Genomic DNA, 52,271 nt, shown 5'->3' with positions numbered 1-52,271 from the left:
AGACCGGGGGAGGTGGTTGCCGATGTCGCGGGACGCTGCCCTTGTGGCGGGACCATCAGCCGCTGGAGTGCCTGCTGGCGAGGCACGAATCAACTTTGCCGCGCATCAGGTACGAGCCAACACGCATGGTGCCCGGCAGGACTTCGAGGAAATGATCGGCCAGCTGGTCCGAGCGGTCCGACCAGGAGTGGTGGTGCCCAGGGTGGTCGCGGCGAACCCCGGCGATTGGGGCATCGATGTCTTCGTTGGCGACCTCGGCGGCGCGGTGACGGTATGGCAGTCGAAGTACTTTTTCCCGGAAGTCACCAAAAGCCACCAAGCGAAGATCCGTGAATCCTTCGACTCGGTTGTCAAGAACGCCGCGAAGGAGGGCTTCACGCTGACACAGTGGATCCTGTGCGTCCCGTCGAGCATGGACGGTCCCACCACCAGGTGGTGGGACACGTGGAAGAAGAAGAGGGAACGCGAGTTCCAGATCGTGATCGAGCTATGGGACGAGACCGAGTTGCGTAGCTTGCTGATCTCTCCCGATGCCGATGCGGTGCGCAGGCATTACTACGAGCCAGTCCAGGCGGCACGGCCTGGAGCTGAAGTCGTGGGCCTTGCCGACGAGGACGCCGACAGGTTAGAGACGGCGCTGTTCGTCCGCCAACTGCGGGAAGCTGGCCACGTTGAGGTCACGTCGTCCAAGCAGCAGTTCTTCAACGCCGAGCTCATGGCACGGGAGGTAGTGGACAAAGGTGTCCCCGTCGAAGTCGCTGCGCTCGCATCGGCCGACGCCGTAGTGCACGGTCTGTGGGAGGACCATTTCAACGAGGCGTGCCAAGCCCACGAAGGCGCGCGTCTGCCCGGTTTGCACAAGTCGGTGATGGGGCGAACGCGACCCTGGGAGCAGGGCTCCCAGGCGGTCCTGTGCACACCTGCGGATTGATGCACCGTGTAGTCGACAACCGCAGAGCAGGGTGGGTAAGGCACTGGCGACAGGTCGCCGACGAACACGGGCGAGCCGACGAAGCGCAACCACTCGATAACACCATCAGCACGTCCGCACCATCTGCGACGGAGACGTCATGAAAACACCTCACGTTCTTGCCGAAGATGCCAGAGATCCCGCACCGGTTATCGTGCCCGAGGACGACGTCGTCTTCCGCCTTGCGCAGTTGCTTCTCCTGCTCGCCTCGTTGCAGCGTCTGCGACAGCCTGGTATCTCGCTGGAACGGTTGGGCTGCTACGACTTCTTGGTCGCCAACCCCCTTCTCGTGCTCACTGATGAGAACGACACGGACCGAAACGCCTGCTGATGGCCGGCTTCGATGGTCGCGCATTGAGCTACGCGAGTCCGGCGCACCGCTTCACTACCCGCCGAGAACGGCTCCAGCACGATCTGGCGCTGCTCATCGCCTACGGCTTGGTTGCTCCCACTGTTGACAAGAGCGTCCTATACCTGGTCACTCCGGCCGGGCTGGACCTCGCAGGGAGGTTCACTGCCGTCTATGCGCGGTCCTACCGCTTGTCGGCGAACCTCCTCATCCGCAGGCTGGCCCGCTTAAGCGACAAGCGGCTTCGCGAAGCAGTCCGTGCATGGACCACGGTAGAAGCCGACGGCCCACGACCCGAAACGCTCAACCTCCTCGACGCCGTCGACCTGTTGCAAGACCACCGAGCGATCGAGCCGTGGCTCGAGAGCACGGCAGCGTCGAACTCTGTCGACGGAGAGCCCACATGAGTACAACGGACGAGCCGGCAGAGACCGGATTTCCCAAGCCCGCACCAGCAGAAGTCGATACAGAGCCACCCTCCGGGACACGGCAGGAACAGGGCATCCGGGTGCTACGACTTCGCCTGAAGGGCATTGATCGGGACTACGAGGTTGACTTCCAGGACAAAGAAGCGGGAGGATCGAAGTCCCTTTCAGTGATCGCTGGAGCGTTCAGTACAGGCAAGTCCTCCGTACTGGAGTTCATCGCCTACTGCCTCGGCGCCGGAAGCCACCCGCAGCACCCCGAAATCCTGCGCAAAGTCAGGTCTGCACTGCTCGAAGTAGAACTCGGCGGCCAACCACACGTCATCGAGCGCGCTGTGGGCGAACCCTCGACCGCCGCCTTCGTCCGGCCAGGGCGCCTCGGCGAAATCGAAACACCGCCGATGGAAAAGCGTGTGATCAAACCCGCTGGCGATCCACAGAGTCTGTCCAGTCTGCTGCTCTCCTACTGCGGCCTGGAGGGAGTGGAGCTGCGGGAAAAACCCACGCAGGTCGAGTCCGACACCGACCCGCTCAGCATCCGAGACCTGCTGTGGCTGTGCTTCATGCCTAACGAACGCCTCGACGACAAGAACCTGTTGTTCGAAAGCGCCCAGATGAAACGGCTCAAACTACGCCAGGTTGTGGACGTGGTGTTCGGGGTTCACGATGACAAAGCGGTCGAGCTTGGTCGCCGCGTCAAGGAGCTGGAAGCGAGGCTGAGCCGCGCACGCAGTGAGTACGTCACAACCCAGGCGTTCCTCGATGAGCAGGAGCTCGGCACCCGCATCCAAGTCGAACTGACCCGCGACGAAGCCGAGAGGGCGTTCGCAGCAACGATCCGTGCGCTGAACGATCTGGATAGTCAGATTCGTGCCGCGTCCAATTTCGCCACGAAGTTGCGCACGAGGCACCGCGACGCCGCGCGCCGCGCACAGCAAGCCGCGGCCCTGCTCCGCGACCGGGAGACACAGCTGCGCAGGTTCATCCCCCTACGCGCTCAGTACGCGGACGACATCACCAAACTCACGATGCTCGCCGAAGCACGGATGCTATTCGACCCGCTTCAGGTGAAGGTGTGCCCGGCGTGCCTGACCACTCTGCGGGAAGCGCCCCACATCGCCGACGGACACTGCACGCTGTGCACCTCCGAGGTCACGATGCAGCAAACTGAGCAAGTCGAACCGGGCAACGCACAAAACGGGAACACCCCGGCAAGCCCCACTGGCTCTGACCGTGCCATGACGGAGGCCAAGTTCGATGTCTCGTCGGAGCTGAGGGCAACGAAGAGCCGTCTGGCGGAGATCACTCAATACGTCGAGGAACTCGACGCGGAGCTAGGCAGGCTGCGGACCGCCGCCAAGGTAGCCGATACCGCCGAGGCCGAACTCGCGCGGGCAGTCGATGCGGCCACTAACGAGGCCGTCAGCCCCTTCCTCAGCCAACGCGATGATCTGATGCGTCAGCAACAGGCCGCAGCAGCCAACCTGGAACGGGCACGAACCGCAATTAAGATGCTCGACAGCCTCGACCGCCGCGCCGCGGCAGTCACACGACTCGAAACCGCCCTCAACGCCCTCCGCAGGGAGCTGGAACAAGCCACAGTGCAACCCAACCGCAACGACGTCATCCACCGCATCAGCGAACGGTACGCGGAGATTCTCACTTCCTGGCGGTACCCCAAGCTCGAACAGGCTTTCGTCGACAACAACCTCGTCCCGCACATGCGGGGCTCGAGCTACATCCACACCTCATCAGGTGCGCGCACCTTGATCTCTCTGGCTTGGATTTTGGCCGTCTTCGAGATCGCCTGGGAGACCGGCAGCGCCCACCCCGGTTTCCTCATGATCGACAGCCCCCAGAAGAACCTCGGCCAAGGCGGCGACCGTGACGCCGAGTTCGCCGACAGCGTCGCTGTTGCCGACTTTTACAAGCACCTACACGACTGGCTGACAGGGCCGGGCGAAGGCGCTCAGATCCTCGTGGTCGACAACGCCCCACCGGCCTCAGCCGACGATGACGTCGTCGTCCGCTTTTCGCGACGAGCAAACCAGCCACCATACGGGCTGATCGAAGACGAGGTGGCCTGAGTCCCACGGACGGTGTCACTTCGAAGATGTCGGTGGTGGGCCGTGGATGGGTCGACTCGTCCACGGACCACCCGTCAATCAGATGGAGACAGCGCCAACCGACACTCAACTACCAGGATGCCGACGAAAAACTCCTGGTCATCCCTGTTCCCATGTTCGGTTCGCCCTCCGAAGGCATGTCGAACATAAGAGCGCTAGCGACCCTGTGGGCATGGCGTCGCAATCCCCTCAGACGGCATACGTACCCACTATGACCAGGCGTTTCCTAGTTGCCTATGTTCTGCGTGCCCTGCCAAGGGCACCGACCTACGACGCCGTTTTGTGAGCTCAGCAGGGTTTCCGACCCCAAACTTGGCTCGTAGACCAGGTCGAGCAGCAACTCGGCTCCACCACCCTGCATATGAATCCAATGTCGGCGGGCGAATGTCCAATCAGAGGCCGACAGCGCGGAGTTCCAGGTGCCATGCATGACGTCCTCAACTTCGCCAGGGAGCCGATAGTGCCCGGTCAACCACTTGTTGCTGGAACCGTAGCCTTACCCGCCGATCACTCTGGCATTGTGTCAACCGCCCCGCCGCTGCCTGTACCTGCTATAGCAGCGATGGACCGGGCCGACCGGCCGCGTCTCCATCTGGCGGTATCCACCCTGGACCAGTGGGGACGCGTCGCTGACCGCTCGACGCTCCGGTCCCTTTCCTGGACGCCCGGACACCCTGTCGCCTTCGAAACCTGCCGGAGCGGTCTGGTCATCGTCAGGGGCTCAGCGTCCGGCAGCAGCTACCAGGTCGACAGCCGTGGATACCTACGCCTTCCGGCAGAGTTTCGTCATGGTGCTCGGATCGAACTCGATGATCGGCTCCTCCTCGCCGCATCCGAACAACCACGGCTTCTCCTCGTCTACCCGCCAGACTTGGCCTGTCGAGCATTGTGGGATGCCGCCACCGATACTCCGGGGAGGCTGTGGTGACCATCGAAGACGTCGACGCCGCACGGCTCCTGCTTCAGCGCCTCGGTCTCCGGCCGGAAGACCTTCTCTCCATGCCGCCCGGTCACGGCCGGCCGGCGCCGACCTTTACCGAATACATTCGGCAACTACAGACCGCGGTGCCACCAGGTACCCTGCGCGCCTACGGGCCCTACTGGCGTCGAATCGTGCGCGTATGGGGCGACCGTCGCATCAATACTCCGGCCCCGCTGGAAGTTCGCGAGCTCATCGAACAGACCCAGCGCCAGGCCGTCGTCCGCCGGAACAGCCGAGGAGGACGATCCGCGGCCGAACACATGGTCGGAGCCCTCCGAGCCCTCTACCGCCAGGCACGCGCCGACGGGTTCATCACCACCGACACCGATCCGGTCGCCCCGATCGTCAAACCGCGACGCCTTCCCAGCAACCGCCGCGCCCTCCCCGACCACCTCCTAGACGACATCAACCGCATCGCCGCCACCACCGGCAACGACCCGGACCTCGATACGCTGATCCTGCGGCTCCACATCGAAACCGCCTGCCGCCGCGCCGGCGCCCTGGCACTGCGGCCGATGGATCTGGACCGAGAACAATGCCTGGTCCACCTCCACGAGAAAGGAGGCCAGGACCGGTGGCAACCCGTCTCCCCCACCCTGATGAACGCTCTGCTCCGACACTGCGAACGCGGCGCCGATCGCCTCGGCGAATCCGATCAGCTCCTCCGGTACAAGAACGGCCGACCGATCACCGGACGCAGATACGACTACCTCTGGAATCGGATCGGCAAGTACCTCCCCTGGGCCGCCACCCAGCAGGTCACCGCCCACTGGCTACGTCACACACCACGCTCACCTGGGTCGAACGCCACCGCGGCTACGCCACAGCCCGCGCCTTCGCCGGCCACGCCGACATGAGCGGCAATGTCGGCACCACCATGACCTACGTCCGGGCATCCCTCCACGAAGTCGCCGAAGCCCTGTCCGCCATGACCGGCGAACCCCACCCCCTCGCCACCCAGCTGCACCACCAAGACCCGAAAACAACGTGAACCATCATCGCTACCCTCAGCCTTCCAACCATCAAGAGTGACATGTCATTGACATGTCACTGATACCCTTGGTGGCGTGTCGAGAACCCAACCGGAATTGGCCCGCCTCGCCGGCGTATCTCTGTCCACAGTTGCCCGCTGGATCCGAGATCCGAACTCCGTTCGCGAGGAGAACCGGATCAAACTCGAACGCGCAGCTTCGACGAAACCGAGCGGCGCCGATCCGCAAGCGGAAAGGTACGACCGCGCCTGGAGCGGCTCGAAGCTTCTCACCCCGAGGCAAGCCTTCCTCATCGTCGGCACCATCGACATGTGGCAGGACTACCTGCGCGCAATGTCCGACAGCACCGAAATCGATGAGATATCCCCCTTCGACTCGATCGACCCCCGCGCCCTCTTCCCGGTAGCAGGAAACAAGTTGTGGCCGCAGCATGCGGGCACAGCAATGCGGAGCCACATCAAGATGCTGACCCACGGACTGCATCCGGTCGAGGAATCACACTCGTTCTTCGACGAACTACTCTTCGCCTGCTCCGTCGCCGATGCTCCCGCCACAGAGGAGTACTACCTCGAGGCGGAAATCGCCATGCCGGGTGAAATACCCCTGGGAAGCGACCAAGACTTCACCGATGACGAGGAAGCAGAGTTCCCGTGGGATGATTGGGAATCACTGATGGAACGCATCCTCCTCGGGGCTTCTCCTGTGTGTGATGCGTTGTCCGCCCTACTGCCGTTCGACGACGTCGACCCCCACGTCGGGAAACCCGACATCAGCGATGTGGAGATACCCCACCCATTCACCTGGTTCCACAACACGATCGACGGCTGGAGCACCCGGCACAGCGCCGAAGACGAATCCTGAACCGCGACGTTCGGCCGCAAACCTCCCAGAGCCGCTTGATCCCCTCGCCCGTCCTCCTCTACCGTTCGATACGATCGAACACACGGAACCAGCAAATTTGCTGGTTGGAGGGGTTCAAGTCCCCCCTCGCGCACAGCTTCACATCATGGGTGTCGCATTTCCGTGCGGCGTGTTCGAGCGCACTCGAAAACACGGAGCTCGACCCGCGATTACCTATCATGACCTGCGGGAATATCTGGCTATCCACCGAACCCGCGTCATCGGTGACGTCGGGGAGTTCACCGGCCGGAGTAGTCGGCGGTGTGTGCCGCGACGCGGCGGGACGAATCCTCGACAAGACCGTCCTGACCGCCCCGGGGCGGTGAGCAGGCACCCGCCCCGGGGCGGCTCACCGATCTCGTTCCCCTCGAACCGCAGCAGTAGTCGTCGGTTTCGGCGCGGCAGCCGCGCGACCGGCCCCGGGCGAGGCCACCGAGCACTGCCTGCGAACAGGCCGGTGGCTTCACGCCTTTCCCGGAACTCGGCGATGATGGATGCCATGGACGCGGAGTTGCAACGGCTGGCGGATTCCTACTGGGACACCATGTTGGAGGCAGAGCCGAGTTCGGCGACGCTGCTGGGTGATCACCGCTTCGATGACCGGATCGAAGACGTCTCCGCCGAGGCCGATCGTCAGCTGTTGGACAGATGGCATGACCTGGCACGTCGAGTCGAGGCGGTGGACCCGACACGGCTGAACCCCACCGATCGCATAACCCATGCCCTGCTGCGCGGTGAGCTGGACAACGCCGTTCTCGGGCTGGGATGGCGGCCGCGGGAGATGGCGTGGGATCAGATGGACGGTGTGCATTCGCGGCTGCTGACGATGGCGCCACAATTCACCGCCCCCGAGCCGAAGAACGCCCGCGCCCTGGTCGTGCGCTTCCGCCGGGTGGGGGACATGCTCGCGCAGGCACAGCAACGATTTCGCCAGGGACTGCACGCAGGACGGCTACCTGCCCGGGTCACCGTCGAACGCTCGATGAACCAGCTCGACAACTACCTTGCCTCCGAGGTGGCCGGCGATGCCTTCGCCACACTGGCGGGCCCGCCGGGCTGGGACGGAGAGAACGCGTGGCGCACGGAGTTGGTCGAGGTCGTTCGGGAGGTGATCCGCCCGGCGTTCCAACGGTATCGCCAGGTGTTGGCCGAAGAACTGCTGCCGGTGAGCAGGCCGGACGAACGCAGCGGACTGTGTTGGCTGGGCGAGGACGGCGCCGACATCTACCAGCGGCTGCTGCGCTGTCACACCACGGTCGCCGATCTGGACGCCGACCGGGTCCACGACCTGGGACTGACCGAACTGGCACGCCTGCGCGAGGAATACGCGCAGGTGGGGGCGCACCTGTTCGGCACCACCGATCTCGAGGCGATCTTCACCCGGCTGCGCCACGACCCCCGGCTGCGCTACCGGCACGGCGACCAGATCCTCACCGACGCCGAACGCTGCCTGACCGCGGCGACGGCGGCGATGAGCGACTGGTTCGGGCGCCTGCCCGCACAGCCCTGCGACATCGTCGCGGTCCCGGACTTTCTGGCCGCGGACTCCCCCGCCGCCTACTACTACCCACCCGCCGTGGACGGCTCCCGACCCGGCACCTATTTCGTCAACCGGCACAACGCGACAGGACGCGGCCGATACGAAACCGCCGCCGTCGCCTTCCACGAAGCCATCCCCGGCCACCACCTGCAGTTGGCGCTGGCCACCGAGCTCGACCACCTGCCCCGATTCCAGCGCGAGTCGCTCACCAACACCGCCTTCGTCGAAGGCTGGGCCCTCTACGCCGAACGACTCGCCGAGGAGATGGGCCTCTACACCGATGACCTGGATCGTCTCGGCATGCTCGCCGGTGACTCGCTGCGCTCGGCCCGCCTGGTGGTCGACACCGGCCTACACGCCAAAGGGTGGAGCCGCCAACAGGCCATCGACTTCATGACCGCCCACACCCCCGCCGGCCCGACCGAGATCGCGGTCGAAGTCGACCGCTACCTCGCCATGCCCGCCCAAGCCCTCGCCTACAAGATCGGCCAACTCGAAATACAGCAGCAACGCGCCCGGGCCGCCGAACGCCTCACGGACCGCTTCGACCTCGAGGCCTTCCACGACCGCATCCTCGGCTCCGGATCGATCTCCCTACCCGTGCTGCGCGAGTTGGCCCGGACACTGTGACAGCGCCGCCGACCTCGACGAAAGCCCTGAACGCCCGCGATCAACTCACCTGCGGTCAGGTATGACGGTGATCGTGGCAATCGGCGCCTGGGTTCCATCCTCGACGATGCCGCCTGGGCCGTACTCCACCGGCGGCAATTCGGCCGCGCGCCTGCGCCGGGGCGAGGACCGCATCAGGTGGTCATCGGCGGATAGGTCCTCTTCGACCGTGCGGGCGTCGGCTCGGGGCACGGACCGCATATCGTCCGGGCCCGAGACGGACGGTCCCGTCCCGAGGCGCCACCTTCGTAGGATCGGCACGACAGCCGCGACCCCCACGGCGAGGGCCGCGAGCACGGGCGCCCCGATGGCGAGTATCTGCCGCAGTGCCGCCGCCAGGTAGCAGGCGCCTACCTCCGCTCCCGCCCAGAGCAGGGCGGCGACCACACTGTAAGAGGCGATTCGGCGATAGGGCAGCCCGGCCGCACCGGCCAGATGGGGGGTGAGCGTACGCACGACCGGCACGAAACGCGACACCAGAACAGCCCGCCCGCCCCGACGCCGCATCAGCGCCTCGGCGGAAAACCATGCGGCCCGGGGTATCCGGCGGCCCAGCGGGCCGGTACGCAATCGGGCCCCCAGGAAACGACCGGTGCTGTGCCCGAGAAAGTCGCCCACGGCCACGGCGGTCGCCGCGACCATCACGACCGCCACCGGGTCCAATCGACCGGTCCGGACCAGCGCCCCGGCAGTGAGCAGCAAGGTGAGCGTGGGAACGAACGCCCCGATCAACAGCACCGATTCGGTGAGTACCACCGCTGCCACCACCAGGTAGGCCACGGCGGCCGGAACGCGACCGACTAGGTCGGCGAGCACGCTCACCGGCCCGCTTCCACTCGAGACGAGCCGGAAGCCGTGATGCTTCGCACCGGCCGCCGCAACCGAAAGACCTCGGCAGGTGGCAGGTTCGCCCATACCGTCGTGCTCCCGACCCCGTATCGGCGCCGATAGTCCGCCATGATCTCACTCACCGCCCGATGCCTGCGCGCCTGAGCTCGACCGGAGAACAGAGTGCGCGCGACGGCGGCACCACGGTAGGCGAAGTATGTCAAAACGCCACCGGGACGCAGCAACTCCAGGTAGCGCGACACGATGTCGTCAACCTGTTCGGGTTCGAAGTTGGCGAACGGGAGTCCGGAGATGATCACGTCGTAGCGGCGCGCGGTCCGCATCCGTCCGATCGGGGTGTTGTACACGGTGACCCGGCCGGCGTGCTCGGCGTGGCTGTGGGCCAACAGCCGCAACCGGTCGGCGAACCGCGGATTCGCCTCCACCACATCCAGACGGCAGCACGTGGTCAACAGCGGAATCACGGCGGCGGTGACCGAGCCGGTGCCCCCGCCGACCTCCGCGACGTACTCGGCGCCCTGCACGCATCCGAGACCGCGGCGAGACCGACCGAACCGGTGCTGCCGGAAGTCGGGACCTCGTCGCCCAAGCACGGGAAGCGGGGCAGCGGGTCGCACTCGACATTCACGGTCATCCGGACAACACGCCGGCCGCACATCGGCTCGCGGCCTACCGTGTGGTGCGGGAGGCGTTGACGAACGCGCGACTACGGGCACTGCCCCATCCCCCGAAGGTTATCGCGCTGACCACCTTCGACCTCGATGAGCATGTCCACGACTCGCTCAGGGCCGGCGCGGACGGTTTCCTGCTCGAGGACACCGCCCCGGACGAGATCATCCGAGCCATCCGCCTTGTGGCCGCGGGTTCGGCGATGCTGCATCCCACTGTCGCCCGACGCCTGATCGACCGCTATCACCGGGCCGATGGACCACGCGCGACGGCTGCCCGCTACCATCTCGACGCCCTCACCCCACGCGAGCGCGATGTGCTCGCGTTGGTGGCCATCGGCGCCACCAACGCCGATATCGCCGACGAACTGGGCATGCGCGAAAGCACGGTGAAAGCACATGTGAGCCGGATTCTCATCGCGCTCGGGGTAACCAACCGCGTGCAGGCGGCCCTACTCGCGCGCGACCTCGGCCTCACCGATTGAACTCGGGACACCCGGTTGCGATTCCATTGCACGACCACCGCTACCGACCGAAGCAGTGGTGGCGGAACGGTCCCGCCCGCGCGATTCCCACACGCCCGCGGGGCGCGGAGCATCGACCGGCGGGAGGGCCCACACCCACGTGCTCAGCGCGTGGAGGTCCGGGCCATCGACGAGCCGGCACAGCCTGCCGGTCGACGAGTACTCGCGGCAAAAATGGGAATCTCCCTTCCGAGGACGGCGACTTCGCCGCGTCCTCGGTCGGAGACACAGCCTCGGGTTACCGGAGGGGACATGCCCGTTCCACTTCGGCATCCGCCAGAACAACGGCCGGGACCTCACGCGGGACCTCACGCCGAAGCGAGAGGGCAACCAGACGGCGGGGCCGGCCATCGCGCCGAGTTCGGTGGAAAACACGTATCCGGCGACCGACAGGAGCAGGGCCGTGGCGCAACTCCTTCGACAAACCAAGACCTACCGGCGGCTGACGGTGTACCGGTACCTGGCGTTCAACCTGCCCAAGGTCACCACCGCGCTGGGAATCCTGCTGTTGCTGGGAATCGCCGCCGTGCACCTGTATCTGATCGGTACCACACCGCGCCTTCCCGCCTACCTCGCCGGGTACTTCGCCGTCCTCGGCGCGGGATGCCTGATCGCCGCGGTCACGATGACGGCCGGCCGGTTCGCGCGGCGCGGCCGACTGGTGGGCAGCCTGGTGTCGACCGTCTTCCTGGTGGTGTACCTCCTCGCGCGGTTCACCGGGTTGCCGATGCTGCCCGAAGTGGAGAACTGGTGGGACTTCACACCGGGTACCATCGCCATTGGGTGTGCCGCCCTGTTTCTGGCCACCCACGTCTCGGTACTGCTGGGAATCAACGTCGCTCATCCCCAGAAACGGGACTGGCATGACTGAGCTCGACTTCCCTGTATGGCTGCGCATCGAGCACTGGCTCAATGTGCTGTTCCTGACGCTGGTGATGCGCAGTGGCATCGAGATTCTGGCCTCCCATCCGAAGCTGTATTGGCGGGAAGGCAGCAAGCCGGGCACCGAGTGGGCCAGATTCACCCGCAAGACGATGCCCACGGACAAGCTGTACGACACCCTCGACGAGGAGGAGAGCTATTCCTCGCTCGTCGCGTTGCCCGGCCACAAAAAGCTCGGTATGGGCAGACACTGGCATTTCGCGAGCGTGATCGGCTGGATTCTGCTCGGTGCGGTGTACTACATCCTGTTGTTCGCCACCGGGCAGTGGCGTCGCTACATTCCCACGTCGTGGTCGGTGTTCCCGGAGGCGTGGGACGATATCGTCACGTATCTGAGCTTCAACCTGCCACCGACGCTGTCGGGTGAGCCGCTCGACGCGATTCAGAAGCTCACGTATGCCGGGGTGGTCTTCATCCTCGCGCCGTTCCAGATTCTGACCGGCGCGGCACAGTCACCCGCCGTCGAAGCGCGGTTCCCGTGGTATGTCCGGATGTGGGGTGGGCGGCAGTCCGCGCGAAGCCTGCACTTCCTCGGCCTGGTCGCCTTCGCGTTGTTCATCGTCGTCCATCTCGCGATGGTGTTCTTCTGGAGCTGGGGACAGCTCAATGCGCTGATGATCTTCGGACATGTGCGCAATATCAACTGGGCGACCGTGCTGTCGTTCGTCATCATCGCGGCGATCGTCTCGATCCATATCGCGGCCACTGTCTGGAGCCTGCGCAACCCCCGATCGGTACAGCGCGTACTCGGCGCCCTCGTCACCGGCTTCCGGCTGCGAATCCTGCGGCCGTTGAAATCCCGGCAGGACTACCCGACCGAGAAATTGTCCCCCGAGCACCGGGTCAACGGAAAGCCCCCCGACAGCACGGCGTACAAGGTCATGGCGGTCCACAACTTCGCCGATTGGCGGCTCGACGTCGGCGGGTTGGTCGAGAATCCGCTCATTCTGGACCTGAAGCAGTTGCGAGAACTCCGCGACCCTCAACGGCAGCGTGTGCTGCACAACTGCATTCAGGGGTGGTCGAGTATCGGCGAGTGGGGTGGGCTGCCGCTGCGTGATCTGGTGTCGATGGTGCGCCCGCTGCCGGATGCCCGTTATATCTGCTTCGTCACCATGCAGGACACCGGACGTGACGAGCCGAGCGCAGATGGCAGCGGCCACTTCTACGAGGTGGTGGATCTCGCTCTCGCCGACTATCCCCAGACGCTGCTGGCGTACGAGATGAACGGCAAGCCCTTACCGATCGAGCACGGCGCGCCGCTGCGGTTGCGGGTGGAAACCCAGGTGGGGTTCAAAATGGCCAAATGGATCGACCGCATCGAGTTCATTTCCGACTATTCGGGCATTGGCTGCGGAATGGGCGGCTGGCGTGAAGACAACGTCTTCTTCGACAAGGATGTCGAGATCTGATGGGCGCCGACGGCCTGCCACGGCGTCCGGAGAACATCATGCTGACTCCGGAAGAGCAGTCGGACGTGCTCGAGCAGGTGGAGCGCCGGCAGGCCACCTGCCACAGTTGCGGTAACGGAGAGTTCGTCGTCGGCGACGCACTGTATCTCGGGTTCCTGTTCCGCAGTGCGGACCAGGACGCATATATGGTGGCGCTGACGTGCACCAACCCCGACTGCGCGGTGCCGCACACCGGGATATACCTTCGTTCTTCCCAATTTCTGTCCCCCGCTTCGCACAAGCCCGGGTCGTTACCGCCGCAGACTTGACGGCGGCATCACACTCCAGGAGGTGTTCATGGCACATCCTGTCGGGCTCGTGGTGGCCGGCGCAGGCGCCCGCGGCGCATACGAAGCCGGTGCGCTGTCGGAGTTGCTGCCGAGGATGGCAACGGTGGGCCCACCGCCGACGGTGCTGGTCGGGACCAGCGCCGGCGCTCTCAATGTGGTGGCGTTGGCCGGACTCGCGCACCTGTCTCCGGGCGAAGCCGCCAACCGGCTCGTCGACGCGTGGGCGTCGGTGGAGTTGAACGACGTCTTCAGCCTGACCAGCGGTATCGAGACCGGGCTGCGGTACGTCGGTCAACTCGCCGGGTTGCCGGTCCGATTACCGAGTTTGCTGGACACCGAGCGGTTGCGGAAGCGGTTGAACGATTGGCTGCCGTGGGAGTCGCTGCATCGGAATATCGCGGACGGACGTGTGGATGCCGTCGCGGTCACCACGACATCCGTCACAACCGGCGGAACGGTGGTCTTCGTGGAGAAGAATCCGTCGGTCCCGCTGCCCGGCAACGACGTGGGTCGCAACATCACATACGTCGAGACGCGGCTCGATGTCGAGCATGTGGTGGCGTCCGCGGCGGTGCCGATGGTTTTCCGTCCGGTGCGGATCAACGCGCCCCGACGCTGGCGCGGCTGGTACGTCGATGGCGGTCTGCGGCTGAACGCACCGCTCGAACCCGCCCTCGCCTTCGGCTGTGTCCGTCTCGGTGTGGTCGCCACCCAGCCGATGACCTCGACGACGTCGCCGCCGCCGCGTGCCTACCGCCGAACGGCGGGCGAGCCGCCCACCGATGGACCGCAACCGGACGTCTACGCGGTGGCGGCGCTGACGTTACGGGTGCTGCTCGCCGACCGCATGATCGAGGACTTGCACCAACTGTCGGAACGAAACTTCCCCGGATTGCCGGGGCGCTGTGTCGATGTGCTCTTCGCAGGGCCGCCGGCGGACCGGCGGGGCGATATCTCGGCCCTCGCCGATGACGTATTCCATGACCGCTATACGGGCCTCGGTGGTGCCCGCAATCCGTCGATGTGGCTGTTGGCCAGGCTGTTCGGCGGCGACCCCGACGACCACGGCAACCTGCTCAGCTACTTGTTCTTCGACCCTGCGTTCACCCGCCGAGTGGCCGAACTCGGATGTATGCACGCACGCGTGCAGCTATCGCACGATGGGATGTGAAACGCGCCTGGCCGCCCCCGACCGGCGAGGGGAACTTCGGCGGAGAAGGCGCGGCCGGCCCCCGTCGCCACGACCACGCGCGTCCACCGATCGGCCGCGGCATCGGTCCGGGCCTCGGCCGGCCCGGTGCGCGTCTGTTCGTCAGCGGCATCGCGCTTGTCGGGCCGATCGAGGGTAATCAACGTACAGACCATCGTCCGGTGTTCGGAAGCACCTCGACCGTGAGTGGAGAAGCCCATGACGCCCTTCCTTTGGTATGGCCAGGCCCGGCGCCGAAGCCGTCGCACCGGGTGCAGACAAGCGAAGCCGGGCGAAAACGAGGCTCGGCGAATGGTGGTTACGCGATGAGCGGCATGACGTCGTCGGGGCCGCCGCCGCAGGTGCTGCGCGAATACGCCCTGCTCGCGGACGGGGAACGCGGCGTCGTGGTGGGACCGCTCGGCGACTTCATCTGGCTGTGCGTACCGCGGTGGGATTCCGATCCGGTGTTCGCGGGGCTCATCGGCGGCCCGGGACGCTACGGAGTGACACCGGTCGACCGGTTCGTATGGGGTGGCTACTACGAGCGCGGAACGCTGATCTGGCGCTCCCGGTGGGTGACCCACTCGGCCATTATCGAATGTCGTGAAGCGTTGGCGTTCCCGGGCGACCCCGCACGCGCGGTATTGCTGCGCCAGGTGCACGCTGTCAAAGGCGACGCCCGGCTGGACGTGGATCTCGCCCCCGTCGCCGGCTTCGGCCATGCCCCGCTGCGGCGCCCGCACCGCGATGACGACGGCCGCTGGTACGCCGAGGTCGGCGACCTGCGGCTTCGCTGGAGTCCAGGCACCGTCGCGGCGGTGGCGGGCCGCGGCACGGACCGACACCTGCACACCACGATTACCGTCCCGGAAGGCGGGCACCACGACCTGATCCTGGAGTTGTCGACCACGCGGTTCGACGGCCCACCACCCGAGCCGGAAACCGCGTGGGCGGCGACCGAAACCTCGTGGAAGCGGGCGATGCCACGACTCGGGCCGATGGCCGCGCCGCATGATACCCGGCATGCGTACGCCGTCCTACAGGGACTGACCAGCGCGGGAGGTGGCATGGTGGCTGCCGCCACCATGTGCCTGCCCGAGCGCGCCCGGAAGGGACGCAATTTCGACTACCGCTACGTATGGATTCGCGACCAGTGCTACACCGGTCAGGCCGTCGCGGCCGACGGCCCCCATCCGCTGCTCGACGCCGCGGTGCGGCTCGTGACCGCGCGGTTGCTCGAGGACGGCCCGCATCTGATGCCGGCATACACCGTTGCGGGGGAACCGGTGCCCGAGCAGCGTCCGGTGGAGCTCGCGGGCTATCCGGGCGGCAGCGACATCATCGGTAATCGGGTTCGGCGGCAATTCCAACTCGATACATTCGGGGAGGCGCTCCTGCTGTTCGCGGCAGCCGCCCGCCACGACCGACTCGACCGGGAGAATTATCGGGCGATCGGCGTGGCGATCGACGCGATCGAGAAACGGTGGCGCGATCCGGACGCGGGAGTGTGGGAGATCGAGGCGGCCCGATGGGCCCAGTCCCGGCTGATCTGCGCCGCCGGGCTGCGTGCCGTGGCCCGTGACGTGGCCGGGGCCGCCGACGCCGCATCGACGAGCGCGCCGGCCGACGCCCTCGTCGCCGAAACCGCGCGCGACTGCCTGCATCCGTCGGGGCGCCGGCAACGCGCACCCGACGACGAGCGACTGGACGCGTCGTTGCTGCTGCCCGCCATCCGGGGGGCTGTACCCGCATCCGATCCCCGAACCGTGGCGACCTTCGAGGCGGTGTGCCGGCACCTGAGCCGGGACGGGTACGTATTCCGGTATCGGTCCGACGGCCAACCGCTCGGCACCACCGAGGGCGCGTTTCTGCTGTGCGGGTTCCTCGTGGCCCTCGCGGCGGACCAACAGAACCGGCCGATCCGGGCGTTCCGGTTCTTCGAGCGCAACCGTGCGGCCTGCGGTCCCCCCGGCCTGTTCTCGGAAGAGTACGACATCACGCAACGGCAGATGCGGGGCAACCTGCCGCAGGCGTTCGTGCACGCCCTCATGTTCGAGGCGTCGTGCCGTCTCGGTCGCCATGAGGAGGGCCGCGAACCCGGTGATGACGTCGAAGACCTCGACGAAGCGAAGTGAGCGGTAGCCGACACGAGAACGAAAGGGTGACAAGCATGGCGTCAGGGCAGCAAGTAGTGGTGGTCACCGGAGCAAGCGCGGGAATCGGACGCGCCACGGCGCGCATGTTCGGCGAGCGGGGTGCCCGTGTGGCCTTGCTTGCCCGCGGCGAGGCGGGTCTCGCCGCCGCCGACGAGGTGCGCGAAGCCGGCGGCGAGGCCTTGCCGATCCGGACCGATGTGGCCGACCACGCCCAGGTCGATGCGGCCGCCACCACGGTGGAACAGGAGTTCGGGCCGGGCGGCAGCGGCTCTCGGGAGGGTCAGATGGTTTGGCGGTACCCGTAGTATTCGTGATCTTCGTTGTAGCCGCCGTAACCGCTGCCGAGTTCGCTGAAGTGCGCGACGAATTCGATGCCCTTCACCCACTTCACATGCTTGAACCCGTGCTGCAGTTCGTTGCGTAGCCGCAGGGGCGCACCGTGGCCATAGGTGAGCGGTTCGTCGTTCATGTCGTACGCGAGCATGGTCAGGTGGTGGCCCATCTGCTCGATCGGGTGAACGTCGTAATATGTCCCTCCGTTGGCCCCCTCCCCGAGGGAGTAGAACGCCACCCATTTCGCGTCGGGAAGCGGTTTGACGATATCTGCGATCGTCTGCATCGAGACACCACCCCACTTGGCCACACCGGACCAGCCCTGAATGCAGAAATGCTGGGTGATCTGCTCATGGTGCGGCAGCGCACGCAGGTCGTCGAGCGATAGTTCGACCGGGTTCTCGACCAGACCGTAGATTCGCAGCCGGTAGTCCTTGAAGTCGTTGTCGAACAGCTCCTTGTACTCGGCGCTGTCGGGATAGGTCCCGTTGTGCCACAGATATGGGGAGATATCTTCCTCGCGATAGCCGCCCGGGCGCGCGTCGGAGTATTCGAACAATCGCTGCAGGGGGCCGACCAGCGCGTATCCGATACGCTGGACCAGCCGCGGATGCCGGAAGGTGAGCGGGGTGGCAGCCACCCAGCCCAGTACCGTTACCGTCATCGCGGCCGCGAACACCCAGAAACCGACCCAGCTGTCGTCGTCGCGGCTCGCGAACATGTGGTTGAAGTTGCGCAGCGCGTCGGTGGCCACCACGAAGGTCACATGCGCGACGATGAACAGCACGAAGAACACCATCACGAGGAAATGGACCGACCGCGCGAACTGGATGTTCAACGGCCGCGCTATCCGGGTGAAACGGTTCGACAGCGCCGGCGACAACGCCAGACCCGACAGCACCGCGAGCGGTGCCGCGATGAACACCACCGTGAAATAGGCCAGCATCTGCAGGCCGTTGTAGGCCACCCAGCCGTCGTCGGTCGGCCAGTTCAGCGACATGTACTCGATGAGCACGGTCGCGGCGTTGGGAAACACGTCCCAGCTCGTCGGCACCAGATGCCGCCACTGGCCGGTGGTGAACAACAGCACGTAGAAGATGGCGCCGTTGAGCAACCACAACATGTCCATGCCGAGGTGCCACCACCGGGCCAATCCGATGGAGTGCCGGATACCCGGTAGGCCGACGTGTCGAGGCAGGCCCACCGAATCGTCCTTGGCGGTCCACATCGGGTCCGACGGAACCGGCTTCTGCACCCGCAGCCATTCCTTTCCCGGCGTGCAGTCGCGGGTGAAGTACAGCCGCGGGTGGTCGACCAGGATCTGGATACCGGATCTGATGATGAACGTCATCAGGAAGAGAGTGAAGAAGTGCTGCCACCCCACCCACGCCGGAATGGGCTCGCAAGCCGTCCGATACGTGGATACCCGGATATCTGGACATGAAGTCCTGCACCGCCGGCATGTTATGGAGGCCCTTGGCGATTGCCACCGAGGTGATCAGCAGGACGAAGCCGATGGGAAGCAACCACAGTACGTTGAACCACTTGTCTCGGCCCACGCGCAGACGGGGAGTGACGGCGCCCGTATCGGGTAGTCCGCCCGCCCAGGTCTCGGAATTCAGGACGTCCTCGCCGGGCTCCAACTGTGATCGATAGCTCGGGTTCGAGACGGCACCGGAACCGGTGTCGGCTCCAACCGGAGAGTCCAACCGTGGGTCGTGTACGTCGACAATCCCCATACTCCGAGGCTACTCACGCGTTGCGGCGTCGTCCGCGAACAAACGGTCAAGGACGATCGGCTACCGACATCACCGAAACCGCTGGTCAGGCTCGCTTCCGGCGGCTCGCTCCGTACCGGCGCACAACCGCCCGCGCCAACGCCACCGCCCCGGCCATACCGGTGAGGGCCGGCCCGACGGTCCGCAGTACCTCCGCGTCGGCGAGACCGGTGGCCGGGCGCCATCACTGCCGCCGACGGTGCCCCACCGGAGGCATGCTCGCGTGCCTTCCGCATCAGCCGGCCGAGGTGCAGCGGCGTCGCCCCGGTATCCGAGTCCTGGATCTGGGTCCTGCAGGAGAAGCCGTCGGCGATCACGAACGTGCCCGGCGCCGCCGCGCGGATCGCCGGCAACAACGCCTGCTCACCGCACTCCATCGAGATGTCGTACTTACCTGCCTCGAACCCCCACGACCCGGCCAGTCCACAGCAACCGCCCTTGACCGACTGCACCTGCGTTCCCATCGTTTCGAATAATCGCCGATCGGGGTCCACATCACCGGTCGCCCGCTGGTGACAGTGCCCCACAGCAGCGCTTTCGCTCCGGGCAGCGCGGGGGGCCGGATGTCGAACGCGGTGAAGGACTCGGCGAAGTGGTAGGCGTTCTCGGTCAGCCGGTCGGCGTCGTTGTCGTGCGGCAGGAGCTTGGGTAACTCGTCCTTGAACACCGCCGGACAACTCGGCTCCACGTTGAAGACGCAGAAGATCAGTGGACCGTTGGGCAGGCGGTCGAGGTAGCGCTTGATGGTGATCATCTCCGCCGTACCGTCGGTGAATTCGGCGTGGGCCGTCGCCATGAACGCACCCATCTCCTCATGGCGTGGCCGGATGAGTTCCGGATCGCCATTCGCGCGGTCGAGAGCACCGAGCGCCGAGCATCGACAGAACCCCGTCACCGGGATAGCCGAAAATCCGATGCATTCCCCCACTGACAAAGCCGGTCCAGGATGAGATCGGCGGTCTTCGGCATGGCGAACTCCCTTGTGAAGTGGCGCCCGGGCCGCCTGCGCGGTACCCGACCGGTCGCCGATGAAACGGCATCGAGCCCGCTGCTTCCGCAGTCGACCGCAAGACGCGAATGAGCGGTGGCGGACCGGGTAGACCGCGCTCATGACCCGGTCGGCCACCGATCCGATACCCATCGAATCCGTTCAGGTATCGGTATACGACATCCCCACCGACAATCCGGAATCCGATGGCACGCTGTCCTGGGATTCGACGACGTTCGTCCTCGTCACCATAGGGGCGGGCGGTCATACCGGCGTCGGCTACACCTACGGCGGTCCGGCCGCGGCGACGGTGGTGAACAGCGAACTCGCCGGCGTCCTCACCGGACGCGACGCGCTGCTCCCGGCGGCGCGCTGGAACGAGATGCAGCATGCGGTGCGCAATCTCGGCACACCGGGTGTGGTGGCCACGGCGATCTCCGCGGTCGATATCGCGCTGTGGGATCTGCGTGCGCGGCTGCTGAACGAACCGTTGACCGTGGCGATCGGCGCGGTCCACGACGCCACCCCGATCTACGGCAGTGGCGGCTTCACCTCCTATGACAACGACCGGCCGGCGACGCAGTTGTCCGACTGGGTCGACGCGGGAATTCCGCGCGTGAAGATGAAAGTCGGCCGGAACCCGACGCGGACAGCGACCGCGTCACAGCGGCGTTGGCAGCGATCGGCAGGGACACCGAGCTATACGTCGACGCCAACGGCGCCTACACCCGCAAGCAGGCGTTGCTGTGGGCGCAGCGGTTCGCCGACCACGGCATCCGATGGCTGGAGGAGCCGGTGACGTCCGACGATCTCGAAGGGCTGCGACAGGTGCGGGAGCAGGGCCCCGCCGGACTCGACGAGGCCGCCGGCGAGTACGGCTACCACCTGCCCTACTTTCACCATATGCTCGACGCGGGCGCTGTCGACTGCTTGCAGGCCGACGTCACCCGGTGTCTGGGAATCACCGGTGCGCTGCGCGTCGCCGCACTGTGTGACGCGCGGGGCATGGATTTATCGCTGCACTGCGCGCCGCAGGTGAGTGCTCACGTCGGCACCGCGGTATGGCATATCCGCCACCTCGAGTACTTCCACGACCACATCCGGATCGAGGGGATGGCGTTCGACGGGGTGCTGAGCCCGCAACCCGGTGGGTTCCTGCGCCCGGACCGGAGCTCGCCCGGCCACGGCCTCGAAGTCAAGGCCGCCGACATCGAACGCTTTCGCGTGAGCTGACCCTCTGCTCAGCGATAGGCCGCGGTCGGTTTCGCGAGCGACAACCGTTCGATCAAGGGCTGGGCCTGTCGCAACTCGGACCGCAACCGATCGAAGCGGGCCTGTTCGACAGCGGACAACGCGCCCTTGCCGCTGTAGTACGCGAGCCGCGGCAGGCGACCGGCCACCATGACACCCCACCAGATACCGAAGTCGTACACCAGGTCGTTATCGGATGACAGCTCCGGATTCTCGGCCAGCTCCCGCAAGCGCCGCACCTGCTCGAACAGCAGGTCCAGGTCATGGTCCGCACCCACCACGGCAGGTGTCGTCCGGTCGTTCACACATCCCTCCCGTTCTACAGGCGCGGCTTCGCGACGCCGATGATGTACGGCTGACCCGACAGGGTGAGAAACACTCGGTCGTTCCCGACGGCGATCCCCGAGACGGGCGCGGACTCGGCCGGCCCGTCCGGCACGGCGCTGCGGAAGTCGAGCGTCCGGACCACCGGGATCACCCGGTCGGCGTAGCCCTCGAAGCTGCGGGTCTCGAGGACCACCACGTGCTGATCGGTGACAGCGTATATCCGGGTGTCGTCGGTGGCGAGGTACCGGATCTGTTCGCCCACCGCGGCGGTCCCCACCACGTGGAGGCCTTCCCCACCCCGCTGTGCGTCCACGGCCAGCAGCCGGTCGGTGCCACGTTCGGCCAGGTACACGCGCGTGACCTTGGCGCCGTCACCGGCAGCGGCTGCCACGCTGACGCCCAGGTCACCCTTCTCCTGCGCGGGCGGAGTGTGACCTTTGTAGTAGGCGACGCGGTCACGGCCGATGACATGGAAGTCGAGCTGCCGCCCCCGGTTGGCGCCCGTGACAGTGGCGCCGGACCCGGCATCGACGACGGTCGACGGCAGCAGGGTGCGCTGGTGCAGTTCGACCGGCGTCACCGTGGAGCCGTCCCGTGACAGCGCAAGTAGCACTCGTGCCCCGGAGTTCAGTCCGAGGTACGACGGTGCCGGTCCGGCGTCGATGGTGTCCGACACCGCCAGTCGCCCGATGTCGATCTCCGCGACCCGTCCGCGGTCGGGTTGGGCGATCAGCGCCGTGTCGCCGTTCAATGGGCTGATCACCGGATTCGGTCCGGCGTCGGGAATGGGATCCGACACCGTGGTGGGCACGTTCGCGCCGCCCTGGGAGAGGTCGATTCCGGCGATCCGCTGATCGTCCGTCAGCCCGAGCAGGATGTGATCGGCGTAGGAGTACACCGGTTCGTGGATCACCGCGCCGGCGCGTTGCACGGTGACGGCGTCGGCGACCTCGAGTTCGCTGCCGGGCGCGGAGCAACCCGTCATGACGGCCAATGTGATCGCCATTGCGGCGAACGTCCGGATCCCTGCCATCACTGTCATCAGCGCTCCTCGCCGCGGACGTACCCTGGGCGCAACGGCATCAAACTCCCGCCGGCGCCCGGCCGGGGCCACGAGGCCCATGGCACGGTCATGCACTCGATTCCGTGCGCCTTCGACCGGGTCAGGCGCAAACGCACCACGGGCAGTCCCGTGCCACGGTCGTCCACGGGGGTACCGAGCGTGTTCTCGACCGCCGGCTTCATGGTGTTCCAGGCACGAGGATGCCGGGTGATATAGGTGTGCAGACAGGCGGCAGCCTCGTCCGGAGTCAGCAGACTCGCCATGGCCGCGGCAGGGCGGCGACCACGAAACCGGACGCGGACCCGCGGGTCGGCCTGCACGTTGCGGAACCACTGCGCACGGGTACCGAACCCGGAGACCACGACGAACTCGCGGGGCTCGCGACGACTTCCGGCACCACATAGCGGCGGGATCCGGTCTCGCGTCCGGTGTGTTCGAGCATCGGCATCCGCGGCCCGAACAGGAATCCCATGCGGGCGCGGTAGAGCCGGATCGGAGCGCGCATCAGGCGGCGATTGCGCAGCGCGCAAGTCATCACGCCGACCAGGGCGTCGGCGGCCGGGGAAGATGTAACGGACACGGAATACCTCGTTTCGCGGTGGTAGTGGTGCGACTGGTTCGTCACCGGTCGTCCTCGGCTGCCTCATCCCCTGGGCCGGACCGGTATATCGACAGCACTTCGGCTCCCCAGCGCCGCATCCCCTCCTCCGTCAGCGGGTCGATGCCCAGAACAGCACCGATGTGTGGACGCAGGATCAGCAGCCGAATCGGCTCACACCGGCACGATCGGCGCGCGCCTGCGCGGCGGTCCGCTCGGCGAGGTCTCCATTACCGAGGACCTCTGCCGGCAGACTTCACACCATGAAGTACAGCGCCGGAGTCCTGCTGTTTCGTCGTGAACCCGAGGTGCGGGTACTGCTGGGGCATATGGGTGGACCGCTGTGGGCGCCCAAGGATACGGGGGCCTGGTCGATCCCCAAAGGGGAGTACGAGCCGGAGGCCGAGGACGCCCGCACCGCCGCCGGCCGCGAATTCACCGAGGAATTGGGGCTACCGGTGCCCGACGGCGACTGGATCACGTTGGGTGAGGTGCGGTACGGCAGCGGACGCGGCAAGAAGCAGGTCATGGTGTGGGCGGTCGAGGGCGAGCTCGATCCGGCCCGGGTGACGCCGGGGACATTCGACATGGAGTGGCCGCCGCGGTCGGGTGAATACCGGAAGTTCCCCGAGGTGGATCGGGCCGAATGGTTCGACCTGGCCACCGCGCACGACAAGCTGGTCACCGGCCAGCGGCCGTTGCTGGAGCGACTTGCCGACCATCTCCGCCGGGTCGGAATACACAGGACGACTCGGTGAGTGAGCAACCGAGAGGCGGGAACGGCCATCGAGGCCGCAGCGTACGGTCCGGCGACCGTGAAGGAGGTCCAGAACCGGCCGACCGAGGCCACGGCACGCGGTGGAGCGCACAGCCGCAACGGCAGGTGATACACGAGGCGCGGGACTCGGCGGGACGACCGCCGAGCCCCGTACCTGTCTCTTGCGATGGGTCACCCGAGGGTGAGGGGCCCGAGAACATGTTCTCGGGGACAGCGGGCGCCGAGAACCGCTATTCGTTCGACCTACCCGAGAGCCGTCGGATCGGGTGCGGCGGAAATGGAGTGCATCACCCAGCGTCCCCGTCCGTTCGCCTTGGCGCGACGGAGCCCGGCGTCCGCCGCGTCGAGTAAGGTTTCCGCTCCGAGACCGGTGATATTTGCGGACACGACCCCGATACTGGCCGACATTCGGATCCGGTGGCCCCCTGTGTCCACCTCCCCGGTCGATGCGTCCCGCAGGCGATCGGCTATCTCGGCGAGCCGGGACTCATCGGCCGGTGGGGGGATCAGTACGACGAATTCGTCTCCCCCGTACCTCGCCGGCCGGCAACCGAGTCGCATGGCGCAGGCGCGGAGGCGGCGGGCCATCGCGACCAGGGCCTGGTCTCCGATCCGATGGCCGTAGTGGTCATTGATGCGCTTGAAGTTGTCCACGTCGACGAAACACAGACCGATTCGACCATCGGCCGGCAAGGCGGGGGCGCCGATGATCGCATCTATCTGCTCGAGCAGATGGCGACGATTGGGCAATCCGGTCAGCGGGTCGTGGCGCGCCTGATGATGCAACTTGTGCTGGTGAGTGACATCCTCTCCGACAGCGAGCAGGTAATCGCTGCGGCCTCGACCGCCTTGGACGAATGTGATCGTGAACGCGATCCAGCCCCAACTCCCGTCGGCACGCATCAACCGGCGCTCCAGTTTCACCGTTCCCGCACGGGCCGGCACGAGTTGCTCATAGACACGCGAACGAATTACTCGACGATCGTCCGGATGAGCGAATTCATAGACCGAGATCCCCCGCAGTGCGTCGACGGGGATGCCGATCATATCCGCCAAGGCCTTATTGGCGTCCAACAGCCGGCCATGGGTGTCACCGATCGCAATGGCCACGGCCGCATGGTCGAAGGCGAGCCGAAACCGATGGTCTTCCGGCGCGGTCTGTGGCGTCGGAAGACCGCTGCCGTTCTCGGCCACCTGTTGCCGGCGCTGTTGATAGCCCTGACCGAGCGCGGCCAGCAGCGCGGCAAGGCGTTTGTACTTCTCGGGGGGGTCACAGAGATCGGCAAGCGAGAACAGCCCGGCGGCCGCCGCGGACAAGAAATCGGTATCGCTGCCCTCGATATCGGCCAAGGCCGCACCCACCCGCGCGCCCGCGGCGGCCTGGAAGGGGTCTGCGCACAGCGCGTCCATGAACTGTTCGACGAGGTCGGCCGACAGACCCGGTACCCAGTTCGCCGGCGCCGGGGGCGCGCTCACGTTCCCACCGCACGCCGCCATCGCCCGGTCCCACAGGACCGGGCGGGTATGGCCTCGATGGAGTACTGCTGGTCCATTCTCGGAAGACTGCGCTATCGAGCGTGCCGGCCGCATCGGTGTATCCCCATATCACCGCCCGTCACCTACTTAAGCACACGGTCGCGGGGTTCCTTCTCGACATTCCAGGGCCATGGACCGCCCATATCGCCCGCAACGGGGAGGACCCCGGCCGAGCGACTCAGGTCGTGCCGGCCGATGTGCCTCCGATACCGAGGTACAACAGCATGAGCACGAACAGGAACCATCCGGCTCCCTGCCAGATCGGCCAGTTCCCACCGCGCCGCCACTCCCGAAAGGTTTGCACGAACGCGCCGATACCACCCAGCAGAGCAATGGACGACGGCCCGATCAGCACCGCCGCCTGCGACGGTCCGTCGCACAGCTGCGACTTGGCGTCGCCGCACCGCGACGATGCGTAGGAGACGGCGATCCCGAAGACGACGGCCGCCACCACCGACACCGCCACCACGTAGCGCGCGGCCCGGCGATAGGTTCCCCGGTCGGTCCAGCGTTTCTCGGCATCGTTCGCCATATGGGGTACCTCTCGACGACCTGGATTCGGTGCCCATATTCGCGGGGAATGCCCGATCGAGCCTCTTCGGCGCCGAGGAGCCGTATCAGCGGCTCGCAGTCGCGCCTTCCGGGTTTACACGGTGCTTTCCCTCGGCGAATTCCTCGACGATCTTGGCGCAGAATGCCGGGAGATCGCCGGGATTGCGACTGGAGACCAGACCGTTGTCGGTGACCACTTCCTCGTCGACGACATTGCCGCCCGCGTTGCGGATATCGGTGCGCAGGCTGGGGTAGGAAGTGAGGGTGCGGCCGCGAACCACGTCCGCTTCGACCATCGTCCACGGTCCGTGGCAGATCACGCCCACCGGCTTGCCGGTGGCGAAGAAGTCCTTGACGAAACGGACGGCCGATTCGTCCTGCCGGAGCTTGTCGGGGTTGGTGGTGCCGCCGGGCAGGAGCAGCGCGTCGAAATCATCCGGGCTGCAATCGGCCACCACGCTGTCCACGGGAAAGGTGTCGCCCTTCTCCACGTCATGGTTCATCGCCTGGATCTGCCCGGATTTCAGGGAGATCAGCCGGGTGGTCGCGCCGGCGTCCTCGACCGCCGCCCGCGGCCGGACGAGTTCGACCTCCTCCACTCCGTCGGCGGCGAGGATCGCGATCCGCTTTCCGGTCAGATTCTGCTGAGCCATGGTCTTGCTCCTTTCGACTCGTTCGACGGCTGCAAGTCCGGATGGGGCCTACCCGAGCGGGGTGCCCGGCGCGGGACCGACAAAACGCGGACATCCGAGACGGATCCGCCCGGCACGCACGCCGAGAGGTCCGGAGCCGAACGGAGGAATAGCGGGCGCACTGTTCGACGCGCTGTCACGATACGCTCGCCCGTCTCATAGGATGAGCGTTCAACCGACTCCGCGGCGGAGGTTCTCGGGCGGTCGGGACCGTCCGAAGAGAAGGGGCGCTTGTGGACCAGTGACAACGTGACGCCCTGCGTTCGGCGAACGACGGACTGCGCAGTCGGGTGCACCGGCTCGTGGATGCCTTCGAGCGGCAACAGCAGCAGGTGGCCGAGGGCAGGGCGTCGGCGAGTTCCTCCGACGGCGGTGTGGAGGTGACGGTCGACTCCGTCGGCGCGGTCCTCGAGGTGCGCGTGACGCCGGCCGCGATGCGGGTGACGGCCGAGCAACCGAGCGGGACGATCACCGCGGTGGCGCGGAAGCCGTTCGCCGGGCCAAGGAGCAGATGGAGACAGTGCTCGCGCCATTGACCGAGGCCGCGGGTGAGCTGCCGGACCTGCCCGATCTCCTTCCGGGCGCGCCGAGCTTCCGGGAGACCGGCGCAGATCCCACCGGCGACGACCGCGCCGACCAGCTTGACTTCGCGTCGACTCGAAGTCCTTCGATACCGCTATGCGCACCACCACGACATCGATGACACTCGCGAAGGCCCGTTACGCCCTGCTCCGCAGCTACCGCCGCGACGGTACCCCGGTCGACACCCCCATCTGGTTCCACCTCACCGACAGCACCCTGGTGTTCCGTACCAAGCGCGGCCCCAAAACCCGGCGGCTGCGGGCCGATCCGCGTGTCGAGCTGTGGCCGTGTGATTACCGCGGCCGGGTGCGAGCCGGTACCGACCCGGTGCGCGGGACGGCCGCCATCCTCGACGGGGAAGCCGCCGAACTCGCCGACCGCGCCCTGCACGACCGCTACGGTCTGCAATGGAACCTGATACCGCTGATCACGATCCCCGGCATTCCCAATGTGCACCGCGACCTGTCGCTACGCGAGAAATTCCGCCGCGCACGAGCGAGGTCGCTGTGGTCGGACAGCGCCATCGTGCGCGTCGATCTGGAGGATCGAGGGCAGCCCCGGTAGTCCGCGGCCGAGTTCGACGACCTGTTCCCGGACGTATCGGTCCCCGAACACGCCGACCGCCGCGTCGGCGCGGAGGTTCACCGGTGGCGTTCGCGGAGTTTTCCCTTGACCAGCTTTCCGGTGGGGGTGCGGGGCAACTCGTCGACGAAGTCGACGCTGCGGGGCACCTTGTAGTGGGCGATCCGCTCACGTAGGTAATCGCGCAGTTCCTCGGCGAGTGCGGGACCGGTGTCGATACCGGGCGCCGGTTGGACGACGGCCTTGACGGATTCGCCCATATCCTCATCGGGGACACCGATCACGGCGACATCGAAGACCTTGGGGTGCAGGGCCAAGGCGTCCTCGATCTCCTGCGGGTAGATGTTCACACCGCCGGAGATGATCATGAAGGCCTTGCGGTCGGTGAGGTACAGGTAACCGTCCTCATCGAGGTATCCGATATCGCCGGTCGTGGTCCAGGTGGGGTGCTCGGGGTGGACCGCCTGCACGGTCTTGGCGGGATCGTTGTGGTAGGCGAACGGCATTTCCTCACGTTCGAAGTAGATCGCGCCGATTTCACCGGTGGGCAGTTCCCGGCCGTCGTCGTCGCAGATCCGGATGGTGCCCAGTCCGGACCGCCCGACCGAGCCGGGCCTGCGCAACCACTGTTCACTGTCGATGAAGGTGACGCCGTTGCCCTCGGTCGACGCGTAGTACTCGTGCAGAACCGGCCCCCACCAGTCGATCATCGCGCGTTTGACGTCGACGGGGCACGGCGCCGCCGCGTGCACCGCGACCTTCGGACCGGATACGTCGTAGCGCGCGCGGGTGGCCTCGTCGAGTTTCAGCATCCGGACGAACATGGTGGGCACCCACTGGCTGTGGGTGACCCGGTACCGGTCGATCGCGGCAAGCGCCTGTTCGGCGTCAAAGCGTTCCATGACGACGAGTGTTCCGCCGAGCGCGTGCACCACTCCGCCGAACCGCAGCGGCGCCGCGTGGTAGAGCGGCGCGGGCGACAGGTACACGGTGTCGGTGTCGAACCCGTAGAGGGGGCCGAAGACGGCGGTGTAGGTATCGCCGGGCGGATCACCGACCTGACGATCGGGCAGGGGATGCTTGATTCCCTTGGGGCGGCCGGTGGTGCCGGACGAATAGAGCATGTCGGCACCGCGCGGCTGGTCCGGCAGTGGTTCGGGAGACGAGGCAGCCAGGGCGTCCTCGTACGACTTGTGGCCGGCGACGCCGCCGCCGAAGGCCAAGCGGATCTCGACGCCCGGTGTATCCGCGATGATCCGTTCGGCGGCCTCGTCCAGGGCGGCCGACACGATGAGCGCGCGGGCGCCGCAGTCGTTGACTATATAGCTGATCTCGGCCGGGGAGAGGTGCCGGTTGACGGCGGTGATGTAAAGGCCGGATCGCAAAGCCGCCCAGTACACCTCGTACACCTTCAGGTCGTTGCCGGACAGCAACGCGATGTGGTCGCCCTTGCGCAGTCCGGCGTCGTGGAGGTGTCGGGCGAGCCGGACCGAGTTGTCCTCCAATTCCCGATAGGTCAGCACTTCGTCGCGTTCGGCAAGGATAACCGCTGGTTTATCGGGAAAACGGTCGACGTGTGCACCGGGGTACATGCGGCTCCTCTACGAACGACAGCGGTCGGTCCCGACCGCCGGGCCTGCCCGGGTCGCCGGGGCCGGCGAAACAGCCGGGACCTCGGTGTCCCACCGAGCGTTCGCCCGGTAGCCACGAGGATAGCCGAAAGTGAACGACGATTCGACAGCATGCGGGAACTTCCTCGACCGGGGGCCGCCCACCGGAAGCGGCCGGATCGGCAGCGGCGGATTACGTGAGGCGGTACTCGTGGATGGGCGCGCCGAAGGCGGTCCCGTTGAGATCCAGGGACAGCAGGCGCCCGGCGACCGACAGCGTCACGGTATTGCGGCGTTCGACCGCGGCGGCGGAATCGATGAAGGAGCGGTCGAAGGCGTAGAGCGGAATCGCTTCGGCGCGGTGAATCCGCTTGCCGGTGAGTTGCGCCAGGATTCTGGCGGGGTCGCGACGGGTGCAGGCGGCGACGCGGTCGGCCAGTTCGCCGGCCCGGTGCACGCGGTCGGCGCGCCGATCTCGATCCACGCGGTGTGGCGCCCGGTGGTGTAGCAGCCCGATGAGCCCTGGTCCGCGGCCACGGACGGCCCGCGGACCAGGGCCGCGCCGTCAGGCGCCGACGATGGTGGAGCACACGAAGGTGATCTCGAAACGCGCCGTGGTGGGCCCCGCGAGCGGGTTGGCCATATCGGGCGCCCCCACCCCCTCGCCGGAGACCTTGTAGGTGGTGCCCTCCTTGGTGACCTCCGCGGAGCCGCCGGGCTGCCCGTTGCCGTAGCCGAGGGCATACGGCAGACCGGACGCACCGCCCTTGCTGCCGGCGATACCGACCGCCTGCACGGTGTTCGTGTCCGTGACGGTGGCGCTCACGGTCAACTGGCCGTAGTCGGGGTTGTCGGGGTCGGTCAGCGCCAGCGCCAGCGTATTGCCCTGCTTGGCGCAGGTGGTGTCGAAGCTGCCCGCCAGTTTCTTGCCGTCGACCACGGCGGCGGACCCGCCCGGGGACGCCGGGCCGGCAGGTGCCGCGGCCGAGGTGTTCGCCTGCGGAGCGGCCGGGGCGCTGCCGGAGTCGTCGCCGCAGGCGGAGACCAGCACAACGGTGGAGGCGGCGAGGGCGACAGCGGCGATGCGGAAGGGCTTGATGCTCATGGTGGTTGTTCCTCTTCTCGGTGGGTCGACCCGTCGGTGGGCCGTTGGAGAAAAGGTAGAAACGGTTGGCGGCCTACCGATCCCAACTTTCGGCACCGCCATTCGGGGTACCACTCGGATAACCTGGTCGAATGCGAAGACCTCGCGCCATGGTGCTCGACGAGGTGTGGCGGGGTCTCGACGGCGTCGAGGCGCTGAGCGGACCACACGGCGGCCCACTGCGGCGCACCGTGAAGCTGATCCTCGATCCGCTGGTCATCCGGCCCGTCCAGTACCCGAATTGCGCGGGGGCGCTGCTGAGCGCCGACGGTGCGGCGCTGCTCACCGAACGCGTATCCGCCGCCGACGGCCTACTGCGGGCCACCGCCGCATGGTTCACCCTCCTCAAACAGGTGCGCCGGGCGCTACGCCTCACCGAGGGCAACGCACAGGACCTGTATTTCCAGCGCTGTTTCGAGCTCGCCACGCTCCACGGTCCGCCCGACCCGTCCCGCGACCGACCGCGGGCCGAGGCCGCCCTGCGCGATATCCACGGGTTCGCCGCGGGCCGCACGACCCAGGCGCTGAAGGACCATCTCACCGAGCCCGCGCGGGCTCATCGGCTCACCGCCCTCATCGAGGCATCGTGGCGACGCAGACCCTCCGCCCCGGCCGAATCCCCGGATCATGACAGCGAATTGGCGGAGCTGCTGGACGGCTGCGCCGCCGCGCGGGTGGAACCGGACCGTGGCGACGGCGGGCGGCTGCTGCGGCGGCTGGTCGCGGCCTCGGCCGGCACCCACACCGGAATTCGGCTGTGGTACGAGAGCTCCGGCGCGCGGGAGTTCGGTCTCACCACGTATCCGCTGCCCCACCCGCCCGCGCTCGGAGCGTCCGCGTCCACCGCGAGCATGGGGCTGCCGTTCGACCGCACCATCTACGAGCGAATCTTCACCGTCCTCCAGGTTTCCACCGAACGCGCCGAATTGCCGCCGATCCCGGAGCTGGTCACCACCGAGATCGAACGCAGCTGCGCGCCGTGGGCGCTGCTCGACGAATCGCTGCGGTTGGCCGCCGCCGCGGGTGTGGCGCTCGCGGTGGGGCTGGCGCCGATCGAGATCCGCCGGACGGCGACGGTACGCCCGCTCGCGACCACCGCAAAGCACGCGGGCACCTCCCCGTCCCCGCCGGAAACACCCGCGCACCGGATGGTCAACGATCGCTGGCGCCGGGAAGCCTATGTACTTCAGGCTCGGCGGTTGGCGGTGCACACCGTGGCCGGCGCATCCGGTGATCGTGGCCCGCTCACCGCCATCGCCGCGGAGCTGCGCACCCCGTGGCGGCCGTATCTGCGCCGGCTCTGGGTGCGGCTGCACGGCCGCGACGTGCGCGCGACGCCGGTATCCGAACCGGACGAACTGTGGGATCTGCTCGACGGCGTGGCCCGGTCGGTCATCCTCGATCACCGCACGCGGGTCAAGAACGCCCTCAGTACGGCCACGCGTGCGGGGCTTCCGGAAACCACCGAGCCGAGGGCGAGCTGATGCCCGAAACCGTGCATATCCGACAGGTCGGTCCGCGGTTGTGGACCATAGCGCCCGTCGGCGCCCCGACGCTGCTCGATTCCGCTCCCGGGCTGGATACGGCGGTGCTCGAGGCGGTCGGAGGCCATCTGAGCTGGAGTTTGCTCACGGGCCATCGGATTCCGGCGGCGACCGTACACGATCTCGCGGCCGCCCAGGACTGGCTGTGGGCGCTCTACGGTGTGGCGGTGGCGGTGGCCGTCGACGACTACGCCGGTCCTGTCGACCTGCCCGCGCGTCCCGAACGTCCCGAAGTCGCCGCGGCGACGCGACGGTTGGCCTACGCCCACTGGGCGGCGCGCTGGTGGCCCGCTTCGACCGTCGACGGCATCGCGGCGCTCGACCCGGACCTGTTGGACCGCGAGACCGTCTCCCTCATCGAGGAATGCGATCTCGTCGTCGACGGTGCCGACGCGCGGCTCCCGGACGAGGAGGCCGTTCCCGTCCCGGTCTCCGCCCGCGCCGACGACTACGCGCTGGCCGCGGGCGGTACCCCGGGTGAGCGGTTCGGCGCGCTGGTCATCGGCCGCGGCAGCGGTGGCTGGGATTGGCGGCGCTGCCCACCCGGCCTGCTCGACGCCTCGGAACACGCGGTCTCCTGGGAACTGACCAGGACCGCGGGCAGCACCTTCGTCCGGGTCGAGGTCGTCACCGCGCCCGGTGTGACACATGAGGTGCCCGTGCACCTCCGGCCGCGCGCCCTGGTCCGTACCGCGGCCGGCGACGGCGATATCGAACTGCAGCTGCTCGGCGACAGCTGGGTCGGAACCTCGGACCTCGCCTCGGAAAACATTGCGGTGGTGGAGGTCTACGTCCCCGGTGTCGGCCCCGCCGCGCCCGGCCCGGACGATCCGGACCAGCGACGCCGGGTCCGCGAACTGGCGGCGGGCCGGTTGCGCCTGGCCGCCCTGTCGGACGGGGATACCGACCTCGCCCCCCTGCTCGCCGAAACGGCCGCGGCCATGACGGATACGGATTTCTGAGATGACCGACACCACGGAAGCCGGCCGGGAACTGCTACACGCCGGGGCCGCCGCCTACCGGCGGGGCGAGGTCGCCGAGGCACTACGCATCTTCGAACACGCCGCCCGCACCGGCTCTCCGGGCGTCCGGGTCAGCGCGCTGGTCAACGCCGCGAGTATGCGCGACGAACTCGGCGACCATGCCGGCGCCGCGGCCGGATACCGCGCGGCGCTGCAGGAGATCCCGTCGACCGCCGTCGAGAAACGGGCCTCCGCGCTGATCAACTATTCGCAGTCACTCCAGCATCTCGGCGCGCTCGACGAGGCCCAGGGCGCGCTCGAGCAGGCCCGTGCGCTACTGGCCGCGGACGAGTTCCCCGCGCTCCGGGTGCCCTGTCTGCTCTCGCTTACCGCCGTCGCGTTCCACCGGGGTCAGTGGGCCCGGGTCATCGAATTGGGCACCGAATCCCTCGACGTGGCGGCCCGTTTCGCACCCGAACTGAGCGGACACCCGTTGATGAATTTGGCCGGCGCCTATTTCGAGACCGGGCGGCGCGAACTCGGGGTGGATTTCGCCCGGCAGGCGCTCGCGGCGTTCGAAGCGGCAGGCGACCGGAACGCGGTGGCGGAAACGCGGCAGAACCTGGCGCAGTTGTTGTGCAGGCTCGACCGTCTCGATGAGGCGGAGACGCCACTGTCGGTCAGTCAGGAGTACTTCGAGCGGGCCGGACTCGGCTATCGGGCCGGTGTGGGACTGCGGACCATGGGGTTCCTCGCCGAACGCCGCGGCGACGACGACGGGGCCGCGCGGCAGTATCTGCGTGCCCTGGCCTACTTCGAGGAATCCGGGGCGGTCCTCGACGCGGCGGGCGTACGGACCAGACTCGCCACCGTCGCGTTCGGACGCAGGGATACCGCGCGGGGCCGGGAACTGCTCGACGCCGCCTTCGCCGCCTACGCGTCGCGGGGCCTGGGCCTGCACTGCGCCCAGGTGGACTACTGGCACGCCGTGCTGCTGGAACGGCTGGTCGACGGTATGGGCGCACCGTCACCCGAGTTGGTCGCCACCGGCCGCGCGCTCGTGGTGCCGGCGGCGATCGCCATCGATGCCGTGCGCTACACCCTGCCCAACGGCAACCAGCGGGAACAGTGGAACCGCGAGATCGCCGATCCGGCCATGCGGCTGGCCTTCCGCTTCGCCGCCCTCTGCGGCGACGGCCCACTCGTCGCCGACCTCATCGAAACCCAATGCGCGGGGACGACCTTGGACATGCCACGCACCACCGCACCGGTGACACCGCGGTACCCGCTGGTCGCCCCGCGGCCACCCACCGATCTGCCCGCGAACGACGCTGCCGGTCTCCACTTGGGTTCGGCGTTGGCGCAGATCGCGGCCGCGGCCGGGCTCCCGGTCACGCTGCCGCCCCGGCTCGCCGTGGCGCCCGACGGCCGTATCGCCCTCGCCGAATACCTCGCCGCCGCCGAACACCGCTACGGCCTGACGGTCCGCACCGATCAGGTGCTCCCGGTATGAACGGTCGGTGCAGGGAGAAGCCGACGTGGCGTCATCACAGGGGACGTCCCGTCATCACCGTCGGACACCACCGGCATCCAGAAGGGTCGACGGGGCGTCACATCCCCGGACATCCGCTGCCGCCCGGCACATCCGGCAGTCCGAAGGCGGCGATATGAGCGAACAGCCGACGGTCGTCGTGCGGATGGCCGACGCGGGTGATCTGTATCTGTCCTGGCGCCTGCCCGACGATCCGACACGGCGGGGCGCCGTCGCGCTCCCGGGCGCCGATATCGACGCGGCGGTGCGGGCCCTGTCCGCTGCCCTACCCCGGCCGACCGAGCCCGACGGCCTCGAACGGTCCCTCACCGACGGCGCGTTCGCCGCACTCGACACCGAGAATTCGCTGGCGCAAACCCTGTCCCAGGCCCTGCTCCCCCACGGACTCGCCGTGGTGCTGCACGAGTTCCATGTCCGCGGCGTCCGCCCGCGTATCCGGCTGCAGCCCTCGCCCCGGGTGGCGCAGGTGCCGTGGGAGATCATCGCGCCGGATCCGGATCTGCGGCTGATCGAGATCGCCGATATCGAACTGGCGCCACCCGCCGGGATCGTGCACGCCCCATCCCGGACCGCGCGCACCTGGGCCACCGACCGCGACCTGCCGGTGGTGGCGGTGCTCGACCCACGGGTACCCGGTTTCCGCGCCGATTCCGTCCTCGGTTCGGTGCTCGGCCGAATGGACGCGACGGCACCGCTCACCGCGCACGTCGCCGAACACCTCGCCCACGGACGCCTGCGCCCCGCGGTATCCGAGCCGGTCGAAGTATTCCGGCGCACCGATCTGGACCGTGCCTGGCTGTCGCGGACCCTGCGCGCGGGTGCGGCGCGACTGGTGTACGTGGGCCACGTCACCGCCGCGCGGCCCGAGTCCGGACAGAGCGAGAACGCCGAACTGCACCTGGCCTGTACCGCCGAAACTCTCGGTTTCGCCGAGCCCCAGCGCGGCCATCGACCGCTGTCGGCCAAGGATCTGTTGCTCGGCACCCACACTCTCGTCCCGGCCCCGTCCACCGGCCCCGAATTGTGGCCCGTCCCGAGCCGGGTGGCCCTGATCGCCTGTGAAAGCGGGGGCGACCTGCGTTTCACCGAAGCGCTCGGTCTCGTGGCCGCCGTGATCAACGGCGGCGCCGAGTTGGTCACCGCGACCCGCTGGCCGCTGCCCACCGACCTGGCCTTTCAGCGTTTCGCGGGCGCGGTGGGCACGACCCCGCTCCAGGACGTCGTCCGCGCCGTCGACACCGCCCACGACCGTGCCGACCCGGTGCGGGTGCTGGGGGGCTGGCAGCGTGACCGCCTTCGCGTGTGGCGTGAGACCGGCGCCGTCGAGAATTCGCCTCTGTTGTGGTCCGCCTTCGCCACCTTCCGCGCATAGGCCACCGCCCCTCCCGGCAACAGCCGACACCCCGGCCATGTCCGTCCGATCCGGCGCCGAACGTCGACCGAACCCGTTCGCGACCGAGATACACGACGGGTGGAAACCCTCAACCGGTCAGGGGCGTAAGGTGAGCGCGGGAACAGTTCACTCGGTCTGTCGACGGATGCCGGTCGGGTATCGGTGCTGCCGGTCCCGATTTGTGGCACACTCTCGAAGACTGCTCGATATACGGCCGGCCGACGACCGTACGCGGAAGGTGATGCGGGAGTTGAGATCGCGATGGATCTGATCGCCATCGAGGCCCACGTGGCCGAAAACCGGCGCGCGGCACGAGGCCGCACAGCCGAAAGCGAACTTCAGCTCGCGACTTCGCTGTGTGAACTCGCCGCGGCGCTCATCGCCACCAAGGACGACGGAACCGTCCGCAACCGGTCCGCCGGCGCGCTGGAGCCCGCGCAGGAAGCCGTCATGATCCGGTTGCGTTGGCTCACCGCCGGACATGTCTCGGCGCGCTTCGCGACCGAGGTGCAGGACGCGCTGCGTCTACTCGAACAGGCCGCGCGCGTGATCGGACACCGGGAACTGGCCGCCGCGACCATCCGCGACGCCTGCAACGCCTACACCCGGGTGGCACACGATTACCCGAACGCCGCGGGTGTCTGCGCCGACGGCCTGTCGAAATGCGGGGTATGGCTGTGCCGGCTGGACCCGGGCGCCGCGGTCACCGCTACCGACGAGGCCGCCCGGATCCGGGCCTCGCTGTTCGCCTCCGACCCGGACCAGTCCCGCAAATATCTCGCCACCCTCAACACCCTGCTGCGCACGCTCATGGTGGGCCGGGAACGCAAACAGGCCATTGCCATGTACCGCGAACGCTACGCCGCCCTGACCACCCCCGATATGGCGGCCCGGCTGCGCGGAATGAAGATCGACGAGGTCGGTTTCACCGGTAAGACCTGCAAGGCTCTGGCGAAACTGGAATGCCCCACCCTGGAACGGGCGGGCCGACTCACCCAGCAGCAGATCCTGTACCAGAGCTCCGGCGACCTCCCCACCATCGAGGAGATCAACTGGCATCTGGCGCTGATCGGTCTCAAACCCCTGGTGGCGGGCGCCATGCCGGACCGTCCCACCGAACCCGTCGAGATCGCCACCTCATTCGGCGCGCTGAGCGTGCTCTGCTCGGCTCCCGACGCGGTACAGCAGGTGCAGGAAGCGGTTGTCGCCGCCTTCGCCGCCCACGGAGCCCGGCAGGTCGACATCTCCAGTTTCCACGGTGTCGACAAAAGCCATTGGGCCACCCCCGATCCACAGATGAACATCGATCCCACCCTCGGCGACGATATCGTCCTGATCGAACGGCTGTCCGGCAGCTGGGTGGCGGTGATGAGCCTCAAATGGGAGGTGGCCCCGGTCGCCAAGCACCCGATCGCCCTGCATCTTTCGCAACGCTGGCCGGTGGTGAGCGTGACGACCACCGAGAACGTCGCCTATGAACTGTGCTGGTACGAACAGGGTGCCGCAACCCAGTACGCGGCCCTCGGCCGCCCGGCCGAGCCGATCGCCCTGGACACTCCGTTGGCCCCCTTGGACTTCGGCAAGCTCGCCGACTACGGCGCCGACTACGCTTCGGAGACCCAGGTGCGCACCGCCTTCGGCAACACACCCATGTTCGCCAAACTGACCGAGCTGCCCGCCAGCGGTATTCGGCAGGCGGCCGAGGCCCGACCGCTCGCCTCTTACGGAGAACGAGTACTCACCTTCCGCAGCGCCAATACCCGACCGGCCCGCTGACAGATACCCGAGCGGGAGGCCCGTCTACGAACGGCGGCCCCGGTCGGGACCGGACTGCTGTTCGCGGTGGCCCGGGCGGTCAGAACAGCGTCAGCGGGTCGGTGGATTCGGGTTCCGGCAGCGGTTCCAGTTCCGGGATCCGGGCGCGTATCTCATCGTGGAAACGTCGGGCGAGCGTGCGGGATTCGGCGTTGTCGGGGGTGTGCACGAAAACCGTCGGTGAATACCCCTCGCGCAGCCAGTCGACGACCGTGCCGATCCACGGCTGCCAGCCCGCGACCGTGCGGGCGCTGTCGTCACAGCCGTGGTACCGCACGATGGGCCGGTCGGTGAGGGCACGGGTTCGGCGCGGCAGACGCGGTTTCTTGGACCGTGCCTCGTATTCGGCGGCGCTTGTGGCCTCCCGCGCGAAAAGCGTGGTGGTGTCGAAGGGAATCCATTCGGCACCCACCCGGCCGAGGACGCGTTCCAGCTGATATTCGACTCGAGTGTCCTCGAAGAAGGCGCGGTGGCGAACTTCCACCGCGAGCGGATGGCCACCCGGCAGGTCGCGCAGGAACGCGGCCAGTGAACCCAGGTCTGTCGGTCCGAACGAGGACGGCAACTGCACCCACAGCGCGTGCATCCGCGATCCGAGCGGTTCGATGGCGTCCAGGAAGCCGCGCAGTTCCGCGTCGGCGCCCGACAGTCTGCGTTCGTGGGTTATGGTCCTGGGCAGTTTCACCACGAACCGGAAATCCGGATCGGTTTGGCGGGCCCACGATTCAACAGTGCTGCGGGCCGGAACGGCATAGAAGGTGGTATTGCCCTCTACCGCATTGCACCAACTCGCGTAGGTGCGCAGCCGTTCCCGCGGCGCGGCCGGCCAGGTGGGGTGCGACCACATGGCACAGCCCACGAACAACCGCGGCCGGGGATTCGCCGGCATATTCATCGGCTCATCGGCGCAGACCGTGCACCCGGGCGACAACCTTCTCGATAACGCTGCCCGGAAGCAGCCTCCGCATCAGGAAGACGACCGGTGCCCGGCTGCCCGTGGCGTACAGCGGTTTCGGACGGGTGGCGGTGACGGCGCGGAGGATGAGCGCGGCCACCTGCTCCGGCGCGATACCGGCGCGTTCGTTCCGGTCCAGCCGGGTGAGCATGGTCCGGAAATCGTCGCCGTAGGGTGAGTCGTCGGCGATGTATTCGGTGCGGCGCTCCCCGATGCCGGTGCTGACCGATCCGGGTTCGACGGTGGTGATCCACACCCCGAACGGCGAGGTCTCCAGGCGGGCCGCGTCCGCGAATCCCTTGATCGCGGCCTTGGCCGCCACATACGAGGAGCGGTAGGCCAGCGGGAAGCTCGCCAGCATCGACCCCACCATGACGACACGGCCGTATCCCCGCTCCCGCATTCCGGGCAGTACCAGCTGCGTCAGCCGCACCTGGCCGAACACATTCAGCTGGAACAGGCGCAGCAGCGCGTCGCGCGGGAGCTCCTCCAAGGGGCCCGACTGGCTTTCTCCGGCATTGTTCACCAGGACGTCCACCGGTCCGAGCCGTGCGCCGAACTCCTCGATCCCCGCGACATCGGTGAGGTCGAGCGCCCGGTATTCCACACCCGGAATCCGCGTCGACTCCGCGATCGACTCCGGATTGCGACTGGTCCCGATCACCCGATAGCCGCGATCGACCAGCAGTTGCGCGGTCGCCCGGCCGATACCGGACGATGCGCCGGTCACCAGCGCCGTCTTGGTCATAATTCCTCGCTCCTCGAGCGGTCCGCCGGGCCGCGGACCCGCTCCGCTGCCCGGTTCGCCAATGTATCCGATGTATCCGACGATATTTTCCGCCGCGACGCGTTCCGGTCGGCGGTGTCGGGACCGGCCTCCGACACCGCCGCGAAACCGCGCGTTACTACACGCGCAGAGCCGTGAGCTGCCAACCTGACGTACGGGTGCGGGTGATTCTGGCGGCGATGGCGAAATGCCGGGAACCGCGCTGATAGGTACCGCACACCTCGGCGGCGAGATCGTCGATGCCGATGGCGTGCACCCGCGCCAGCACCGCGGTGCCCAGCTCCCGATGGCGCAGGTGGTCCCCGCTGACGAGGGTGCTCACCGCCGCCTGCACCGCCGGTGAGGCGAACCGGGCGAGCTGTGCGACCGGACGCTTGCGGTCCAGCACCTCGAGCACGATCCGCAGCACATGCCAGGAGTATTCCCGGGCATCGGCCACCGCCGCGGTGTGCCCGGCACGCAACACCTGGCGCACCCCTTCCGGAACGCCGCGATCCGGCACGGCCCCCGTACGCGGGCGGCGCCGGTCTCGGGGAATACCGGCCGGGCAGGCCGTGGCGGCCGGATCGCTCGCGAATCGACCGTCCGACGACGCATCGCTACCGGAGGTCCGCACCACCGATTCACACCCACTCCGCTGCGCCTTCTCCGCAGCGGATATACCGGTGGCCGAGGTGGCGGGCGTCATGTTCCGGGCTTCCTCTGTCGGGAAACCTGCCGTCCCGCCATCCGTCACCCCGCGCGAGCCCGAAGGGCTCTGCTCCGGCACGGCGGACACCCGATCCGGCTCGTTCGGATACGGCCGAGCCGGCGGTTCGAAACGAGGAACCGGCCGCAACACCGGTCGATACTCGTGCATGTGATCTCCCCCATGTTCATGTACGACTCCCCCGGACACGGATCGCCGGGCGGCGATCCGGTCGCGCCAATATGGCATCGATACCGATCGCGTTTATATGTGTCACACGGTTCTATAAAAATCATTACGGTGTGTCGTACGCAACACGCCGCCACCGGCGAGGCCCGGGTAGGAGCTCGTCCGCGGTGAGCGGGCATTCGGTACCGCTATCACCGAGATTCCGGCGACCTCACCCTGTCGGTTCGTATTGCTAAGTTGTTCGGGCTGTCCAGGTCCACCGATTCGGGGGAAACGCTTGTGCTCGGTCATTCCCACGCCACCAGCGGCGCCCTGGCCTTCGCCGCCGCCGCGACCCTCGTCCCGGTCGCCGCGCCGGCCGCGATGGAACTGGTGCAGGGACCGGTCCGGATCAGCGCCATGGAACTGGTGCTCGGCACCCTGATCACCGCGGGCGCGGCGCTGCTGCCCGATATCGACCACCCGAAGGGCACCATCGCCCAGTCCCTGGGCCCGGTGAGCCACTACCTGGCCAAAGGCGTTTCGGCGATATCGGGCGGCCATCGCCACGCCACGCACAGCCTGCTGTTCGTGATCGCCGCCGGGTGGGGGGCCTGGGCGGGTCAGCATTTCCTGGGCCAGGCCTTCACCCTGGGCCTGATCTTCGTCATGCTCGCCTTCGGCGTGCGCGCCCTGCACCTGAGCCCGTCGGGTGATTCGCTGCGCGCCTACGGACTCTGTGTGATCTTCGCCGGCGCCGGAACGGTCCTCATGTACCGCTGGCTTCCCGAGACCCCCCGCTGGCTTCCGTTCGCCATCGCTCTCGGCTGCCTCATCCACCTGGTCGGCGACTGCCTCACCGACCGCGGCTGCCCGCTGCTGTGGCCGCTGAAACCGCGCGCCGCTCTCCCGATCATCTCCCGCACCGGGAACAAGGTCGAAACCTGGCTCCTCACCCCCGCCATGGGGCTGGGCACCCTCATCCTGCTCTACCTCTACGCGGTGCCGTGACGACGCCGCACCGGCGTCGAACCGTCACGCCTCCGACCGGGCCCGGTACCCGTAGCGCCGAGCGCGGTGTTCCCACCAGGGTCTTGCCCAGTCGGGTCCGCAGCGTCGTGGCCGAGTCGAGCAGATAGTTCTGCCGCACCTTCCACGGATGCCGATCACCCTGCCGCGGAAAGTGGGCGATGGAGCGTCGGACATAGCCCGAGGTCAAATCGATCAGCGGACGTTCGGGGAGGTCACGGCCGGATCGGGGGACCACGGCCGCGTAGTCGTTGCGGTCCATATGGCCGAGGACTTTGCAGACCAGCCGGGAGGTGAGGTCGGCGCGCAGGGTCCAGGAGGAATTGGTATAGCCCAGGCACACCGCGAAATTGGGGATACCGGTCACCATGGCTCCCTGCCAGACGAACTGGCGCGTCAGATCCACCGGCCGGCCGTCGACGGCGGGTGCGATACCGCCGAAGGCCAGCAGCCGCAGTCCGGTCGCGGTGACCACGATATCGGCGGCCAGGACGCGGCCGGAACGCAGGCGGATACCGTCCGGGGCGAAACCGTCGATGTGATCGGTGACCACATCGGCCTTCCCTGTGCGCACGGCGCGGAAGAAATCGGCGTCGGGCGCCGCACACAGCCGCTGGTCCCACGGGTCGTAGCGGGGCGTGAAATGGTCGGCGACGAGTTGTTCGTCCTTCAGGATGCGGGTGGCCAGACCGGTCAGCAGTTTCCGCGCGGATTCCGGGCGGCGCCGGCAGTACTGGTAGAAGCCGATGCCGAACAGGATGTTCTTGGTGCGGATCAGCCGGTGTGCGAGGTTCGGGGGCAGGACGGCACGCACTCGGTCGGCGAACGTGTCGCAGCCGCGGACGGCGCCGATCCAGGTGGGTGAACGCTGCAGCATGGTGACCGACGCGGCGTCGCCGGCCATGGACGGCACGAGGGTGACGGCGGTCGCGCCGCTACCGATGACCACCACGCGCTTTCCGCGGTAGTCCAGGTCTCGCGGCCAGAACTGCGGGTGGACCACGGTGCCGGTGAAGGAGTCGATACCAGGAAATTCGGGGTCGTGGCCGCGGTCGTAGTCGTAGTACCCGGCGCAGGAGTAGAGGAACCCGCACGTCAGGGTGTCGCGTTCGACGGTGCCCGAGGAGTCGCGTCGCTCCAGTGTGAGGGTCCAGCGGGCGTGTTCGGTCGACCAGTCGGCGGCCACCACCTTGGTGTGATAGCGGATTCTGCGGTCGATACCGTACTCGGCGGCGGTCTCCCGGATATAGCGCAGGATGGAGGGCCCGTCGGCGATGGCCTTCGCGTCCCGCCACGGTTTGAACGGGTAGCCGAGGGTGAACATATCCGAGTCCGACCGGACGCCGGGATACCGGAACAGATCCCAGGTGCCGCCCATATCGACCCGCGCTTCGAGGATGGCGTAGGACTTGCCCGGGCATTCGGTCTGCAGCCGATAGCCGGCGCCCACGCCGGACAAACCCGCGCCGACGATCACCACATCGAGGTGTTCCGGGGCAGCAGCGGTCTCGGTCATGCCCTACAGTGTCGCCGAATCCGGGCTCGGCGTCGCAACCGCCTCCGGTTCGTGTTCCGCCGAGAACCGGGCGCCGCCACCGTCCCACTCCATAGGCTGGTGCCATGAGTGATGTCGAGACGTCCTCGCGGGAACCGCATGGCGCGGGATTGGCCGCGAGACTGAACTGGTTGCGCGCCGGCGTACTGGGCGCCAACGACGGGATCGTGTCGACGGCAGGGCTGGTGGTGGGGGTGGCGGCGGCCACGACCAGTACGAGCACGCTGCTCACCGCGGGTATCGCGGGAATCAGCGCGGGAGCGATCTCCATGGCGGTGGGCGAATACGTCTCGGTGAGTACCCAGCGGGATACCGAACGGGCGCTGATCGAGCTGGAACGCCGGGAACTGAGCGAGGACCCGGAGGACGAGTTGGCCGAGCTCACCGAGCTGTACCGGATTCGGGGTCTCTCCGCGGAGACCGCGCGGAAGGTGGCCGAGGAGATGACCGCCCACGACGCGCTCGCCGCCCATGCCGAGGCCGAACTGGGGCTGAACCCGAGGGAGTTCACCAATCCCTGGCATGCGGCGTTCTCGTCGGCGGTTTCCTTCGCGCTGGGCGCGATACTGCCGTTGGTGGCGATACTGCTGCCGCCGGTGTCGGCCCGTATCCCGGTCACGGTCTGCGCGGTGTTGGTGGCGCTGGCACTCACGGGTTCGGTGAGCGCTCGGCTCGGCGGCAGCAGCCGGCCGCGGGCCGCGGTTCGGCTGGTGCTCGGCGGAGCCCTCGCGATGTGTGTCACCTACGGTATTGGGCAGCTTGCCGGCGTCACCGGAATGTGAGTCCGAATTCCCGCGCGCGGATCGGTCCTTTTCGCCATCCGCCCCGAGAATTCCCATTAAAACTTTGCTGTAATCACCGGGTGAGTTTCCTCTTCGCCGTATTGCCCGCCGCCGGAACGGGTTCTGCCGAGCAGGCATACGAGCAGTACGTGTCGATGGAGCGCGCGGCCGAGCCGACGGCACCGCTCCCGGTCGTGGGGGTGGTCTACGCATTGATCGACCGTGCCGACGCCGGCCTGTCGGTGCACCGCCCGCCCGACGGACGCGGCCTGCTGCTGCGCGCCACGGTCGACAACAGGTTCGCCTGCCTGTCCACTCTTCTCACCTTGACCGGCGAACGCGATCTGGCGGTTTTCGATGTGACCGCCCACCGCCTCTACAACCCCCGCCGACGGGTCCGAATGCCGGTCACCGCGGGCGATATCACCCTCCCCTATCTCACCGAGGAACTTCTGCGCGAACTGCTCGACGAGCCATCCTCCCCGGTCCTCACCGTCACCCGCGCCCCCATGTGCCATATCGGCACCCGACGGTTGCCGGAGGGCATCCACGAACTGGAACACCGCCGAATCGACGAGTTCTACCGACTGCTCACCGACAACACCGACCTGGTCCGCAAGACCATCTGGGCCTGGGCCACCGACGACCCGTGGTGGCAGCAGGCGATCGCCTGGCAGCCCGTCACGGCCCGGTCCGGCGACACCGCGAGCCCCGAGGACGATATCGATGCGGTGATGGCCGAGCTCCGCCGGATGGCCGAGGAAACCTCCGGCCTGCCGGCCTTCGACCTGATCTCCGCCCTGAACGATCTGGACTCCCGCACCCGGGCCATCTTCGACCACGCCGAGGCCGAGGATCCACCCACTCCCTGATCGGGATATTCCGCGTTCTCGACCGGCGTTCGGCTCCAGGCTATTTCGGCCCGACCCGCACCCGCACCGAATCCTCGTCGGCGCTCCGCAGCGCCTGATCGATCAGGCTGCCGATATCCACCCTGGGCGCGGCGGTGGTGAGCGAATCCACGAACTCGTCCAGCCGCTGCGCGAAGACCACGAACTCTCCGGCCGCCTCGGCGGCGGGACCGGCCCAGGCGATGTCCTCGGAAACGGTTTCGACATTATTGAGCAGATCGGCGACCTGCGGCTCGCGGGGTATGAGGGTGGCCGCCGGTAGGTCGGCGGCGCGGGTGAGTCCCGGCAGCTCAATGACGAAGTAGCCGATACCTCCTGGTCAGGTATCCAAATCCACCCGAACGGTGAGCAGATCGTTACCCATGATCCGCACCAGCGCGCTATTTCCGCGGGGCAGCGAGCGCAGCCGTTCCCGGGCATCGTCCTCGGACAGCAAATGCGCCGTTCCGGAATACCACCGGCCACCCGTACGCACCCGAACCCTGTTGTCCGCCTTGATATTGCGGATGTACTGGGAACGTTCCCCGAACTCCGAGACGAACCAGAATTCATTACCCACCCGCGAACCGCCGATCGGCGTGACCCGCGGCTCACCACTCTTACGCCCGGTCGTCTCCAACAGCTGCTGGAAGGGCAACCGGCGGTTCAACGGATTCGCGACCAGACGTTGAAAGGTGGTGACGATGCGGTGTTTCATAGCGCGCGCGTCGGACATGTGACAACGGTAACATCAGGCCTGATCGAGTCGGATGCCACTGTCATACACCACGAAGTCCACGGATCGATCGACCGTGCGAGCAGTCGTAGGGGACATCCATCGGTGCGGACTCGGTTCACCGACGAACTCGTCGCGTTGACCGCGGATCCGACGCAGATGTGTCGACTCACGCAGAAAGCCGCGGAGCGGGTCACCGACGCGCTCGTCACGGCCGATTCCACCGCCGCCTACGAGGCCTTTGCCCTCGAAGAGGAACTACAGCGCATGCACAACTCCCGCGAGGCGCGCACGGTGGTGCCGCTCGCGCCGCAGGCACCGGTGGCCCGCGATCTGCGCCGTGTGGTGACCGCGATCCAGATCGCCGGCGAACCGGCCCTGATCGGCCACCACCTGGAACGCTCGATCGAGCATATTCTCCAGATCGAACGCCCGACCCGATTCCTGGACACCGGTATCCCACCGACCACCCGGACGGATACCGCCACCGCCGAGTGAACACGCTGCCCGATCGGTTCGTCCGACAGCGGCCATTCTCCCAATTCTGGGAAGCCACAACGGTTTCGGCGTACATACTGTGTTACGGTTCCACAGCGGAAGACGTGGTCGGATCGCCGTATCCGGCCGTGGACGTCACAACGAGTTCGCGCCCGGTGCCCGAACGCTGCACGGAGCTACCCCTCATCAGCTCCGTCGTGCGCGCGGTAGCCGGTCCGGACAACCGGCCCCGGGCGGGAGCCGTACTCGTTCGTGACAGCCCTTCCCCCGAGCCGGCGCCGGCACGGCGGCTCGGGGGAAGGTGCGGGGGATCCCCCGAAGCGCCACCGCGCCGGCGATTGCTTCCCATTAGCTGTACCGGTAGCTTGACGCTCGTACAACTCCGCGCGTCGGCAAGGAAACCCGTTGAAGTTCACAGCATTCGCAGCTGCATCACCCGTCCGGCTCCGCGCCGGTGCGTCGAGTCGGCGGAGGTAACCGATGATGAAGCGCATCGTGGCCGTTGTCGGCCCGATTCTGATCGCCATCGTCGTGGCCGTCGGATACTCGCTGCTCGAGGGGTCCACCGGCAAGGACGAAACCTCCCCCGACACGTCGGGCCCCACGGTGGCCTCCGCGAAGGAGGTCGGCGATGCCCTCGGGAAGCTGCCGGTCGCCAAGGAGGCCCCCATGACCGGATACAGCCGTGAGGAGTTTCCGCACTGGGACAACAACGAGCCCGAACACGGTTTCGGTCCCGAATTCGCACAGTATGAGCGCTGTACCACCCGCGAGGTGATGATGCTGCGCGACGCCACCGGCACCGTCACCCTGGACCCGAAGACCTGCGACCTGAAGGTCGGCAAGGACGGGGGCTGGCGCGACGAATACGGCGTACTGGACAGCAAGACCGGGCAACTCCAGCCGTACAAGTGGATCACCGATCCGAAGAAGGTCGATGCCGAACACATCGTCCCACTGGCCGAGGCGTGGCGGTCGGGCGCGGGGAAACTGGACAAGAACACCCGCCGCCGTATTGCCAACGACGCCGTCAATCTGGTCGCCTCCGACCCGTCGGCCAACCGTTCCAAGGGCGACCAGGACCCCTCGAAATACCTGCCGCCGGGTAATTTCCGCTGTCGTTATGTCGATCGGTACATCAAAATCAAGCTAAAGTACGGGCTGAGCGTTGATTCCGACGAGCAGACCGCACTGCGCACCGCGGTCGACGAGTGCGTGAAACGAGGCGAGTTCAAATAGACGTCACCGAGATCCCCATCGAGACATCGATCATGACCCAGGAGGTCGGAACGGTCTCCGGGGAGCTCGATGTCGCCGTCGACGACAAAGGCTACGGCCTGGTCCGCTACCGCGGCACCGACACCTGGTACACGATCGGCAATCTCGAGGCCACCGAACCGGGTACCTGGTCCGATTGTGACGAGCTCGTCTCGGCCATCATGGCCGTGGCCGGTACCCGCGACGCGGCCGGCAACACGATCCCGTTCGAAGCCAGAAAGGACGACGCGGGGGACGAACCCGAGGCCTCGGATGTTTCCGCGGCGGCGACGAAAGAACCCGAGGTGACGGAAGAACCCGCGGCGACGGAAGAACCCGCGGCGACGGGTGAGCCCACGGTAGCGGCGGAGAAAACCGCCGGTGCGGAAGAACCCGCACCGGCGGACGAACCCACCACGGCAGAGAACGAACCCGTCACGGCAATGGAAGAACCCCCGACGGCCCAGGAAGAACCGGCAGCGTCGTCGGCACAGCCGTCCCCGGCCATCGACGAGTCGAAACCGGCGCCGGAACCGGATTCGGCGCAACCGGCCCCGTCCACGGAACCTCCCGAACAAAAGCCCCTGGCGAGCCGGCCCGAGGCGAATACCGGCACACTACGGCGGCTCCTAAGGAAATTACGCAAACCCTGGTGATCCATGCGGGCGCCGGTACGCGGCGCCCGCATGCCCGCGCGACTACACCGCGTTCGCGACGAGTTCGGTCTGAACCGGCGCCTCCCAGTCGATCCGATACCGCTGTTCGGCACCCATCGTCTTCTCGGGGTTCATCACCGTCCGTGCCATCAGCGGCATGAGCGTCCGCATCACCGCCCGCCCCACCGGCCCCGGCGTCTTGCTGTGGTTGATCCTGGCCGCGCGGGCAGCCACACCCTCTACCCGGGTCCGCCGCAACCGCTCGTAGGCGGCGAACGCCTCGCCGGGTGTCGGCAGGTCACGCAGGCAGCGCGCCACCTGGATGGCGCTCTCGATCGCCAGCGAGGCCCCCTGCCCGGAACTGTTGGACGGTGCGTGTACCGCGTCCCCCACCAGAACCATCCGGTCGCTGTACCAGTGCGGCACCGGCGGCATGATGTGCAGCGCCCCGACGATCTGCAGATCTTCGGCACGGGTGGCCCGGGCCAACTCCCCGCCCGGGGTGTCCTCACCGTAGACCTCACGCAGGATCGACAACCACCGCTCGGCCGGTATCTCCCGCGCCTGGGTCAGCGACAGATACTCCCTGTGCGGCAGGTTCGCCCCCCAGACCACTCGGCCGTCGCCCTCGGGCCAGTACAGGTAGTAGGCCCGTTTGCCGAAGGCGAAGACCATGGTGTCCTCGTCGAGTTCGACCCGGCACTCGGTGAGCGCGCCGAACCCCAGCATTCCGGTGTAGTCCGGGCCGGGCGCGTCGGGGTCGATGAGCCGCCGCACCATGGAACGGATACCGTCGGCGCCGATCAGCACATCGGCGCGGGCGGTACTGCCGTCGGCGAACCGCGCGGTGACGCCGTCGCCGTCCTGGTCCGCCCCGACGAGTCGTTTCCCGTATTCCACCGGTACGCCGTCCTCGACCGCGTGCATGTGCAGAACCCGATGCAACTCACCACGGTCCACCACCTGCAGGGGCGGCACATCGGACAGGCTCGGCAGGGATATCTTTTTATCACCGAAGCCCATGGTCATCTTCGATATCGGCACCGCGATATCGCGTACCGCGTCTCCCGCGCCGATCAGATCGAGAGCGGCCATCCCATTGGGCGCCAGGGCGAGTCCGCTGCCGATGGTGTACGCGGGGCCGGGATATGCCTCGTAGACGCGGGCGTCGATGCCCGCCTTTCGCAGTGCGGTGGCCGCCACGGGCCCCGCGATACCGCCGCCGATCACCAGGGCGGAACCGATTCCGGACATGGATATATCTCCTCGGGTGTTTCGAATTCGAATCTGTTCGAGTCGAACCGCCCCGCGCATCCATCACCCGGTTATCCTGTGTCTGCCAAACTCGTGGCCGGGTGTGCGATCGAATGCGCGGGCACGGTCCGAGACGGTTACCCGGACTCGGCGGTGGTGTTGCCGCACCTCCGCCGGGTCCGGTGAAAAGTACCGGCTCAGCTGTCTTCCGGGACGTGTCCCCCTTTCAACTCTTCGGCGACGGTCGCCATATCGATCTCGCCGGTGGCCCAGGCCCGCCAATGGTCCTGTTCGGGGAATGTTCCCGCTTCCAGTTCCGCGCGCAGCGAGCGTGCCCATTCGGCTTCGGCCTCCAACATGGCCAGCCCGTATTCCGTCTCCATCAGGAACAGCCTGGGCAGCACTCTCGCATGTTCCTCGAGCTCACGCCGCACTTCGGCGATCTGCCCGTCGAGCGCGGACAGGCGCCGGCCGAGCAGCTCGGCCACCTCGTCGGGAGGAAGCACGCCCAGAATCGACAGTCCGGCCACGAATCGACGCTGTTCGGGCACCGGTTCGGCGATCAGCTCGCGTGTCCAGTCCAGCAGTTCCGCGCGCCCCGCCTCGGTGATCCGGTAGATCACCCGCTCCGGTCGCGCTCCCGCGCGTTCGCTGCCGACCACTTCGAGAAATCCGGCCTTCGCCAGGTTCTGCACCACCGTGTAAAGCGAGCCCCATTTGATGTCCATATCGCGCTCCTTACCGCGTTCTCGCAGCGTGGCAGCGATTTCGTAGCGGTGCATGGGCCTATCGACCATCGCCGAGAGCACCGCCAGTGCCAGCAGGTTGCCGACCTTGCGTTTCTTCGCCATACACCCTCCTTACTCGTTCACGAATATACGTCAGCGATTAATCGTGCACAAGTAGTGAGAGTTCGTTCTTCGATCGGGCCGAACGATACGGCGGGGCCCCACCCGCGGACCATACGCGCGCCCGAAACGTAATCGGCGCGGCCGCCGCAGCGACCGCGCCGATCGAAAGATATGATCCCGAGCGCTTTCAGGCGTTCGGGCCGTCCATCTCCCACGGATCCTGCGGCAGCGCCTCTCCGGTCTCGAGCAGGGATTTGAGGTTCGCCAGGATCGCGGGCCATCCACCGGAGACAGCCGTGTATTCCTCCTGGTTCGCGAGCTTCTCGTGGGTCACCGTGAGCCGGACGATGTCGTGATACGGCTCGACGAGGAAGGTCACGACGGAGGCTTCCCGCGAGGGGTCCCCGTCCGGATCGGCGAAGGTGAAGACCAGCCGGGTCGGCGGCTCGGTTTCGAGGACCCGGCCCACGATATCGATGGCGCCCGATCCGTCGACACGGCGATGCTCCCAGGTCGATCCCGGCTGCCAGTCGGAGACATTCGCATGTCCCCAGTAGCTCGCCGTCAGGTCGGCATCGGTCAGCGCTTTCCACACCTGCTCGGCGGTCGCGCGGATATACGTGGTGTAGACGTAGGTCGGCACCGCTGTCGATACATCGGCCATGGCGTACTCCTCCGCTCGGCGTTTGATATCGCCGAGCGCTTGTAGTCGGGGTTTGTCGAACACCGAGATCCACCGCTGTTCGATCTCGTGGATCGGTGCCGGGTTGATGTAGTGCAGCCGTTCCCGCCCGCGACGGACCACGGTGACGAGATGCGCCCGCCCGAGGATGTCGAGATGTTGCGTCACGGACTGGCGGGCCATGCCCAGGTGCTCGCACAATTCGCTCAGCGTCCGGCCGTCCCGTTCGCGTAGGCGGTCGAGCAACAGCCGCCGGGTCGGGTCGGCCAACGCCCTGAAGACCGAGTCCATGGGTTCCATATCACTGCCCACACGCTCGATTATGCAGGTATTTACCTGCACATGTCAACGGCGGTCGGCCCCTGGAATGATGGTGGTGGTCCCGCCGGACACGGCCCTGCTCCGTGTCCGGGTCGGCGGTCGTATCTTTCCCACACGGCGGCGGCGTGCTCGCGGACTTCCTGGTGCGCCCAGGTGGCGGTGATTTCCGGGTCGGAGAAGCCCGCATTACCGGTAACGTGGGCGGCGGCATCCATGACAGTCCGGTCGGAAAGGACACCGTCGACGGTGGGGCGGTATTCGGCGTATTCGTCGATGATGGCCACCCCCCTCTTCGGTAGAACGAATACGCAGATCCTTCGGAAACGTCGCCGACAAGCCCTGCGCAGTCCCTGGCCCGTGTCTCCGCCGAGACGGTCATCGCACGGACCGAGCGCGCGATCCGCCGATAGATGACGTCATAGACCACCGCGGCCCGGCGTCCAACACCGGCACAATGAGCACGTAGTCGCGTGCGGATCAGATCCTCGGCGACACCCTGACGCACGCGCGGGTCACGGGTAGGCGAAACCACAAGGAACGATCTTCGCCCGGTCCGTGTGGCCGGATGCCGAGCAGAGCTTGCACGAGGTCGGCGCGTTGCTGCGCCGACTTCGTCGGATCGGCCGCACCTTCACTCCACCACCGGACGCACGGTGGCGGCCCTGGAGCCTGTGCACCGACGCACCCGGGGCGTTGACCGGCCACGGCAACATCGCACCCTGGCATGTGGTGTTCGACGGCGATCGCCCGACCGGGCCGATCGGCTACGGGTTACCCCGCCATCAGCGCACCGATCCGATCGACCGGATCCTGCACTTCGTGATCGAAGACAACGGCTGGTATGTACGGTACGCGTCCAGGGGTTCACCCAGCGGCACGCCCACACCGAAGGTCTGTGGACCCTGGCCCGGCGGTCCCGTGCCGCCCCATGGACCCTGGAACATCAACAACTCCTCATCCGGACAGCCACCCGGTGATCGGCTCCGAGCTCGTTCCCGACCAGCGCCCACAGCGGCAGGTGCGGCTCTGCGCTCGGGTTAGGATGCCGATGGTGGGA

At 67.2% G+C, this 52,271-nt stretch carries 49 protein-coding genes and 4 pseudogenes; 31 read left to right on the top strand and 22 right to left on the bottom strand.

Going from position 1 to position 52,271, the window contains the following annotated elements; all coding sequences use genetic code 11:
• The 8 genes from ON20_RS32860 to ON20_RS06005 form a co-directional block, all read left to right on the top strand.
• Nucleotides 1-931 (top strand): hypothetical protein (locus ON20_RS32860; protein ID WP_218002451.1); only part of this gene is annotated, 931 nt, incomplete at its 5' end.
• A 139-nt stretch (nt 932-1,070) separates the two neighbouring features.
• Nucleotides 1,071-1,301, top strand: coding sequence for a hypothetical protein (locus ON20_RS36130; protein ID WP_157228716.1), 231 nt, complete (start codon nt 1,071-1,073; stop codon nt 1,299-1,301).
• 23 nt (nt 1,302-1,324) lie between these two features.
• Nucleotides 1,325-1,726 carry an ABC-three component system middle component 2 gene (locus tag ON20_RS06025; protein ID WP_157228715.1) on the top strand — a complete coding sequence of 134 codons (402 nt, stop codon included), beginning with the start codon at nt 1,325-1,327 and terminating at the stop codon, nt 1,724-1,726.
• On the top strand, nt 1,723-3,831 hold the full coding sequence (locus ON20_RS06020) for a hypothetical protein (protein ID WP_218002450.1): 2,109 nt from the start codon (nt 1,723-1,725) through the stop codon (nt 3,829-3,831). Before ON20_RS06025 ends, ON20_RS06020 begins: the two co-directional genes overlap by 4 nt.
• A gap of 963 nt (nt 3,832-4,794) precedes the next feature.
• Nucleotides 4,795-5,709: a tyrosine-type recombinase/integrase gene (locus ON20_RS06015; RefSeq protein WP_218002449.1), complete on the top strand. Its 915-nt coding sequence runs from the start codon at nt 4,795-4,797 to the stop codon at nt 5,707-5,709.
• Nucleotides 5,706-5,843: a hypothetical protein gene (locus ON20_RS37825; RefSeq protein WP_218002448.1), complete on the top strand. Its 138-nt coding sequence runs from the start codon at nt 5,706-5,708 to the stop codon at nt 5,841-5,843. The genes ON20_RS06015 and ON20_RS37825 overlap by 4 nt, the downstream gene beginning before the upstream one ends.
• 76 nt (nt 5,844-5,919) lie before the next feature.
• Nucleotides 5,920-6,705 carry a LacI family DNA-binding transcriptional regulator gene (locus tag ON20_RS06010; RefSeq protein WP_040833943.1) on the top strand — a complete coding sequence of 262 codons (786 nt, stop codon included), beginning with the start codon at nt 5,920-5,922 and terminating at the stop codon, nt 6,703-6,705.
• 526 nt (nt 6,706-7,231) lie between these two features.
• Nucleotides 7,232-8,914 carry a DUF885 domain-containing protein gene (locus tag ON20_RS06005; RefSeq protein ID WP_040833942.1) on the top strand — a complete coding sequence of 561 codons (1,683 nt, stop codon included), beginning with the start codon at nt 7,232-7,234 and terminating at the stop codon, nt 8,912-8,914.
• A gap of 45 nt (nt 8,915-8,959) precedes the next feature.
• Here ON20_RS06005 and ON20_RS06000 read toward each other — a convergent pair whose 3' ends face one another.
• Nucleotides 8,960-9,775, bottom strand: a complete 816-nt coding sequence (locus ON20_RS06000) for a DedA family protein (protein ID WP_083864691.1) — start codon at nt 9,773-9,775, stop codon at nt 8,960-8,962.
• Nucleotides 9,772-10,326, bottom strand: a complete 555-nt coding sequence (locus ON20_RS05995; RefSeq protein WP_051161746.1) for a methyltransferase — start codon at nt 10,324-10,326, stop codon at nt 9,772-9,774. The genes ON20_RS06000 and ON20_RS05995 overlap by 4 nt, the downstream gene beginning before the upstream one ends.
• A 167-nt stretch (nt 10,327-10,493) precedes the next feature.
• On the opposite strand from ON20_RS05995, the gene ON20_RS05990 reads away from it, so the two are divergent.
• From ON20_RS05990 to ON20_RS05960, 7 genes and pseudogenes are all read left to right on the top strand, one after another.
• A complete protein-coding gene (locus tag ON20_RS05990) occupies nt 10,494-10,955 on the top strand; it encodes a LuxR C-terminal-related transcriptional regulator (RefSeq protein WP_245547074.1) in 462 nt (153 codons plus the stop codon).
• A 442-nt stretch (nt 10,956-11,397) separates the two neighbouring features.
• Nucleotides 11,398-11,865 (top strand): hypothetical protein, encoded by a 468-nt coding sequence (locus ON20_RS05985; protein WP_040833941.1) that lies wholly within the window; start codon nt 11,398-11,400, stop codon nt 11,863-11,865.
• Nucleotides 11,858-13,348, top strand: a complete 1,491-nt coding sequence (locus ON20_RS05980) for a molybdopterin-dependent oxidoreductase (RefSeq protein ID WP_040833940.1) — start codon at nt 11,858-11,860, stop codon at nt 13,346-13,348. Before ON20_RS05985 ends, ON20_RS05980 begins: the two co-directional genes overlap by 8 nt.
• Nucleotides 13,348-13,656, top strand: a complete 309-nt coding sequence (locus ON20_RS05975; RefSeq protein WP_040833939.1) for a hypothetical protein — start codon at nt 13,348-13,350, stop codon at nt 13,654-13,656. Before ON20_RS05980 ends, ON20_RS05975 begins: the two co-directional genes overlap by 1 nt.
• A gap of 28 nt (nt 13,657-13,684) precedes the next feature.
• The gene (locus tag ON20_RS05970) at nt 13,685-14,848 is read left to right on the top strand and encodes a patatin-like phospholipase family protein (protein WP_040833954.1); all 1,164 of its coding nucleotides are present in this window, start codon (nt 13,685-13,687) and stop codon (nt 14,846-14,848) included.
• A gap of 353 nt (nt 14,849-15,201) precedes the next feature.
• On the top strand, nt 15,202-17,004 hold the full coding sequence (locus ON20_RS05965; protein WP_051161752.1) for a glycoside hydrolase family 15 protein: 1,803 nt from the start codon (nt 15,202-15,204) through the stop codon (nt 17,002-17,004).
• 35 nt (nt 17,005-17,039) lie between these two features.
• Nucleotides 17,040-17,282 (top strand): annotated as a pseudogene (locus tag ON20_RS05960) (SDR family NAD(P)-dependent oxidoreductase); the annotation flags it as partial.
• 23 nt (nt 17,283-17,305) lie between these two features.
• Here the strand turns inward: ON20_RS05960 and ON20_RS05955 are convergent.
• Together ON20_RS05955 and ON20_RS38565 are read right to left on the bottom strand one after the other, a co-directional pair.
• Nucleotides 17,306-19,097, bottom strand: a pseudogene (locus ON20_RS05955) (molybdopterin-dependent oxidoreductase).
• Between the two features lie 352 nt (nt 19,098-19,449).
• Nucleotides 19,450-19,944 carry a hypothetical protein gene (locus ON20_RS38565; protein ID WP_245547073.1) on the bottom strand — a complete coding sequence of 165 codons (495 nt, stop codon included), beginning with the start codon at nt 19,942-19,944 and terminating at the stop codon, nt 19,450-19,452.
• A gap of 301 nt (nt 19,945-20,245) precedes the next feature.
• On the opposite strand from ON20_RS38565, the pseudogene ON20_RS05945 reads away from it, so the two are divergent.
• A pseudogene (locus tag ON20_RS05945) lies at nt 20,246-21,357 on the top strand (enolase C-terminal domain-like protein).
• Nucleotides 21,358-21,365: 8 nt separating this feature from the next.
• Here the strand turns inward: ON20_RS05945 and ON20_RS05940 are convergent.
• The 3 genes and pseudogenes from ON20_RS05940 to ON20_RS05930 form a co-directional block, all read right to left on the bottom strand.
• Nucleotides 21,366-21,680: a hypothetical protein gene (locus tag ON20_RS05940; protein WP_040833936.1), complete on the bottom strand. Its 315-nt coding sequence runs from the start codon at nt 21,678-21,680 to the stop codon at nt 21,366-21,368.
• Between the two features lie 14 nt (nt 21,681-21,694).
• Entirely contained in the window at nt 21,695-22,744 is a 1,050-nt protein-coding gene (locus tag ON20_RS05935) for a YncE family protein (RefSeq protein ID WP_157228714.1), read from the bottom strand.
• Nucleotides 22,745-22,866: 122 nt separating this feature from the next.
• Nucleotides 22,867-23,300 (bottom strand): annotated as a pseudogene (locus ON20_RS05930) (nitroreductase family deazaflavin-dependent oxidoreductase); the annotation flags it as partial.
• A gap of 326 nt (nt 23,301-23,626) precedes the next feature.
• On the opposite strand from ON20_RS05930, the gene ON20_RS05925 reads away from it, so the two are divergent.
• Complete coding sequence (locus tag ON20_RS05925; protein ID WP_040833935.1) at nt 23,627-24,121, top strand: NUDIX hydrolase; 495 nt, start codon at nt 23,627-23,629, stop codon at nt 24,119-24,121.
• A gap of 263 nt (nt 24,122-24,384) precedes the next feature.
• On the opposite strand, the gene ON20_RS05920 is transcribed toward ON20_RS05925, so the two are convergent.
• The 3 genes from ON20_RS05920 to ON20_RS05910 all read right to left on the bottom strand — a co-directional run bounded on the left by ON20_RS05920 (nt 24,385) and on the right by ON20_RS05910 (nt 26,882).
• Nucleotides 24,385-25,617 carry a GGDEF domain-containing protein gene (locus tag ON20_RS05920; protein ID WP_245547072.1) on the bottom strand — a complete coding sequence of 411 codons (1,233 nt, stop codon included), beginning with the start codon at nt 25,615-25,617 and terminating at the stop codon, nt 24,385-24,387.
• Between the two features lie 238 nt (nt 25,618-25,855).
• Nucleotides 25,856-26,209, bottom strand: a complete 354-nt coding sequence (locus ON20_RS05915; protein WP_040833934.1) for a membrane protein — start codon at nt 26,207-26,209, stop codon at nt 25,856-25,858.
• A gap of 85 nt (nt 26,210-26,294) precedes the next feature.
• Nucleotides 26,295-26,882, bottom strand: coding sequence for a type 1 glutamine amidotransferase domain-containing protein (locus tag ON20_RS05910; protein WP_040833933.1), 588 nt, complete (start codon nt 26,880-26,882; stop codon nt 26,295-26,297).
• Nucleotides 26,883-27,223: 341 nt separating this feature from the next.
• On the opposite strand from ON20_RS05910, the gene ON20_RS05905 reads away from it, so the two are divergent.
• Nucleotides 27,224-27,457, top strand: a complete 234-nt coding sequence (locus tag ON20_RS05905; RefSeq protein WP_218002446.1) for a YbaB/EbfC family nucleoid-associated protein — start codon at nt 27,224-27,226, stop codon at nt 27,455-27,457.
• Between the two features lie 142 nt (nt 27,458-27,599).
• Nucleotides 27,600-28,067 carry a PPOX class F420-dependent oxidoreductase gene (locus ON20_RS05900; protein ID WP_040833931.1) on the top strand — a complete coding sequence of 156 codons (468 nt, stop codon included), beginning with the start codon at nt 27,600-27,602 and terminating at the stop codon, nt 28,065-28,067.
• Nucleotides 28,068-28,144: 77 nt separating this feature from the next.
• Here the strand turns inward: ON20_RS05900 and ON20_RS05895 are convergent, their stop codons facing one another.
• The 3 genes from ON20_RS05895 to ON20_RS05885 form a co-directional block, all read right to left on the bottom strand.
• Nucleotides 28,145-29,677 carry an acyl-CoA synthetase gene (locus tag ON20_RS05895; protein ID WP_040833930.1) on the bottom strand — a complete coding sequence of 511 codons (1,533 nt, stop codon included), beginning with the start codon at nt 29,675-29,677 and terminating at the stop codon, nt 28,145-28,147.
• Nucleotides 29,678-29,888: 211 nt separating this feature from the next.
• Nucleotides 29,889-30,179 carry a YaeQ family protein gene (locus ON20_RS05890; RefSeq protein WP_051161739.1) on the bottom strand — a complete coding sequence of 97 codons (291 nt, stop codon included), beginning with the start codon at nt 30,177-30,179 and terminating at the stop codon, nt 29,889-29,891.
• Between the two features lie 81 nt (nt 30,180-30,260).
• Nucleotides 30,261-30,800: a lipoprotein LpqH gene (locus tag ON20_RS05885; RefSeq protein ID WP_040833929.1), complete on the bottom strand. Its 540-nt coding sequence runs from the start codon at nt 30,798-30,800 to the stop codon at nt 30,261-30,263.
• 149 nt (nt 30,801-30,949) lie between these two features.
• On the opposite strand from ON20_RS05885, the gene ON20_RS05880 reads away from it, so the two are divergent.
• From ON20_RS05880 to ON20_RS05860, 5 genes are all read left to right on the top strand, one after another.
• Nucleotides 30,950-32,323, top strand: a complete 1,374-nt coding sequence (locus ON20_RS05880) for a hypothetical protein (protein ID WP_040833928.1) — start codon at nt 30,950-30,952, stop codon at nt 32,321-32,323.
• A complete protein-coding gene (locus tag ON20_RS05875) occupies nt 32,323-33,345 on the top strand; it encodes a hypothetical protein (RefSeq protein WP_086008919.1) in 1,023 nt (340 codons plus the stop codon). Before ON20_RS05880 ends, ON20_RS05875 begins: the two co-directional genes overlap by 1 nt.
• Nucleotide 33,346: 1 nt before the next feature.
• Nucleotides 33,347-34,858, top strand: a complete 1,512-nt coding sequence (locus ON20_RS05870) for a tetratricopeptide repeat protein (protein WP_040833927.1) — start codon at nt 33,347-33,349, stop codon at nt 34,856-34,858.
• A 154-nt stretch (nt 34,859-35,012) separates the two neighbouring features.
• The gene (locus tag ON20_RS05865; protein ID WP_040833926.1) at nt 35,013-36,269 is read left to right on the top strand and encodes a CHAT domain-containing protein; all 1,257 of its coding nucleotides are present in this window, start codon (nt 35,013-35,015) and stop codon (nt 36,267-36,269) included.
• Between the two features lie 282 nt (nt 36,270-36,551).
• Complete coding sequence (locus tag ON20_RS05860; RefSeq protein ID WP_040833925.1) at nt 36,552-38,066, top strand: hypothetical protein; 1,515 nt, start codon at nt 36,552-36,554, stop codon at nt 38,064-38,066.
• 79 nt (nt 38,067-38,145) lie between these two features.
• Here the strand turns inward: ON20_RS05860 and ON20_RS05855 are convergent, their stop codons facing one another.
• The 3 genes from ON20_RS05855 to ON20_RS32855 form a co-directional block, all read right to left on the bottom strand.
• A complete protein-coding gene (locus ON20_RS05855) occupies nt 38,146-39,000 on the bottom strand; it encodes a DUF72 domain-containing protein (protein ID WP_245547071.1) in 855 nt (284 codons plus the stop codon).
• A gap of 4 nt (nt 39,001-39,004) precedes the next feature.
• Complete coding sequence (locus tag ON20_RS05850) at nt 39,005-39,808, bottom strand: SDR family oxidoreductase (RefSeq protein WP_040833924.1); 804 nt, start codon at nt 39,806-39,808, stop codon at nt 39,005-39,007.
• A gap of 157 nt (nt 39,809-39,965) precedes the next feature.
• Nucleotides 39,966-40,535, bottom strand: a complete 570-nt coding sequence (locus ON20_RS32855) for an Rv3235 family protein (RefSeq protein ID WP_157228713.1) — start codon at nt 40,533-40,535, stop codon at nt 39,966-39,968.
• A gap of 468 nt (nt 40,536-41,003) precedes the next feature.
• Between ON20_RS32855 and ON20_RS05840 the strand changes: the two genes are divergently transcribed.
• Complete coding sequence (locus ON20_RS05840; RefSeq protein ID WP_040833923.1) at nt 41,004-41,714, top strand: metal-dependent hydrolase; 711 nt, start codon at nt 41,004-41,006, stop codon at nt 41,712-41,714.
• Here the strand turns inward: ON20_RS05840 and ON20_RS05835 are convergent.
• Entirely contained in the window at nt 41,683-43,248 is a 1,566-nt protein-coding gene (locus ON20_RS05835; RefSeq protein WP_051161735.1) for a flavin-containing monooxygenase, read from the bottom strand. The genes ON20_RS05840 and ON20_RS05835 overlap by 32 nt on opposite strands.
• A gap of 104 nt (nt 43,249-43,352) precedes the next feature.
• Here ON20_RS05835 and ON20_RS05830 point away from each other — a divergent pair, with 104 nt between their 5' ends.
• On the top strand, nt 43,353-44,069 hold the full coding sequence (locus tag ON20_RS05830) for a VIT1/CCC1 transporter family protein (protein ID WP_040833922.1): 717 nt from the start codon (nt 43,353-43,355) through the stop codon (nt 44,067-44,069).
• A gap of 80 nt (nt 44,070-44,149) precedes the next feature.
• Nucleotides 44,150-44,941, top strand: a complete 792-nt coding sequence (locus ON20_RS05825) for a hypothetical protein (RefSeq protein WP_040833921.1) — start codon at nt 44,150-44,152, stop codon at nt 44,939-44,941.
• A 40-nt stretch (nt 44,942-44,981) separates the two neighbouring features.
• On the opposite strand, the gene ON20_RS36125 is transcribed toward ON20_RS05825, so the two are convergent.
• Entirely contained in the window at nt 44,982-45,122 is a 141-nt protein-coding gene (locus ON20_RS36125; protein ID WP_157228712.1) for a hypothetical protein, read from the bottom strand.
• 177 nt (nt 45,123-45,299) lie between these two features.
• Nucleotides 45,300-45,695, bottom strand: coding sequence for a nitroreductase/quinone reductase family protein (locus ON20_RS05820; protein ID WP_040833920.1), 396 nt, complete (start codon nt 45,693-45,695; stop codon nt 45,300-45,302).
• Between the two features lie 105 nt (nt 45,696-45,800).
• Here ON20_RS05820 and ON20_RS05815 point away from each other — a divergent pair, with 105 nt between their 5' ends.
• The 3 genes from ON20_RS05815 (at nt 45,801) to ON20_RS38560 (ending at nt 48,106) form a co-directional block, all read left to right on the top strand.
• Complete coding sequence (locus tag ON20_RS05815) at nt 45,801-46,193, top strand: PhoU domain-containing protein (RefSeq protein ID WP_051161733.1); 393 nt, start codon at nt 45,801-45,803, stop codon at nt 46,191-46,193.
• Nucleotides 46,194-46,673: 480 nt separating this feature from the next.
• Nucleotides 46,674-47,432, top strand: a complete 759-nt coding sequence (locus ON20_RS05810) for an HNH endonuclease family protein (RefSeq protein WP_051161731.1) — start codon at nt 46,674-46,676, stop codon at nt 47,430-47,432.
• 32 nt (nt 47,433-47,464) lie between these two features.
• Nucleotides 47,465-48,106: a hypothetical protein gene (locus tag ON20_RS38560; protein WP_245547070.1), complete on the top strand. Its 642-nt coding sequence runs from the start codon at nt 47,465-47,467 to the stop codon at nt 48,104-48,106.
• A gap of 42 nt (nt 48,107-48,148) precedes the next feature.
• On the opposite strand, the gene ON20_RS05800 is transcribed toward ON20_RS38560, so the two are convergent.
• From ON20_RS05800 to ON20_RS05790, 3 genes are all read right to left on the bottom strand, one after another.
• The gene (locus ON20_RS05800) at nt 48,149-49,360 is read right to left on the bottom strand and encodes an FAD-dependent oxidoreductase (protein WP_040833918.1); all 1,212 of its coding nucleotides are present in this window, start codon (nt 49,358-49,360) and stop codon (nt 48,149-48,151) included.
• A gap of 197 nt (nt 49,361-49,557) precedes the next feature.
• Nucleotides 49,558-50,211 (bottom strand): PadR family transcriptional regulator, encoded by a 654-nt coding sequence (locus tag ON20_RS05795; RefSeq protein ID WP_040833917.1) that lies wholly within the window; start codon nt 50,209-50,211, stop codon nt 49,558-49,560.
• 187 nt (nt 50,212-50,398) lie between these two features.
• Nucleotides 50,399-51,184 (bottom strand): ArsR/SmtB family transcription factor, encoded by a 786-nt coding sequence (locus tag ON20_RS05790; RefSeq protein WP_040833944.1) that lies wholly within the window; start codon nt 51,182-51,184, stop codon nt 50,399-50,401.
• 585 nt (nt 51,185-51,769) lie between these two features.
• Between ON20_RS05790 and ON20_RS05780 the strand changes: the two genes are divergently transcribed.
• Complete coding sequence (locus tag ON20_RS05780) at nt 51,770-52,255, top strand: hypothetical protein (RefSeq protein ID WP_040833915.1); 486 nt, start codon at nt 51,770-51,772, stop codon at nt 52,253-52,255.
• The last annotated feature ends 16 nt before the right edge of the window (nt 52,256-52,271 follow it).

Source organism: Nocardia brevicatena NBRC 12119 (genome assembly GCF_000308495.1).
Classification (GTDB): Bacteria; Actinomycetota; Actinomycetes; order Mycobacteriales; family Mycobacteriaceae; genus Nocardia; species Nocardia brevicatena.
The sequence above is the reverse complement of the archived record's forward strand: the minus strand, read 5'-3'. Positions and strand labels throughout refer to the sequence as shown.

Bases quoted from the DNA above. Each gene is read 5' to 3' on its own strand.
- ON20_RS05820 (WP_040833920.1), bottom strand. From the start codon at position 45,695: ATGTCCGACGCGCGCGCTATGAAACACCGCATCGTCACCACCTTTCAA.
- ON20_RS05910 (WP_040833933.1), bottom strand. From the start codon at position 26,882: ATGGCTCAGCAGAATCTGACCGGAAAGCGGATCGCGATCCTCGCCGCC.
- ON20_RS05895 (WP_040833930.1), bottom strand. From the start codon at position 29,677: ATGTACCCCGGTGCACACGTCGACCGTTTTCCCGATAAACCAGCGGTT.
- ON20_RS05810 (WP_051161731.1), top strand. From the start codon at position 46,674: ATGATGAAGCGCATCGTGGCCGTTGTCGGCCCGATTCTGATCGCCATC.
- ON20_RS05850 (WP_040833924.1), bottom strand. From the start codon at position 39,808: ATGACCAAGACGGCGCTGGTGACCGGCGCATCGTCCGGTATCGGCCGG.
- ON20_RS05965 (WP_051161752.1), top strand. From the start codon at position 15,202: ATGACGTCGTCGGGGCCGCCGCCGCAGGTGCTGCGCGAATACGCCCTG.
- ON20_RS05875 (WP_086008919.1), top strand. From the start codon at position 32,323: ATGCCCGAAACCGTGCATATCCGACAGGTCGGTCCGCGGTTGTGGACC.
- ON20_RS06020 (WP_218002450.1), top strand. From the start codon at position 1,723: ATGAGTACAACGGACGAGCCGGCAGAGACCGGATTTCCCAAGCCCGCA.
- ON20_RS37825 (WP_218002448.1), top strand. From the start codon at position 5,706: ATGAGCGGCAATGTCGGCACCACCATGACCTACGTCCGGGCATCCCTC.
- ON20_RS05795 (WP_040833917.1), bottom strand. From the start codon at position 50,211: ATGGCGAAGAAACGCAAGGTCGGCAACCTGCTGGCACTGGCGGTGCTC.
- ON20_RS05885 (WP_040833929.1), bottom strand. From the start codon at position 30,800: ATGAGCATCAAGCCCTTCCGCATCGCCGCTGTCGCCCTCGCCGCCTCC.
- ON20_RS05935 (WP_157228714.1), bottom strand. From the start codon at position 22,744: ATGACAGTGATGGCAGGGATCCGGACGTTCGCCGCAATGGCGATCACA.
- ON20_RS05865 (WP_040833926.1), top strand. From the start codon at position 35,013: ATGAGCGAACAGCCGACGGTCGTCGTGCGGATGGCCGACGCGGGTGAT.
- ON20_RS05855 (WP_245547071.1), bottom strand. From the start codon at position 39,000: ATGAATATGCCGGCGAATCCCCGGCCGCGGTTGTTCGTGGGCTGTGCC.
- ON20_RS05900 (WP_040833931.1), top strand. From the start codon at position 27,600: ATGCGCACCACCACGACATCGATGACACTCGCGAAGGCCCGTTACGCC.
- ON20_RS36130 (WP_157228716.1), top strand. From the start codon at position 1,071: ATGAAAACACCTCACGTTCTTGCCGAAGATGCCAGAGATCCCGCACCG.
- ON20_RS38565 (WP_245547073.1), bottom strand. From the start codon at position 19,944: ATGGGTGCGTTCATGGCGACGGCCCACGCCGAATTCACCGACGGTACG.
- ON20_RS05880 (WP_040833928.1), top strand. From the start codon at position 30,950: ATGGTGCTCGACGAGGTGTGGCGGGGTCTCGACGGCGTCGAGGCGCTG.
- ON20_RS05800 (WP_040833918.1), bottom strand. From the start codon at position 49,360: ATGTCCGGAATCGGTTCCGCCCTGGTGATCGGCGGCGGTATCGCGGGG.
- ON20_RS05835 (WP_051161735.1), bottom strand. From the start codon at position 43,248: ATGACCGAGACCGCTGCTGCCCCGGAACACCTCGATGTGGTGATCGTC.
- ON20_RS05975 (WP_040833939.1), top strand. From the start codon at position 13,348: ATGGGCGCCGACGGCCTGCCACGGCGTCCGGAGAACATCATGCTGACT.
- ON20_RS38560 (WP_245547070.1), top strand. From the start codon at position 47,465: ATGACCCAGGAGGTCGGAACGGTCTCCGGGGAGCTCGATGTCGCCGTC.
- ON20_RS05870 (WP_040833927.1), top strand. From the start codon at position 33,347: ATGACCGACACCACGGAAGCCGGCCGGGAACTGCTACACGCCGGGGCC.
- ON20_RS32855 (WP_157228713.1), bottom strand. From the start codon at position 40,535: ATGACGCCCGCCACCTCGGCCACCGGTATATCCGCTGCGGAGAAGGCG.
- ON20_RS05980 (WP_040833940.1), top strand. From the start codon at position 11,858: ATGACTGAGCTCGACTTCCCTGTATGGCTGCGCATCGAGCACTGGCTC.
- ON20_RS05860 (WP_040833925.1), top strand. From the start codon at position 36,552: ATGGATCTGATCGCCATCGAGGCCCACGTGGCCGAAAACCGGCGCGCG.
- ON20_RS05925 (WP_040833935.1), top strand. From the start codon at position 23,627: ATGAAGTACAGCGCCGGAGTCCTGCTGTTTCGTCGTGAACCCGAGGTG.
- ON20_RS05915 (WP_040833934.1), bottom strand. From the start codon at position 26,209: ATGGCGAACGATGCCGAGAAACGCTGGACCGACCGGGGAACCTATCGC.
- ON20_RS05830 (WP_040833922.1), top strand. From the start codon at position 43,353: ATGAGTGATGTCGAGACGTCCTCGCGGGAACCGCATGGCGCGGGATTG.
- ON20_RS05790 (WP_040833944.1), bottom strand. From the start codon at position 51,184: ATGGACTCGGTCTTCAGGGCGTTGGCCGACCCGACCCGGCGGCTGTTG.
- ON20_RS05970 (WP_040833954.1), top strand. From the start codon at position 13,685: ATGGCACATCCTGTCGGGCTCGTGGTGGCCGGCGCAGGCGCCCGCGGC.
- ON20_RS06005 (WP_040833942.1), top strand. From the start codon at position 7,232: ATGATGGATGCCATGGACGCGGAGTTGCAACGGCTGGCGGATTCCTAC.